Source organism: Actinomadura sp. NPDC048955, assembly GCF_040649435.1.
GTDB classification, from domain to species: Bacteria; Actinomycetota; Actinomycetes; order Streptosporangiales; family Streptosporangiaceae; genus Spirillospora; species Spirillospora luteofluorescens.
The window spans coordinates 1-55,072 of record NZ_JBEZJI010000021.1 but is presented as its reverse complement, the minus strand read 5'-3'; the positions used below and the strand labels follow the sequence as shown (position 1 = coordinate 55,072).

Annotated in this window: 57 protein-coding genes and 1 pseudogene; 16 read left to right on the top strand and 42 right to left on the bottom strand. The window is 71.0% G+C overall.

Features of this window, described 5'->3' with window-relative positions:
* Window positions 1-169: 169 nt before the first annotated feature.
* Window positions 170-1,021 (bottom strand): helix-turn-helix transcriptional regulator, encoded by an 852-nt coding sequence (locus AB0C84_RS21085; RefSeq protein ID WP_179845842.1) that lies wholly within the window; start codon window positions 1,019-1,021, stop codon window positions 170-172.
* A gap of 372 nt (window positions 1,022-1,393) precedes the next feature.
* Here AB0C84_RS21085 and AB0C84_RS21080 point away from each other — a divergent pair, with 372 nt between their 5' ends.
* The gene (locus AB0C84_RS21080) at window positions 1,394-1,711 is read left to right on the top strand and encodes a hypothetical protein (protein ID WP_361068769.1); all 318 of its coding nucleotides are present in this window, start codon (window positions 1,394-1,396) and stop codon (window positions 1,709-1,711) included.
* A gap of 17 nt (window positions 1,712-1,728) precedes the next feature.
* Here the strand turns inward: AB0C84_RS21080 and AB0C84_RS21075 are convergent, their stop codons facing one another.
* Window positions 1,729-2,262 (bottom strand): DUF2716 domain-containing protein, encoded by a 534-nt coding sequence (locus AB0C84_RS21075; protein WP_361068766.1) that lies wholly within the window; start codon window positions 2,260-2,262, stop codon window positions 1,729-1,731.
* A gap of 128 nt (window positions 2,263-2,390) precedes the next feature.
* Between AB0C84_RS21075 and AB0C84_RS21070 the strand changes: the two genes are divergently transcribed.
* Window positions 2,391-3,029, top strand: a complete 639-nt coding sequence (locus AB0C84_RS21070; protein WP_361068924.1) for a Type 1 glutamine amidotransferase-like domain-containing protein — start codon at window positions 2,391-2,393, stop codon at window positions 3,027-3,029.
* 25 nt (window positions 3,030-3,054) lie between these two features.
* Here the strand turns inward: AB0C84_RS21070 and AB0C84_RS21065 are convergent, their stop codons facing one another.
* The 10 genes and pseudogenes from AB0C84_RS21065 to AB0C84_RS21020 all read right to left on the bottom strand — a co-directional run bounded on the left by AB0C84_RS21065 (window position 3,055) and on the right by AB0C84_RS21020 (window position 8,318).
* Entirely contained in the window at window positions 3,055-3,576 is a 522-nt protein-coding gene (locus tag AB0C84_RS21065) for a flavoprotein (RefSeq protein ID WP_361068763.1), read from the bottom strand.
* A gap of 167 nt (window positions 3,577-3,743) precedes the next feature.
* Window positions 3,744-3,941, bottom strand: a complete 198-nt coding sequence (locus AB0C84_RS21060; protein ID WP_179845838.1) for a hypothetical protein — start codon at window positions 3,939-3,941, stop codon at window positions 3,744-3,746.
* Window positions 3,942-4,097: 156 nt separating this feature from the next.
* Window positions 4,098-4,514, bottom strand: coding sequence for a DUF2809 domain-containing protein (locus AB0C84_RS21055; protein ID WP_361068759.1), 417 nt, complete (start codon window positions 4,512-4,514; stop codon window positions 4,098-4,100).
* Window positions 4,515-4,552: 38 nt separating this feature from the next.
* On the bottom strand, window positions 4,553-5,704 hold the full coding sequence (locus AB0C84_RS21050; protein ID WP_361068755.1) for a hypothetical protein: 1,152 nt from the start codon (window positions 5,702-5,704) through the stop codon (window positions 4,553-4,555).
* Window positions 5,705-6,156: 452 nt separating this feature from the next.
* Window positions 6,157-6,351 (bottom strand): hypothetical protein, encoded by a 195-nt coding sequence (locus AB0C84_RS21045; RefSeq protein ID WP_361068752.1) that lies wholly within the window; start codon window positions 6,349-6,351, stop codon window positions 6,157-6,159.
* A 305-nt stretch (window positions 6,352-6,656) separates the two neighbouring features.
* Window positions 6,657-6,755, bottom strand: a pseudogene (locus AB0C84_RS21040) (peptide-methionine (S)-S-oxide reductase); the annotation flags it as partial.
* 43 nt (window positions 6,756-6,798) lie between these two features.
* Window positions 6,799-7,215 carry a PIN domain-containing protein gene (locus AB0C84_RS21035; RefSeq protein WP_361068749.1) on the bottom strand — a complete coding sequence of 139 codons (417 nt, stop codon included), beginning with the start codon at window positions 7,213-7,215 and terminating at the stop codon, window positions 6,799-6,801.
* Window positions 7,191-7,502, bottom strand: coding sequence for a hypothetical protein (locus AB0C84_RS21030; RefSeq protein ID WP_361068746.1), 312 nt, complete (start codon window positions 7,500-7,502; stop codon window positions 7,191-7,193). Before AB0C84_RS21030 ends, AB0C84_RS21035 begins: the two co-directional genes overlap by 25 nt.
* Before the next feature lie 167 nt (window positions 7,503-7,669).
* Entirely contained in the window at window positions 7,670-7,921 is a 252-nt protein-coding gene (locus AB0C84_RS21025) for a helix-turn-helix transcriptional regulator (RefSeq protein WP_361068743.1), read from the bottom strand.
* A 34-nt stretch (window positions 7,922-7,955) separates the two neighbouring features.
* Window positions 7,956-8,318, bottom strand: a complete 363-nt coding sequence (locus tag AB0C84_RS21020; protein WP_361068740.1) for a type II toxin-antitoxin system RelE/ParE family toxin — start codon at window positions 8,316-8,318, stop codon at window positions 7,956-7,958.
* Window positions 8,319-8,605: 287 nt separating this feature from the next.
* Between AB0C84_RS21020 and rarD the strand changes: the two genes are divergently transcribed.
* From rarD to AB0C84_RS20975, 9 genes are all read left to right on the top strand, one after another.
* Complete coding sequence (gene rarD, locus AB0C84_RS21015; RefSeq protein WP_361068737.1) at window positions 8,606-9,496, top strand: EamA family transporter RarD; 891 nt, start codon at window positions 8,606-8,608, stop codon at window positions 9,494-9,496.
* Window positions 9,497-9,532: 36 nt separating this feature from the next.
* The gene (locus tag AB0C84_RS21010; RefSeq protein ID WP_361068734.1) at window positions 9,533-9,886 is read left to right on the top strand and encodes a hypothetical protein; all 354 of its coding nucleotides are present in this window, start codon (window positions 9,533-9,535) and stop codon (window positions 9,884-9,886) included.
* A gap of 373 nt (window positions 9,887-10,259) precedes the next feature.
* Window positions 10,260-11,630, top strand: a complete 1,371-nt coding sequence (locus tag AB0C84_RS21005; protein ID WP_361068731.1) for a cytochrome P450 — start codon at window positions 10,260-10,262, stop codon at window positions 11,628-11,630.
* On the top strand, window positions 11,627-12,547 hold the full coding sequence (locus tag AB0C84_RS21000; RefSeq protein WP_258943638.1) for a terpene synthase family protein: 921 nt from the start codon (window positions 11,627-11,629) through the stop codon (window positions 12,545-12,547). The genes AB0C84_RS21005 and AB0C84_RS21000 overlap by 4 nt, the downstream gene beginning before the upstream one ends.
* Entirely contained in the window at window positions 12,544-14,295 is a 1,752-nt protein-coding gene (locus AB0C84_RS20995) for a prenyltransferase/squalene oxidase repeat-containing protein (RefSeq protein ID WP_361068726.1), read from the top strand. The genes AB0C84_RS21000 and AB0C84_RS20995 overlap by 4 nt, the downstream gene beginning before the upstream one ends.
* Window positions 14,296-14,504: 209 nt before the next feature.
* Window positions 14,505-16,940 (top strand): nitrate- and nitrite sensing domain-containing protein, encoded by a 2,436-nt coding sequence (locus tag AB0C84_RS20990; protein WP_361068723.1) that lies wholly within the window; start codon window positions 14,505-14,507, stop codon window positions 16,938-16,940.
* On the top strand, window positions 16,937-17,362 hold the full coding sequence (locus AB0C84_RS20985; RefSeq protein WP_345178237.1) for a roadblock/LC7 domain-containing protein: 426 nt from the start codon (window positions 16,937-16,939) through the stop codon (window positions 17,360-17,362). The genes AB0C84_RS20990 and AB0C84_RS20985 overlap by 4 nt, the downstream gene beginning before the upstream one ends.
* A complete protein-coding gene (locus AB0C84_RS20980; protein ID WP_179845831.1) occupies window positions 17,359-17,787 on the top strand; it encodes a DUF742 domain-containing protein in 429 nt (142 codons plus the stop codon). Before AB0C84_RS20985 ends, AB0C84_RS20980 begins: the two co-directional genes overlap by 4 nt.
* 22 nt (window positions 17,788-17,809) lie before the next feature.
* A complete protein-coding gene (locus AB0C84_RS20975) occupies window positions 17,810-18,397 on the top strand; it encodes an ATP/GTP-binding protein (protein WP_179845830.1) in 588 nt (195 codons plus the stop codon).
* Here the strand turns inward: AB0C84_RS20975 and AB0C84_RS20970 are convergent.
* Window positions 18,394-19,287, bottom strand: coding sequence for a LysR family transcriptional regulator (locus AB0C84_RS20970; protein WP_361068719.1), 894 nt, complete (start codon window positions 19,285-19,287; stop codon window positions 18,394-18,396). The genes AB0C84_RS20975 and AB0C84_RS20970 overlap by 4 nt on opposite strands.
* A gap of 96 nt (window positions 19,288-19,383) precedes the next feature.
* Here AB0C84_RS20970 and AB0C84_RS20965 point away from each other — a divergent pair, with 96 nt between their 5' ends.
* On the top strand, window positions 19,384-20,610 hold the full coding sequence (locus AB0C84_RS20965; RefSeq protein ID WP_361068716.1) for an MFS transporter: 1,227 nt from the start codon (window positions 19,384-19,386) through the stop codon (window positions 20,608-20,610).
* Between the two features lie 199 nt (window positions 20,611-20,809).
* Here the strand turns inward: AB0C84_RS20965 and AB0C84_RS20960 are convergent, their stop codons facing one another.
* From AB0C84_RS20960 to AB0C84_RS20870, 19 genes are all read right to left on the bottom strand, one after another.
* Window positions 20,810-21,811: a polyprenyl synthetase family protein gene (locus AB0C84_RS20960; protein WP_361068921.1), complete on the bottom strand. Its 1,002-nt coding sequence runs from the start codon at window positions 21,809-21,811 to the stop codon at window positions 20,810-20,812.
* A gap of 49 nt (window positions 21,812-21,860) precedes the next feature.
* Window positions 21,861-23,444, bottom strand: coding sequence for an NADH-quinone oxidoreductase subunit NuoN (gene nuoN / locus AB0C84_RS20955; RefSeq protein ID WP_339155556.1), 1,584 nt, complete (start codon window positions 23,442-23,444; stop codon window positions 21,861-21,863).
* Window positions 23,441-25,021, bottom strand: coding sequence for an NADH-quinone oxidoreductase subunit M (locus AB0C84_RS20950; RefSeq protein WP_361068712.1), 1,581 nt, complete (start codon window positions 25,019-25,021; stop codon window positions 23,441-23,443). Before AB0C84_RS20950 ends, nuoN begins: the two co-directional genes overlap by 4 nt.
* Entirely contained in the window at window positions 25,018-26,934 is a 1,917-nt protein-coding gene (gene nuoL / locus AB0C84_RS20945; RefSeq protein WP_361068709.1) for an NADH-quinone oxidoreductase subunit L, read from the bottom strand. The genes AB0C84_RS20950 and nuoL overlap by 4 nt, the downstream gene beginning before the upstream one ends.
* Before the next feature lie 10 nt (window positions 26,935-26,944).
* The gene (gene nuoK, locus AB0C84_RS20940) at window positions 26,945-27,244 is read right to left on the bottom strand and encodes an NADH-quinone oxidoreductase subunit NuoK (protein WP_021593191.1); all 300 of its coding nucleotides are present in this window, start codon (window positions 27,242-27,244) and stop codon (window positions 26,945-26,947) included.
* Window positions 27,241-28,161, bottom strand: a complete 921-nt coding sequence (locus tag AB0C84_RS20935) for an NADH-quinone oxidoreductase subunit J (protein ID WP_361068706.1) — start codon at window positions 28,159-28,161, stop codon at window positions 27,241-27,243. Before AB0C84_RS20935 ends, nuoK begins: the two co-directional genes overlap by 4 nt.
* Window positions 28,158-28,715, bottom strand: coding sequence for an NADH-quinone oxidoreductase subunit NuoI (nuoI, locus tag AB0C84_RS20930; RefSeq protein WP_361068918.1), 558 nt, complete (start codon window positions 28,713-28,715; stop codon window positions 28,158-28,160). The genes AB0C84_RS20935 and nuoI overlap by 4 nt, the downstream gene beginning before the upstream one ends.
* A gap of 43 nt (window positions 28,716-28,758) precedes the next feature.
* A complete protein-coding gene (nuoH, locus tag AB0C84_RS20925; RefSeq protein WP_258944551.1) occupies window positions 28,759-30,099 on the bottom strand; it encodes an NADH-quinone oxidoreductase subunit NuoH in 1,341 nt (446 codons plus the stop codon).
* Complete coding sequence (locus AB0C84_RS20920) at window positions 30,096-32,561, bottom strand: NADH-quinone oxidoreductase subunit G (RefSeq protein WP_361068701.1); 2,466 nt, start codon at window positions 32,559-32,561, stop codon at window positions 30,096-30,098. Before AB0C84_RS20920 ends, nuoH begins: the two co-directional genes overlap by 4 nt.
* Window positions 32,558-33,856, bottom strand: a complete 1,299-nt coding sequence (gene nuoF / locus AB0C84_RS20915; RefSeq protein WP_361068697.1) for an NADH-quinone oxidoreductase subunit NuoF — start codon at window positions 33,854-33,856, stop codon at window positions 32,558-32,560. Before nuoF ends, AB0C84_RS20920 begins: the two co-directional genes overlap by 4 nt.
* Complete coding sequence (nuoE, locus tag AB0C84_RS20910; protein ID WP_361068694.1) at window positions 33,853-34,632, bottom strand: NADH-quinone oxidoreductase subunit NuoE; 780 nt, start codon at window positions 34,630-34,632, stop codon at window positions 33,853-33,855. The genes nuoF and nuoE overlap by 4 nt, the downstream gene beginning before the upstream one ends.
* Window positions 34,629-35,975: an NADH-quinone oxidoreductase subunit D gene (locus tag AB0C84_RS20905; RefSeq protein ID WP_361068691.1), complete on the bottom strand. Its 1,347-nt coding sequence runs from the start codon at window positions 35,973-35,975 to the stop codon at window positions 34,629-34,631. The genes nuoE and AB0C84_RS20905 overlap by 4 nt, the downstream gene beginning before the upstream one ends.
* Entirely contained in the window at window positions 35,972-36,718 is a 747-nt protein-coding gene (locus AB0C84_RS20900; protein ID WP_179845818.1) for an NADH-quinone oxidoreductase subunit C, read from the bottom strand. The genes AB0C84_RS20905 and AB0C84_RS20900 overlap by 4 nt, the downstream gene beginning before the upstream one ends.
* 1 nt (window position 36,719) lies before the next feature.
* On the bottom strand, window positions 36,720-37,265 hold the full coding sequence (locus AB0C84_RS20895; protein WP_185028681.1) for an NADH-quinone oxidoreductase subunit B: 546 nt from the start codon (window positions 37,263-37,265) through the stop codon (window positions 36,720-36,722).
* Between the two features lies 1 nt (window position 37,266).
* On the bottom strand, window positions 37,267-37,626 hold the full coding sequence (locus tag AB0C84_RS20890) for an NADH-quinone oxidoreductase subunit A (protein ID WP_141580369.1): 360 nt from the start codon (window positions 37,624-37,626) through the stop codon (window positions 37,267-37,269).
* 157 nt (window positions 37,627-37,783) lie between these two features.
* Complete coding sequence (locus AB0C84_RS20885) at window positions 37,784-39,040, bottom strand: geranylgeranyl reductase family protein (protein WP_179845816.1); 1,257 nt, start codon at window positions 39,038-39,040, stop codon at window positions 37,784-37,786.
* A gap of 135 nt (window positions 39,041-39,175) precedes the next feature.
* Window positions 39,176-39,889 carry a demethylmenaquinone methyltransferase gene (locus tag AB0C84_RS20880; protein WP_361068685.1) on the bottom strand — a complete coding sequence of 238 codons (714 nt, stop codon included), beginning with the start codon at window positions 39,887-39,889 and terminating at the stop codon, window positions 39,176-39,178.
* A gap of 105 nt (window positions 39,890-39,994) precedes the next feature.
* Window positions 39,995-40,252, bottom strand: a complete 258-nt coding sequence (locus tag AB0C84_RS20875; protein ID WP_179845814.1) for a DUF4229 domain-containing protein — start codon at window positions 40,250-40,252, stop codon at window positions 39,995-39,997.
* 12 nt (window positions 40,253-40,264) lie between these two features.
* Complete coding sequence (locus tag AB0C84_RS20870) at window positions 40,265-41,278, bottom strand: threonine/serine dehydratase (protein WP_361068681.1); 1,014 nt, start codon at window positions 41,276-41,278, stop codon at window positions 40,265-40,267.
* A 236-nt stretch (window positions 41,279-41,514) separates the two neighbouring features.
* Here AB0C84_RS20870 and AB0C84_RS20865 point away from each other — a divergent pair, with 236 nt between their 5' ends.
* Window positions 41,515-41,718, top strand: coding sequence for a BldC family transcriptional regulator (locus AB0C84_RS20865; RefSeq protein WP_141580358.1), 204 nt, complete (start codon window positions 41,515-41,517; stop codon window positions 41,716-41,718).
* A 124-nt stretch (window positions 41,719-41,842) separates the two neighbouring features.
* Here AB0C84_RS20865 and AB0C84_RS20860 read toward each other — a convergent pair whose 3' ends face one another.
* The 8 genes from AB0C84_RS20860 to AB0C84_RS20825 all read right to left on the bottom strand — a co-directional run bounded on the left by AB0C84_RS20860 (window position 41,843) and on the right by AB0C84_RS20825 (window position 48,962).
* Complete coding sequence (locus AB0C84_RS20860; RefSeq protein WP_179845813.1) at window positions 41,843-42,112, bottom strand: hypothetical protein; 270 nt, start codon at window positions 42,110-42,112, stop codon at window positions 41,843-41,845.
* A gap of 50 nt (window positions 42,113-42,162) precedes the next feature.
* Window positions 42,163-43,137, bottom strand: a complete 975-nt coding sequence (locus AB0C84_RS20855) for a hypothetical protein (protein ID WP_361068677.1) — start codon at window positions 43,135-43,137, stop codon at window positions 42,163-42,165.
* A 138-nt stretch (window positions 43,138-43,275) separates the two neighbouring features.
* Entirely contained in the window at window positions 43,276-44,265 is a 990-nt protein-coding gene (ccsB, locus tag AB0C84_RS20850; protein ID WP_361068674.1) for a c-type cytochrome biogenesis protein CcsB, read from the bottom strand.
* A 4-nt stretch (window positions 44,266-44,269) separates the two neighbouring features.
* On the bottom strand, window positions 44,270-45,964 hold the full coding sequence (locus AB0C84_RS20845) for a cytochrome c biogenesis protein ResB (RefSeq protein ID WP_361068670.1): 1,695 nt from the start codon (window positions 45,962-45,964) through the stop codon (window positions 44,270-44,272).
* Between the two features lies 1 nt (window position 45,965).
* Window positions 45,966-46,709 carry a cytochrome c biogenesis protein CcdA gene (locus AB0C84_RS20840; protein WP_179845810.1) on the bottom strand — a complete coding sequence of 248 codons (744 nt, stop codon included), beginning with the start codon at window positions 46,707-46,709 and terminating at the stop codon, window positions 45,966-45,968.
* Entirely contained in the window at window positions 46,706-47,308 is a 603-nt protein-coding gene (locus AB0C84_RS20835; protein ID WP_312879389.1) for a TlpA disulfide reductase family protein, read from the bottom strand. The genes AB0C84_RS20840 and AB0C84_RS20835 overlap by 4 nt, the downstream gene beginning before the upstream one ends.
* Before the next feature lie 78 nt (window positions 47,309-47,386).
* Window positions 47,387-48,025, bottom strand: a complete 639-nt coding sequence (locus AB0C84_RS20830) for a histidine phosphatase family protein (protein WP_179845809.1) — start codon at window positions 48,023-48,025, stop codon at window positions 47,387-47,389.
* Between the two features lie 7 nt (window positions 48,026-48,032).
* Complete coding sequence (locus AB0C84_RS20825; RefSeq protein WP_258944564.1) at window positions 48,033-48,962, bottom strand: LysR family transcriptional regulator; 930 nt, start codon at window positions 48,960-48,962, stop codon at window positions 48,033-48,035.
* Between the two features lie 72 nt (window positions 48,963-49,034).
* On the opposite strand from AB0C84_RS20825, the gene AB0C84_RS20820 reads away from it, so the two are divergent.
* Together AB0C84_RS20820 and AB0C84_RS20815 are read left to right on the top strand one after the other, a co-directional pair.
* Window positions 49,035-49,967 carry an EamA family transporter gene (locus AB0C84_RS20820; protein ID WP_179845807.1) on the top strand — a complete coding sequence of 311 codons (933 nt, stop codon included), beginning with the start codon at window positions 49,035-49,037 and terminating at the stop codon, window positions 49,965-49,967.
* Between the two features lie 5 nt (window positions 49,968-49,972).
* Window positions 49,973-50,845 carry a dihydrodipicolinate synthase family protein gene (locus AB0C84_RS20815; protein WP_361068663.1) on the top strand — a complete coding sequence of 291 codons (873 nt, stop codon included), beginning with the start codon at window positions 49,973-49,975 and terminating at the stop codon, window positions 50,843-50,845.
* A gap of 12 nt (window positions 50,846-50,857) precedes the next feature.
* Here AB0C84_RS20815 and hemL read toward each other — a convergent pair whose 3' ends face one another.
* Window positions 50,858-52,156, bottom strand: coding sequence for a glutamate-1-semialdehyde 2,1-aminomutase (hemL, locus tag AB0C84_RS20810; RefSeq protein ID WP_361068660.1), 1,299 nt, complete (start codon window positions 52,154-52,156; stop codon window positions 50,858-50,860).
* Window positions 52,157-52,243: 87 nt separating this feature from the next.
* Here hemL and AB0C84_RS20805 point away from each other — a divergent pair, with 87 nt between their 5' ends.
* Complete coding sequence (locus tag AB0C84_RS20805) at window positions 52,244-53,950, top strand: serine/threonine-protein kinase (RefSeq protein ID WP_361068658.1); 1,707 nt, start codon at window positions 52,244-52,246, stop codon at window positions 53,948-53,950.
* A gap of 210 nt (window positions 53,951-54,160) precedes the next feature.
* On the opposite strand, the gene AB0C84_RS20800 is transcribed toward AB0C84_RS20805, so the two are convergent.
* On the bottom strand, window positions 54,161-54,811 hold the full coding sequence (locus AB0C84_RS20800) for a bifunctional DNA primase/polymerase (protein WP_179845803.1): 651 nt from the start codon (window positions 54,809-54,811) through the stop codon (window positions 54,161-54,163).
* Between the last annotated feature and the right edge of the window lie 261 nt (window positions 54,812-55,072).

The window sequence follows — 55,072 nt, the reverse complement described above, 5'->3', positions numbered from 1 at the left end:
CCTTCTGTTCGGGCGAACGTCCTCACGCTCGGCCATGCCCTTCGGCGCACGATCCCAGGCACACCACAGTCCTGTGTCGTGCTCTGTCAATGTGAGAGTGTAAGTGTTCACCGAAGATCAAGCCATAGGCGGATCACTTGCCCCGCGCCGCTGTCGGCGTCGAGGGGCCTCAGAGCGATTCCGCGACCGTGTTGAGCAGCACGGCCGAGCCTTCCGGACCAAGCGAAATACGGCGCAGCACCTCGAACTTCTCGCGATAGCGGACGATGTCCTCGCGATAGTCGCGACCGATCAGTTCACCCTGCGCGCCTTCCAGATACAGCACGTCGTCGTCTTCGGCTTCAACGAACTCAAGGAGCTTGAACGGCCCGCTCAGCCCAGGATGGGCCCCCCGGTCGAGCGGAACGATCTCGATGGTCACGTTGGGCCGCTTCGCCATCTCCAGCAGGTGCGACAACTGGGCGCGCATCACCGCGGCGCCTCCGACCAGCCGACGGATCGCCGCCTCGTCGATGACGAAGTAGAACCTGGGGGGAGCGTCCCCCTCGAAGATCTCCTGCCTGCGCAGGCGCACCTCGACCAGTTCGCTGATCTGCTCGGGAGCGTCCTCGCCGCGCAGGTTCGAGAGGATCTCCTTGGCATAGGCGCTGATCTGCAGCAGGCCCGGAACGAGCAGGGGATCGAACTCGCGGCAGGCGCCGGCGGCCGACTCGAAGCCGATGAGCTCCGCCATCTGCGGGCTGAGGACCCTGCGATAAGCGCTCCACCAGGCCGTTTCACGGGCCGCGCGCGCCAGCCCCAGAAACTCGTCGTACCGCTCCGACGGCACCCCATACTGCTGCAACATGACACGGACGTCGCTCACCGCGACCCTGACCATCCCGCCTTCAATGCGGATGATTTTCGAAAGCGACCATTCCAGGGCCTTCGCCGCCTGCTCCTGCGTCAGCTCGGCGGCCTCACGGGCCCTGCGGAGCTCTACCCGAAGGCGTCGCTGGTGAACAGTCGGACTGTCCGGCATGCCCTACACCTTCCACTCCTCTGCCAGAAGGCAGAGTGCAACCTTTCAAAGCGCCTAGGTCGCAAAGACTAGTGCACCGCCAACCGCATGTGGTCGGTTCACCCCGAGGATTTGCCCAACCTCGACGACTCAGCGTCCCCAAAAGAACACAAACCGCCACACGCGACCCGTCCAATACCCACACAACCAAGGAGCCGCAATCCGGACTCCAGTGACTCACCAGCATCCCTAACCCGCTGTCGTGACCCGTCGCGTACCGAGAACCTCGCTGTAGGGTGCGAAAGCACCCACCGCAGGGTCACAGTCCAGGCGACGCTCTGTCGTCTTCAGAGAAAGAAGCCGATACCCCTGTCCGAGGCGGGCTGGGACGGCATGGCCGAGGAGACGGGCAACGCCGAAGACGCCTGGGCGGACTCCTACAAGACCCCCGAACTGGAGGGGACGTCCCGCCGCCTGATCGCCTGGGCCGCGACCTCCAGCGCCGACATCATCTGCTGGGACGCCACCGCGGAGGACCCCGAGGCCTGGCCGACCCTGGTGTTCAACCGCGGCGGAATGCGCTTCAGCCGCTACGAGTGCGGAATGGCGAAGTTCGTCCCCCACCTACTCCAAGGCGCCTTCCCCGAGTGCCCCCTGAGCGACCACACCCTCTGGGCTCAGGCCGCAGCCACCTTCAAGCAACTGCGCTGACCCCCGGCGCCGGCGCATCAGAGCCCATTGCGACGGAGGACGCTGTTCAGGACGCCCGTGTTCCGCGCCTCGACAGCCTCCAAGAGTCGTTCGCCGTAGACGCAGAGGCTGGCCTCCCACGGATGTCCGAACGTCCCGAACGAGAGATCCTGCGACAGGAAGATGTAGTAGTCGTCGTCAGGAAAGACGGGGACGACCCAGGACTCGCAGTCCTCCGGCTTGCTCAGGCGGTGCGGCCAGAAGCGGTAGCAAGGGTGCCGCCAGTCCATGACGTAGAGCCACTCGTCCCGATCGACGCAAGCCTTGAAGGCTTCATGGAACAGGACGTTGACGTCGCCAGGATCTACGGCGAAGTGCCAGAGCCACTCTGAGAAAGTAGGGCGCTCCCGGGCAAGGTCCCACGTCACCGACGGGGAAGGCTCCAGGATGCCCGTCCCCTGATCGGGCCGGCCAGAGGGACGAAACGACGTCAACTCCTCGAAGGCACGCCAGGCCCGGTCCTGATCCGTATCGGAGAGCCGGACCCATGCCGGCAAGTCTTCCGCCATCATCCCTCCAGAGGGCCGGCTGGACATTCTCACCGAACCTCGGCGCCCAGGCATCTTCCCCACAAGAGGAGACGCGCAGAACGTTGGAGTCTCTCGCCTGGGCAGGGGCGTCCTAGGGTTCTCGGGTGCGCATGTATCTGTCCTCCTGGCGGACCGGACAGCATCCGGAACGGATGCTGCGACTGCTGGGAAGTCCCACCGGGGCCCGAACGGCAGTGATCGCAAACGCCGTCGACGCCCTGCCCGTCACCGAGCGCCGAGCCGCGGTCGAGCAGGAGATCCACGCTCTCACCACCCTCGGCCTCCGACCGGTCGAAGTCGATTTGCGGACGTACTTCGACCAGGACCCAAGCCGCGTCGCGACCGCGCTCCGAGGGTTCTCTCTGCTCTGGGTCCGCGGAGGCAACGTGTTCGTTCTCCGTCACGCTCTGGCGAAGAGTGGCGCCGACCGCGCCATAACCGAGCTCCTGCGACAGGACGCCGTCGTCTATGCGGGTTACAGCGCCGGCGCCTGCGTCCTGGCCCCAGACCTACACGGGCTGGAGCGATGCGACAATCCCCAGGCTGTGCACAGCGCATATGGCGCGCATGCCCGCTTCGACGGCCTGGCCGTCCTCGACTACGTCGTGGTGCCGCACATCGACTCCCCCGGACATCCCGAGACCGAGATCCTGGGAACGGTCGCCGACCACTACCGCTCCCAGGGCATCGCCCACCGCACGCTGCGCGATGGCGAGGCCATCGTGATCGACGCCCCCGCTGACCACTGACCGACGCCCTGCGGACACGGGCAGCTCAGCCAGCGAGGATGCCGTTCAACTCTGTGAGGATGTCCTGCCAACTCGGCATGCGCGCATGCGGAGGGGCGGCCGGGTCGAAAAGGATGCGGGCGCCCATCGAGCGGAGGGCGTCCAGGTTCCGCCCGAAGGCCACGTGGGTGGCCAGTTCCGCCTTGACCTGCGGGACCGCGAGAATCGGCACGCCCATGCCGAGGTGTTCGCACAGCATGCCGACGGCGACCGTGTCCGTGATGCCCAGCGCCCACTTGTTGATCGTGTTGAACGTGGCCGGCGCCACCACGATCGCGTCCGCGGGAGGCAACCCGTTCGACGTCTCGTGCGGCTGCCGGAAGCCGGTCCGCACCGGCCCGCCGGTCGAGGCCGCGAGCCGGTCCATGTCCAGGAACTCGGCCCCCATGGGGGTCGCGATCACTCGGACATGCCAGCCCGCGCTCTGGGCCAGCCGCACGAAGGCCTCCAGATCGGACGCCGCACCAGCCCCGCACACGACCACGTAGAGCACCTTCGCCGAGGTCATCGACCTGCCTCCCCTACGTGTGTTCTCCGCGGACCAGCAATGAGCATGGCATCCGGCCTGGATCACGCGCGAATGCGCGTCCGACGCGACGGCTTGAAGGGTTCGTTCAAGAGTGAAGCGACCCCTCAAGGTGAGGAGCCGCTTCGGCTGGGGCCGGGCTTCCGCTGTCACCGATGCCCGGCATTGAAGATGATCACACCGCAGACGACCATGTCGAGGGCGCCGAGGGTGACGTTCATCGAGTTGAGGCCGTTGACGCCGTTGACGATCAGGCTGGAGAGGCCGCCCGCGAAGCACAACAGCCCGAGGCAGAAAGCCGCGATACCTGCCCTGCGGGCGCGCTGCTGGTCAGTGACGGGGCTCATAAGGGTGTCTCCTTTGCACGCGCTCTAAAACGCTCTTTCTCTTGCGACCGTCCGAGCGCGCGCTTCTGTGACAACGCAGCAGCAAGGGCTGTCTAGCGACCGAGCGCCAGGCGGCACGGAATTTCCGCAACCACCTCACCGAAACGAAAGGCTCGGCTAAGGCTCGACGGGCGTCGGCTCTGCTTGAGAATGTGCGCGGGCCCGAAAAAACCAGTGCGCGGCGACCAAAGGGACAACGCCGACGGGATACCAGGCGACATCAACGGGGTCGAACCGGGCTCCCAGCAGCTGGCGCACGATCCAGCTGCGTTGGGAAAGAGCCTCCGGTACAGGCGTGAGCTGTGCGAACTCGATGAACCAGCAATACGCGATAGCAGCAGCGCCGGCAGCCGGCGGAGAGATCGGCGGCCTTATGAAGATCACTATCGTGTAGACGATGGCGGCGGACAGTGCGGCGCCTGAGTACTGCTCGACGGGCCCGTCCAGCGCGGCCCGGATCGCGTAGGCCGCGCCCGCGAAACCGACCGCCGTGACCACCATCAGCGGCCGGACCCACCGCGCTGCGAGCGACATCGCGCGATCATACTGAAGGACCTGGGGCGGCCGCGCGGTCAGCGTCTGCGCTCGATGAAGGGCAGGCCGGCGAGGGAACTGGGCAGGCCGACCGACCAGACCGAGCGCGTCCCCGGCACTCGCGCCAGGTCACGCACCCAGACGGCGGTGCCCGGACGCCCCTCGCCGCTCTCGGCGGTCCAGCGTCCGCCGCTGTAGTGCAGGTAGCTCTTGTCGTCGTCGACCGTGCTCACCGAGACCCAGGCGCCTTGGTCGCCGTCGTCGGCGAGCGTCGGGAAGTGGTAGGCGAACGGGGACGCGGGGACCGTCGTCGACGTCCAGCTTTCCCCGTCCCAGTGCATGAGCTCGGGGGACGCATATCTGGTGCTGGCACGGTAGGCCCAGACGCTCGTGCCCGAAACCGGCGCGATCTTCGCGATGTAGGTCTGCTCTTTGGACGGGTACCGGATCGTGCTCCATTCGCTGCCGTTCCAATGCAGCATGGCCTCAGTCGGACCGACCCCCGGGATACCGCAGGTGCAGGCGATCCAGATGTCCTTCGCCGACCGGACGGCGACAGTAGAGGCGCTGACCATCGGCACCGGAGTCTTCTGGCGCACCCATCGTCCGTTCTGGAAGCGCAAGGCGACGGCCTTCTTCGCCTGTGAGTCGTACCCGAGTGACCAGGCCGGTCCGCCGCGCGCCGCCGAAACGATCTGCAGATACGTGGGCAGAGGAGAAGGCATGGTGGGCTGGACTCCGGCCGGGTAACCGACTCTGCGCCAAGCGACGCCGTTCCAATGCAGCGCCGGTGAGCCGCTCTCGTTCAGGTAGATGCCCCAGGCATTCCGCGGCCCGGCGGCAGCGAGGTCGACGACCTGGCCCGTGCCCGGCGGCAGCGCTTGCCGCCGCCACTGCCGACCATTCCAGGCCAGCATGACGGGCTTTCCACTCGACGTCGCGTCCTCGACCCCGCCTGCCCACGCGGCCCACGGCCCTGCCGCGGCGATCTCAGTCACCACCCCGAGCCCCTCGAAAGGCGGCGTGGGCACCTTCTCCCACTCCGGGGACGCCGCGACAGCAGCGGAGGGCGTGAGCACCACCCCAGCGAGGCCGGCGGCCCAAGCGGTGACGCGAAGAACCCGATGTCCTGCCATGAAGACTCCCGAGACGATCCGGCGGCACCCCGCAACGATCTTGCCGCCATCCACTGGCAGGCACCCGAAAACCTATCCCCGAGATCGCCCCGCCAAACAAACACCCCCGTTCATATGACCACTACAGGCCACCCCCGCCAGCGTCAACGGCCCAGCGAAGGCCGTCTCCAGCCATAACTCCCACATTTCGGCACTTTGCAAGGACGCCAGTCTCAACCGCCCATCGCCAGTGGACTGGCTCCGAGTCTGACCGATGCCCAGCCCTACTCGTCGGGGCCGCGCCTGCGGGGCAGGAGAAACCGGTGCCACCTAAGCCGCAGTAGCCGTTGGGCACAGAACAAGCCCGCAACCGTATCCAGGAGGCGAGAACCATCCGCCGGACGCTCGCCAAGCGTGACGAGGAGCGCAGGGCAAGCTAGCCCGCGCCACCCGACGTCGAGGAGTTCATGGCCGGGTCAAGGCGGTCCATGGGCCGCACGTACTGAGGCGGCTGATCGGGATTCGGATCAGTCGTCTTCGTCGTCTTGGTCCTGGCCTTGTGCCTCGTTGCGGTCGGCCGCTGATTGCGCCCGGCGGTCGAAGTCTTCTTGACGGGAGTCGCTGTCTGGGTTACGGGCCGCCGCAGACTGAATACGGGCCGCATCATCCTTGTCCATCGGAGATTTCGCCATGTAAGAGGTGATACCCGCGACCCAGGTCATGGAGTTGCCCAGTCTGGCCACGGACCTGCCAAGGAATGGTGCCGCTGGCCGGTTCTTTTCGCGGGGGCTCCGCACGGGTCTCGCGGCGGGCCATTGCGGTTAGGCAGGTGCTACCCTTTCTCGGCGGCAAGCTGCGCGTCAGCGACGAATCTCTAGACGTCCGCTGGGTCCCTGCCGAGCTGGACGACTTGCCTATATGCATCACGCAACTGAGGGTGCGCCACTACCGCGAGCGTCGCGATACCCCGCACCTCGGCTAGAGCGGCGAGCCACCCCTAGCCCTGCGCGTTTATACAGGTCCGCCATCACTCGGACGGGGCGACGCCTACCGGGCAGGAGAGGCCGGTGCCGCCAATTCCGCAGTAGCCGCCGGGGTTCTAATTGTCCGAGAGGTACTGCTGGTGGCAGTCGTCAGTGCACATGGCCCGCGGCGGGGGGCTGGGCGGGTCATACGGCTACTACCTTGATGGTCTTTCCGCAGAGGGTCGTCATGTCGTCCTCGTCGGAGGTCAGCAGCACGACGGGCCTGGGGGCCTGGAGCGCGGTCGAGGCGACGACCGCGTCGATCGCGTATTTGTGCCCGTCGAGGCGGTGAGCGCGAAGGAGGTCGACGGCCGCCATGCTGATCTCTTCGGTGACCGGTTCGATGCGGAGCCTGGACAGGTACCAACGGAGCCGGTCCGGCTTGGTCCGGCCGTCCTGGGCTTCGATCGGAGTGAGCGCACTGATCACCACGCGGAAGTCGTTGTCCTGGGCTTCGCGGACCAGCGCGGTGACGCGCTGATCGGCCCCGCACCACTTGACCAGACCCTCGCAGTCGAGGACGAGCGTCCCCGCGCTCAGCCTTCTTCGTGTCCGGCCCACTCGGCTCCCTCCTGCAACTCGGGTGCCGCCTTGACCGCACGGAAGAGATCCGCGGCCTCGTCGCGAAGCGCCTGGGGTATCGGACCCGGGGCGTTCTCATTGGCCTGCAGCGCCTCTTCGAGCAGGTCCCGCTCTATCTGACGCTCGACGGCGGCGTCGACGTAGGCCGAGAAACCGCGGGTTCCCACTCGTTCGCGGACAGCACGGATGTTTCCGGCTCTCAGCGAGACGCTCGCCTTCACCGCCGGGCCTTCACCCAGCCCAAACTCCTTCTCCTCTGCAGCCATGCCCACAGTTTACTACCCCAAGTAGCAAACCCCCGGTGGTTGCCGCTACTCGGCGGGGGGCGGCGCCTGTCGGACGCGAGAGGCCCGGGCCGCCGGTCCCGCAGTAGCCGTTGGGGACCTTGTGAAGGGACTGCTGGGTGCTACCCGTCCCGCACATGGTCGCCGCCTTACGCGGCCGGACTCCGGAGTTTGACGACGAGTTCGACGCCGAGAGCTCGGGCCAGGCGTTCGAGGACCGCCAGTGTCGGGACGGTGCCGCCGGCTTCGAACCGGGCCACGGCCGACTGCGTCATGCCCGCCCCCCTGGCCAGTTCGCTCTGACTCCAGCCGCGCTCCTCACGGAGAGCCCGAACACTACGCCCCAGTTCATAGGCCAAGCGAGCCACGTCGTACGCCTCGGCGGCACCAGGTTCGGACATGCGACGCCCGCGTAGCGCACTCCAGTCTGCCCGATCACCCATCGGCCTCACCTTCCTCAGCATCCGCCGAGTGCGCCTCGGCCACGCACAGCCGCAGCGCCTTACGAGCGCGCTCCACCTCTCGATCTTCTCGCATGCGCGTCTTGTGGAACACCGTGAGCAGAACGATTCGTCTGCCAGAAGCGATCCAGTAGGTCACACGTACGGCCTGAGCATCGAGGTGAAAACGCAACTCCCTCAACTTGCCATCGAGCTGCCGCGTGTACGGCTCCCCAAGCAGCACCCCCTCATCGGCGAGCAAGTCGATGTAGAACGCCGCCGTAGCGAACTGCGCGGTCGGTAGACGTTCCAACCACTCCCGCACTTCCGGCTCAAGCTCCACAGTACCCCAGGCCATAGCATCAATGCTATGGCCTGGGGTCGGACGGATCTGGTCTTTGCAGAGAAGTTGGAGCGACCAGTGCTACTCGGCGGGGGCGGCGCCTGTCGGCGGGAGGGGGCCGTGCCAGCGATTTCGCAGTCGCCGTTGGGGACCTTGGGGAGGTGCTGGTTGTGGCAGTCCTCGGCGGAGTAGAAGTCGGTCGCCTTGGGCTTCGGGGAGCGGGACGGGTGTTCGGGGTGGGTGGGCGCGGGCGTCAGGAGTGTTGTTCCTTTTGGTTAATTACCTGCTGGTATGTTGCGTTTGTGAAGCGGGGTGTGGTGTGCGGGGTCGCGGCGTATGTGATGTGGGGGCTGTTCCCGCTGTACTGGCCGCTGCTGAAGCCGGCGGGGGCGGGCGAGATCCTCGCGCATCGGATCATGTGGTCGCTGGTCGCGGTGGTCGCGGTGCTGGCCGTGCGGCGGAGCCGGGGGTGGCTGCGGACGCTGGGGTGGCGGCGGGGCGTGCTGCTGGCGCTGGCGGCGCTGGTGATCAGCGTCAACTGGGGGACGTACATCTACGCCGTCAACAGCGGGCACACGATCGAGTCCGCGCTGGGGTACTTCATCAACCCGCTGATCAGCGTGGTGTTCGGTGTGGTGATCTTCCGGGAGCGGCTGCGGCCGTGGCAGTGGGCGGCGGTCGGGATGGGGGCGGCCGCGGTGGTCGCGCTGACCGTCGACTACGGGCGGCCTCCCTGGATCGCGCTGGTGCTGGCGGGCGCGTTCGCGGTGTACGGCCTGCTGAAGAAGTTCGCCGACATGCCCTCGGCGGAGAGCCTGGCGGTCGAGACGGCCGTGACGTTCCTGCCGGCGCTGGGCTTCGTGCTGCTGCTGGAGGGACGGGGCGAGGCGGCCTTCGGGCACCACGGTGCGTGGCACGCAGTGCTGCTGGCCGGGGCCGGGATCGTGACCGCCGTGCCGTTGATGCTGTTCAACTCGGCGGCCGTGCGGCTGCCGATGAGCGTCATCGGCATGCTCCAGTACCTGGCGCCGGTGCTGCAGTTCGTCATCGGGCTGTTCGTGCAGCACGAGGAGATGCCGCCGAGCCGGTGGGCGGGGTTCCTGCTGGTCTGGCTCGCGCTTGTGACGCTCACGTGGGACGGGTTGACGGCCGGACGCAGGGAAGCGGTGCCCGAAACCGTACTTAGGGGCTAAAGTGCCGGACGTCACACCCGAGCGAGGGAGTCGTCGTTGCGTCTGCTCAGCGTCACCGTGTTGGGAACAGCGCTCGTTGCGGCGGGCATGCTGGCTCCGGCGACAGGGCAGGCGAGCGGGGACGGACCGGTCTCGGTGGAGCCCCGGGCCGCGCGGCCCGGTGAGCGGGTCCGGCTCTCGGTGCCGGGATGCGCGGGCAGTGTGGCCGCTGGTTCCGAGGCGTTCACCGGACGGGCCGTGGGCGGCGCGGCCGTCGTGAGGCGGGACGCCGCGCCCGGCACCTACCCCGTGGCGGTGCGCTGCGGATCACGGAAAGTGACCGGCGAGGTGCGCGTGGCGGGACGCGGGGCGTGGCCCGCACTGGTCCCGATCGACCGCGCCGCAAAGTAATTCGGTATAAACCGGAAGAGAGCTCCATTTAGCGAGCGTCACTCTCCGTGTTCTCTCTCGCCTTGCGAATGTCCTTTTCGCGGGCCCCTTCGGCATGCCTGTAAGGGCGAACCGCACAACGAGACAACACAACCGGCAAGTGATAAGGGTCACGTCGGAAAGGTTGAGATTTCTACCGGGCGAAGCCTTGCCGATGTTAATTGATCATGTGATACTCCCACAGAAAGCTACATAACACCGCAACCTTCCCACAAAGCCCGTATCACTCATTCACGGCATCCCGCCGCGAGGGACGCCGTGCGTCCCGGGCGGGACCGCGCCCCGGGGCGGCCAGGCACTGGCACTCCAACTCAACATCGAGGGGCAGTCGGTAATGTCCGTTGACGTCGGCGCCGTCCCAGTCCAGAAGGCGAAGAACTTCCCCCTTTACCGCACGGTCGCCGGCTTCGTCCGCGACCCGCTTCGCCAGCTGGAACGGATCAGCACGGAGGGGGATGGCCGGCTCATCCGGCTCGACCTCGGTGCGTCCCATCCCTACCTGGTCACCCATCCCGACCACATCCAGCAGGTCCTGCGGCGCGAGTCGGAGATCTTCCAGCGGGACGGGGTGTTCTGGCGGCCGCTGCGCGAGCTGATGGGCGACAGCATCCTGTCCGAGGGCGCCGAGTGGGAGCACAGCAAGCGGGTGCTGCAGCCGGTGTTCACCACCCGCAACGTCAACCGGCTCACCGGGCTGATGGCCGAGGCGATCAACGACGCCGTCGGCAAGCTGGAGGAGCCCGCCCGCGCGGGACGGCCGATCGACGTGCTGCCGGAGATGAGCCGGATCGTCAACGAGACCGTGATCAAGGTCCTGTTCGGCGACAAGATCTCCCCGGTCGAGGCCAACAAGCTGATCCCGACGTTCGACCAGATCGCGACCTCGATCTCGGTCCGGTTCCTGCTGCCGTTCCTGCCGCGCGTCCTTCCGATGCCGGGCGACCGGGCGTTCAAGGACGCCGTGCAGGTGATGGACGAGGTCCTGTTCGAGCTGGTGGCGCGCTACCGGGAGAACCCGGGCGACGGCAGTGACATCTTCACCGCGCTCTGCCAGGCCCGGACCGAGGACGGCGCCCCGCCGGACGACAAGTGGATCCGCGACAACCTGCTCGCGATGTTCGCGACCAGCACCGAGACCACGACGCTGGCGCTGACCTGGCTGTGGCCGCTGCTGCACGACCACCCGGACGTCCTGGACAGGCTGGTCGGGGAGATCGAGGGCGTGGTCGGCGACGAGCCGGTCCGCCCCGACCATCTTCCGAGGCTGCCGTACGTGTCGCAGGTCGTCCAGGAACTGCTGCGCCTGTACCCGGTGGGCTGGATGTTCCCGCGGATGGCGACCGCACCGACGATCCTCGGCGGCGTGCACATCGAGCCGGGCGATCCGGTGCTCATCAGCCCGTTCCTCACGCACCGGCTGGAGTCGGTGTGGGACCGTCCGCTGGAGTTCGACCCGGAGCGGTTCACGGAGGAGAACTCCCGCAAGCGGCACCGCTACGCCTACTTCCCGTTCGGCGGCGGACCGCACCAGTGCATCGGCCGCCACGTGTTCGACGTCGAGGCGCGGATGATCCTGACGAGCATCCTGAGCCGGTTCCGTCCCGCCCTGTCCGACGCGATCCCGGCCATGCCGCGCATCGGCGCGACGCTGCGGCCGCGGGAGTCGATGGAGATGACGCTGACCCCGGTCGGGCGGGACGCGTGACGGCGCCGGAAGGGGCGCCTCCACATCCCGGCGGCCCCGCCGCTCCCGACGCCCTCCTGGCGGCGCGCCACGACGGGGCCGTCATGGCGCAGGCCGTGAAATGCGCCCGCGACCTGGCGAGATGCGCCGAGACCTATCCCGACCTGTTCGACGCCAAGCCGATCGACGAGACCCTGTTCAACGCCGTGGCCTGCGCGAACGCGTTCGGGTCGCCGTGGCTGACGGCGTCCGGGATCCGGATGGCGGCGCGCACCTCGCTGTGGATCTTCGGTCTGGACTGGCTGGTGGACCACGTCGCGACGACCCGGGACGAGGTGGACGACATCAACCGGCGCTGCCTCGCCGTCGCGGAGGGGGCACCGCCGGAGCCGGGGGACGGGCTCACCCGGTTCCTCGCCGACATCCGGGACGAGGCCGCCGGGTCGCCGGGCTTCGCGGCGCTGCGCGACGACTGGCTGGAGCAGTTCGCGCGGCTGCTGCACGCCGGTGCCCGCGAGCTGACGTGGAAGTTCGTCGACGAGGCCTCATGGCCCACGTTCGATGAATACCTGGACAACGCCGACAACTACGGCTCGGCCTGGGTCAACATCTCGCACTGGATCGTGCACGCCGACCAGGGCGTCCTCGACCACATCGGCGAACTGCAGGCCGCGAGCCGGGACGTCCAGCAGGTGCTGCGGCTGCTGAACGACCTCGCCACCTACGAGCGGGACGTCACCTGGGGCGACCTGAACGCTCAGATGCTCGGGGTGGAACGTGCCCAGATCACGGCGCGGATCGACGCGATCGTGGCGCGCTGCCGCGACCGCGTCCGGCCGCTGCGGGGCGACTGCCCCGAGGCGGTGGCCTATCTCGAACGGCAGATCGGCTTCAGTACGGGCTTCTACGGGCTGAGCGACTACTGGGGGTCGCTGTGACCGTCGAGGAGGCGGGTCCGGAGGCGGCCGAGGCCGCCGATCCCGACCCCGACGATCTCTACGCGGCCGCCGGCGCGCTGGTGGCCGATCTCGTGCACCACCCGTGGGGGCGGTCGTCCCCGTCGGTCTACGAGACCGGGCGGCTGGTGAGCCTGGCCCCCTGGCTGACCGGGCATTCCGGGAGGATCCGCTTCCTGCTGGACACGCAGCGGCCCGACGGCGGCTGGGGGGCGCCCGACCCGGGATACGCGCTCGTCCCGACCCTGAGCGCGACCGAGGCGCTGCTGTCCGCGCTGGCCTCGGAGGGGCGCCGCTGGCCGGCCGGGCTCTACGTCGCCGAGGTGGTCCGCGGCGCCGGGCGCGCGCTGCGGGCCCTCGCCCGGCGGCTCGACGGCGCCACCGCGGCCGGCTTCCCGGACATGCCGGCCATCGAGCACATCACCCCGGCCCTGATCGAGTCGATCAACGGGCACCTCGACCGGCTCCGCGACGACCCCGCCCTCGCCGCCTGGTGGACGGGCGGACGGCTGTCCCCGCCCGCGGGGATGGACGGGGCGTTCGTCGCCGCCGCCAAGGCCCATCTGGAGAACGGCGGCGCCGTGCCGCTGAAGGTCCAGCACGCCCTGGAGATCGCGGGGGCGTCGGCGCGCCGGGCCGGTTCGGTCCGTCCCGTGCCGCTGCCGGAACCGGTGCGTCCTTCCGCGGCGAACGGGCCGGGACGGTTCGCGACCGTCGGCGCGTCCACCGCCGCCACCGCCGCGTGGCTCGGCGCCCCCGACGCCGCCCCCGACGGCGGGGCCGGTGAACGCGCCGCGCGGCGCTACCTGGAGGCGGCCGCCGAGCAGCACGGCGGTCCCGTTCCCGTCGCCGTCCCGGTGACCAACTTCGAGCGCGGGTGGGTGCTGGGCTGGCTGGCCCGCGCCGGGCTCGCGCCGGCCGTCCCGCCGGAGCTGATCGCCCAGATGCGGGCGTCGCTCGGCGAGGACGGCGCGCCGGGCGGCACCGGCCTGCCCCCGGACGCCGACACCAGTTCCGGCGTGCTGTACGCGCTGTCGCTTCTCGGCGAACCGCACCCGCCCGACCTGCTGTGGAAGTACGAAACGAGCACGCATTTCTGTAGCTGGCCCGGTGAGAACGGACGGTCGGTCACGACCAACGCGCACGTGCTTGAGGCGTTCGGCCATTACCTGGAGTGCGGCGGCGAGGGACCGGCCGGCCGTTACGCGGCGAGCGCGCGAAAAGCGGCGTCCTGGCTCATCGGCGAGCAGTTGAACGACGGCCGCTGGGAGGATCGGTGGCACGCCTCGCCGCTCTACGCGACCGCTTGCGCCGCGCTGGCGCTGGACGAGTTCGGGGGCCCGGAATCGGCGGACGCCGTGAATCGGTCCGTCGAGTGGGTGCTGCGGGAACAGCGCCCGGACGGCTCCTGGGGACGCTGGTGCGGGACCGCCGAGGAGACGGCCTACGCCGTGCACGTTCTGACCCTCGCCCGCCCGTCCGGCGATGCCGCGCCCGACCCGGCGGTGCGGGAGGCGGCGGAGCGCGCGGTCCGGCGGGGCGACGCCTACCTCAGAGCGGCCCTGCGGAGCACGCCCGGCGCCCTGACCGGTGGTCTGGGGGACGTTGACTCCGGCAAGCCGCCGCTATGGCACGACAAAGACCTATATCGCCCAACGACGATCGTGCGGGCGGCGGTCCTGGGAGCCCTTCGTCTGGCACGGCGTGACACGAGTGTTTCAGTGCGGTGAATTTCACCACCCTGTCAGAGGGTGACCTGCTTGTACGCCTGAGCCGGAAACCATTCACCTTGAGTGGGTTTGGTGGCGTTGGTAAGGTTCACCGGTGCCTTGCCGATCACCCGGCATAGCGCTACCCGCACTCACCGCCACCAGTGTCTCGCAGCCTGGCCCCAAGACCTCGCATTGCAGGCACCTTGACAATTGTTGGGGCGATCATAATGCGTTTCCGCAACTCACGGCTGCGGACCAAGATTGCGGCCCTGCTGGTCTCGCTGACCGCGCTGTGGGCCTTCGCCGCCTGGGTGACGTTGCGCGAAGGCGTGAACCTGCTCTTCGTGAGCACCCTGGACAGCGTCGTGGCCCCGAGTGACCCGCTGCTCGTCGAGCTGCAGCACGAGCGCCGCCTCACCGTCACCATGCTCGCGTCCGGCCAGCGGCGTCCCGACCTGCTCGACGCCCAGCGCGCCCGCACCGACAAGGAGCGGGCCATCGTCATCGAGAAGGCCCGCAGCGGCTCGGTCCGCCGCGCCGCCGACGACGAGATGGACCAGCGGCTCGACGCGATGGTCCGGCTGCTCGGCCGGCTCGACGGCGACCGCCGGTCGATCGACGCCGGCGCCTTCGACCGCCGGCACATCATCGACGCCTACTCCGACACCATCGAGTCGATCTTCCACATGTACGACGGGACGACGACGCTCGACGACAAGGGCTTCACCACCGACCTGCGCGCGGAGATCGCCGTCAACCGGTCCTGGGAGCTGCTGTCCCAGGAGGACGCCCTGGTCGCCGGCGTCCTCGCGTCCGGCCGGATCACCCCGATCGACCAGATCGACATCGCCAAGGCCGTCGGCGCGCGGCGCCTCAACTACGAGCGCGCCCTGGTCGACCTGGAGGGCGCCGACCGGCAGGCCTGGAACGAGCTGAACGCCAACAAGCGCCTCACCACCGTCGGCGCCCTGGAGGACGCGCTCCTCCAGCGGACGAAGGGGCGCGGCCCCCGCATGACCGCCGAACAGTGGCGCGGCGCGACCGATCCCGCGCTCGCCCAGATGCGCAAGTCCATCCAGGACGCCGGTGACCGGCTCGTGGAGCGCGCCACACCCATCGCCACCTGGGTCGTCATCCGGCTGCTGCTCGCCGGTGGACTCGGCCTCCTCGCGGTCATCGCCTCCATCGTCGTGTCGATCACCACGGCGCGCGCCCTCGTCCGGCAGCTGGAACGGCTGCGCGGCGCGGCGTGGGAGCTGGCCGAGCAGCGGCTGCCCGGCGTCGTCGAGCGGCTCGGGCACGGGGAGAAGGTGGACGTCGAGGTCGAGGCGCCGCCGCTGCGGTTCGGCAACGACGAGATCGGGCAGGTGGGCCGCGCGTTCAACGCCGTCCAGGAGACCGCGATCCGCACCGCCGTCGAGCAGGCGGAACTGCGCCGCGGCATCCGGGACGTCCTGCTGAGCCTGGCCCGCCGCACCCAGACGCTGGTGCACCGGCAGCTCACCATGCTGGACACGATGGAGCGCCGCCGCGACATCGAGACCAAGGAGCTGGAGGAGCTGTTCCGGCTCGACCACCTCGCGACCCGCATGCGGCGCAACGCCGAGAACCTCATCGTGCTGTCCGGCGCCCTCCCGGCCCGCGGATGGCGCAACTCCGTCCCGATGGTCGACGTGGTCCGCGCCGCCGTCGGCGAGGTCGAGGACTACACCCGCGTCACCGTCCTGCCGTTCGGCCCGGTCGAGCTGGCCGGACGCTCGGTCGGCGACGTCACCCACCTGCTCGCCGAGCTGATCGAGAACGCCGTGTCGTTCTCCCCGCCCGACACCATCGTGCAGGTCGGCGGGCACCTGGTCGCCAGCGGCTTCGCGATCGACATCGAGGACCGCGGGCTCGGCATGACCGACGAGAAGCTCACCGAGATCAACGCGCGGATCGCCGACCCGCCCGACTTCAACCTGCAGAGCTCGGTCCAGCTCGGCCTGTTCGTGGTCAGCAAGCTCGCCGAGCGCTACAACATCCAGGTCTCGCTGAAGCGGTCCGCCTACGGCGGCACGACCGCCGTCGTCGTGATCCCCAGGGACCTGATCGTCGAGCAGGGCCCGGCGCAGGTCCCGGCCGGCACCATCACCCAGAACGGGCTGGAGGTCCGCCGCCCCGCCGCGGTCGGCGCCGCGTCCGTCGCCGACGTCCGCACCGCCTCCCCCACGACGACGCTCCCCCCGTCGGGCACCGGCCCGCAGTCCGTCGGACCCGCCCTCGTGGCGGTCCCCCCGCCGGCCGCGGACCCGCTGCCCGTCCGGCCCGTCGGCGGCACCGCCCCCGAGCCGGAGCCCGAGGCCCCCACGCCCGCGTGGCACGACGACCCCGCGGACGGCGCACGTCCCGACCCCATCGAGCCGGAGGACCTGCCACCCGTGCCCGACATCTCCACCACACCGTCCGGTCTCCCCGTCCGAGTGCCGCAGGCGAACCTGGCCGAACCCCTGCGCACCGATGAGCCCGTCGCCTCCGACGAGCAGGACGAGCAGGAGGACCCGGGCCGCTCCCCCGAGGAGATCCAGCGGATCATGGGTTCCTACCAGCGCGGCACCCAGCGGGGCCGCTCTGACGCGGCGGAAGCCCTCGGCACCAACGCAGCGGAAGGCGAGGCAGAGCAGTGACGCAGAAGACCGGTTCCTCCTCCGATCTGGGCTGGCTGCTGGACGACCTGGTCCACCGGCTGCCGCACGCCCGCAGCGCGGTCGTGCTGTCGGCGGACGGCCTGCTCATGGCGTCGTCCGAGGGCATGACGCAGGACGACGGCGAGCACCTCGCCGCCGTCGCCGCCGGCATCCAGAGCCTCGCCAAGGGCGCCGGCACCCGCTTCGGCGGCGGGCCCGTCCGGCAGACGATCGTCGAGATGGCGTCGGCGTTCCTGCTGGTCACGGTCGCCGGCAAGGGTGCGTGCCTCGCCGTCCTGGCCACCGAGGAGGTCGACGTCGGCCTCACCGCCTACGAGATGGCGATGCTCGTCACGGCCATGGGCCACCACCTCACCTCGCCGTCGCGTTCGGAGTCCGCGCAGGAGGGGCGCCCGGCATGATGCCCCCCGAGGATCCCACCCAGGAGCCCTGGGTGGACGAGGCCGCGACGCGCCCGCCCGTCAGCGACCGCTTCCTGGACGAGCACGCGGGACCGATGGTGCGGCCGTACGTGATGACCAGCGGCCGCATCGAGCCGACCCGCGGCCGGTTCGACCTCATCACCTTGGTGGTGGCGGCCGGAGCCGAGCCCGAGGGCGCGATCGGCCTCGGCCCCGAACACCTGTCCATCATCCGGCTCTGCCAGTCGGTGATGTCGGTGGCCGAGATCACCGGCCATCTCGACCTGCCCGTGGCGACCGTGCGGGTGATGCTCGGCGACCTCCTCGACAAGGGGTTCGTCTCCCTGCAGGAACCCGAACCGGAGGCGGACATGCACGACATCAGGCTCTACAAGGCGGTGATCGATGGACTCCGGGCCCTCTAACGCCGGTGGCGGGCGACGCGACATGCGCGCCCGCCGGCTCCCCACCGCGGTCAAGATCGTGATCGCGGGCGGCTTCGGGGTCGGCAAGACCACGATGGTGGGCACGGTCTCGGAGACCCGCCCCCTGCGCACCGAGGAGTTGCTCACCGACGAGAGCGTCGGCGTCGACGACATCTCCGGGGTGGAACGCAAGCAGACCACCACGGTCGCGATGGACTTCGGCCGCATCACGATGCGCAACGAGTACGTCCTCTACCTGTTCGGCACCCCCGGACAGGAGCGCTTCTGGTTCATGTGGGACGAGGTGTCGCTCGGCGCGCTCGGCGCCGTCGTCCTCGCCGACACCCGCCGCCTGTCGGACTGCTTCCCGTCCGTCGACTACTTCGAGCGCCGCGGCACCCCGTTCATCGTCGCCGTGAACTGCTTCGAGGGCGCCCAGCGGTACGACCTCGCGGAGATCCAGATGGCCCTCAACCTGGGCCCCAAGGTCCCCGTCATGCTCTGCGACGCCCGCAACCTCGGCTCCTGCAAGGAGGTCCTCATCGACCTCGTCCTGCACGCCATGAAGACCCGCGGCCTCACGGAGGAGCCCGAACCCCAGAACGCTTAGCTGCGGACCCCGTCGGCCACGACGCCGGCGAAGGCGCGGAGGCGGGCGGTGGCGCGGTCCCGGTGCCAGACGAGCGCGAGCGCCGAGTCGGGCAGGCCGGTGAGCGGGACGAAGACGACGTCGCCCCGCGCGTGGCGGCGGGCCGTCGGGACGCACAGCGGCATCGCGCCGCGCCCGGCGGCGACCATCGCGAGGGCCTCCTGGATCGTGCTGACGGCCGGTCCGGACGGGATCGCGCCGCCGCCGGGCGTGAGCCGCGGGGACTGCACGTCGCGCCAGTACAGCGGCGCCGGGCCGGCGATCCTGACCAGCGTGTGCCCGGCCAGGTCCTCCGCCCGGACCGAGGGACGGTCCGCGAGCGGGTGGCGGGCCGGGACGGCCAGGGTCAGCGGCGCCTCGGAGAAGACCGGGCCGACGGCGAGGCCGGGCTCCCGGACCGGCGTCAGGACGATGGCGGCGTCCACGTCCCCGGCCAGGACCGGCCCGAACGGGTCGGCCAGCGGCATCTCGACGGTGTGCACCTCGCAGCCGGGGTGCCCGCGCTGGAACGCGCGGACGAGCCCCGCCAGATCCTCGTCCAGGAACCCGAGGAAGCCGATCCGCAGCACCCCGCCGACGCCGCGCGCCCTGGCCCTGGCCCCCTCGACGACGTCGAGGAGTGCGGCGTAGGCGGGCCGCAGCTCGTCCCGCAGGGAGGCGCCGAGGGGGGTCAGCCGGACGCGGCGGCTGGTGCGCTCCACGAGCCGCGCCCCGATCCGCAGTTCCAGGGCGCGCAGCAGCTGGCTGACGCGGCTCTGGGAGAGGTAGAGGCGTTCCGCGGTCCGGCCGAAGTGCAGTTCCTCGCTGAGAACGAGGAAGCACTCCAGCTCCCGTGCCTCCAGTTCCGGCACGCCGCTCCCCCGGTCCGCGATCGATGAGTTCCGCTCATACAAGGATGCGATCTTCGCCGTTGTTCCCGGAACGGCCCGTCCACCAGGGTCGGGAACATGACGGTCTCTCCCTCTCCCCCGCCGCGGCGGGGCCGGCCGGCGGTGCTCGCGGTCGCGGCGGCCACGTTCCTCGTCGTCACCAGCGAGATGCTGCCGGTCGGCCTGCTGACCTCGATCGGCCCGGACCTCGGGGTGTCCGCGGGCACCGCAGGGCTGGCGATGACCGTGCCCGGTCTCGTCGCCGCGGTGTCCGCGCCCGCGCTCTCCGCGGCGACCGCCCGGCTGGACCGGCGGGCGGTGCTGGCCGTGCTGGCGGGCCTGCTGGCCGCGGCCGACCTCGGCTCGGCCGCCGCGCCGGGGCTGCCCGCGCTGCTGGCGTCCCGGGTCCTGGTCGGCGTGGCGATCGGCGGCGTGTGGGCGATCGCCGGTGGCCTGGCGGCACGGCTGGTGCCGGAGCGTTCCGCCGGCACCGCCACTTCGGTGATCTTCGGCGGCGTCGCGGTGGCGTCGGTGGCGGGGGTTCCGGCCGGCACGCTGATCGGCGACCTCGCGGGCTGGCGGGCCGCGTTCGCCGCGGCCGGGGTGTTGTCGCTGGCGGCCTGCGCCGCACTCGCCGTGCTGCTGCCGCCCCTGCCCGGGACCGGCGCGGCGGGTCTGGCCGCCATGCCGCGGGTGCTTCGCGCGCCCCGCGCCCGGGCCGGCCTGCTGGTGACGTTCCTCCTGGTCACCGGGCATTTCGCGGCGTACACCTACGTGCGTCCCGTGCTGGAGCGGGTGTCCGGCGTGGACCCGGCTCTGATCAGCACCCTGCTGCTGCTGTACGGCGTGGCGGGCATCGCCGGCAACTTCACCGCGGGGAGGGCCGCCGCCCGCGCCCCGCGCCGCACCCTGGTACGGCTCGCCCTTCTGCTGGCGCCGGCCGTCCTGCTGTTCCCGGTCGCGGGCCGGTCCCCGCTTCCGGCGGTCGCACTGCTGGTCCTGTGGGGAGTCGCCTACGGCGGCGTGTCGGTCACGCTACAGAACTGGCTGCTGCGGGCGGTGCCGCCGGACGCCGCCGAGCCGGCATCAGCACTGTTCGTCGCCACGTTCAACATCGCCATCTCGCTGGGCGCGCTGGCAGGCGGCCTGGCAGCCGACACCACCGGCGAGACGAGCGTCATGTGGCTGGGCGGAACCCTGGCAGCCCTAGCCCTAGTCGCCGCCACAACCAGGCGCAAATCAAAACCCACACCCTCCCCCACGAAGCAGCTCCACCCAAAGCAAGAACCAGACCACGCAGCATGAAGGAGCCCCCAAGCAACAACCCCAGCCATCACCGCAACCACGCAACAACCCAAGGAGCCGCGATCGCGTCCGAAGGCAGGTTCAAGCGAAGCAAGAACCTGATCGCGAACCGAGCCGCCAGGCGAGTCGGAGCGATGCCAGCGATCGCCGCGTTTCTCGACGATGGAGGGCCTTCAAGGCCCGAAGGAGGAGAGGAACGCTAGCCGGTACGGCTCACGACGTAATCGCAGAGGTTGGTGAAGGCGTCTCGGGCGGGGATCTCGGGGAGGGTGAGGAGTTCGGTGCGGGCGTCCTCGGCCCAGCGGCGGAGGTCGGCGCGGGCGCGGTCCATGGCGGGGTGGGCGCGCAGGAGGGCGAGGGCCTCGGCGTGGAGGGCGTCGTCGGTGAGGTCCTGGGTGAGGAGATCGCGGAGGCGCGCGTCGTCGGGGCCCGAGCCGATGCCGGCGAGGACGTGGTGCATCGGGAGGGTGCGGATGCCTTCGCGCAGGTCGGTGCCGGGGGTCTTGCCGGACTCCTCGGTCTCGGAGTCGATGTCGAGGATGTCGTCGGACAGCTGGAAGGCGATGCCGATCTTCTCGCAGGCGGAGGTGACCGTGTCGACGACGTGGGAGGGGGCGCCGGAGAGCAGGGCGCCGAACTGGCCGGAGACGGCGATCAGCGACGCGGTCTTGTCGGCGACGACCTGGAGGTAGTGCTTGAGGGGGTCGGCGTCCTCGCCGGGGCCGACGGTCTCCTGGATCTGGCCGCGGACCAGGCGGGCGAACGCGCGGGCCTGGATGCGGACGGCCTCGGGGCCGAGGTCGGCGAGCAGGTCGGACGCGCGGGCGAACAGGTAGTCGCCGGTGAGGATGGCGACGGTGTTCGTCCAGCGCGAGTTGGCGGACTGCTGGCCGCGGCGCACGGTGGCCTCGTCCATGACGTCGTCGTGGTAGAGGGTGCCGAGGTGGGTGAGCTCGACGACCACGGCGGCGGGGACTACGCCGGACGCGGCCGGGTCGCCGAAGTGGGAGGCCAGCAGCACCAGCATCGCCCGGAACCGCTTGCCACCCGCCTCCACGAGGTGCCGCGAGGCCTCGGTGAGCAGCGGGTCCTCGCCCCGGACGCAGTCGAGCAGAAGGGACTCGACGGCGGCGAGGCGCTCCTTGGCGTCGGACGCGAGCGCGGCGTCGACGGGAAGCCCGAACGGGCCGGTCTCCTGGATGGCCGGCCCGCCGGACTTCTCAGCGAATGGGTTGCTCACCCAAGACTCCCTACCGGACGAACATGTGGGTCGTGGCCTGCCCCGCGAGGTCCAGTACGGGCTGCGGGATCACGCCGAGTACCACAGTAGCCGTCACTCCGAGCGCGACCGCGACCGCGGTGGCCGGGCCGGCCACCACGACCGGGCCCTCCGCGTCCGGCTCGCTGAAGAACATGACGACGATCACACGGACGTAGAAGAACGCGGCGACCGCGGAGGAGATCACGGCGACGATCACCAGGGGCGTCGCGCCGCCCTCGACGGCCGCCTTGAACACCGCGAACTTCCCGGTGAAACCGCTCGTCAGCGGGATGCCCGCGAAGCCCAGGAGGAAGAAGGCGAACACGCCCGCGACCACCGGGGACCGCTTGCCGAGGCCCGCCCACCGCGACAGGTGGCCGGCCTCGCCGCCCGCGTCCCGCACCATCGTCACGACGGCGAACGCGCCGATCGAGGTGAAGCCGTAGGCGACCAGGTAGAACATCGTGCTGGACAGGCCGTCCGCCGAACTGGCGATCACGCCCATGAGCAGGAAGCCCGCGTGCGCGATCGAGGAGTAGGCCAGCATCCGCTTGATGTCGCTCTGGGTGATCGCGATGATCGATCCGGCGACCATGGTGAGAATGGCCACACCCCACATGAGGGGCCGCCAGTCCCACTTCAGCGTCTCGAACGCGACGTAGTAGACGCGCAGGATCCCGCCGAACGCGGCGACGACGGTGCAGGACGCCATCAGCGCCGTGATCGGGGTGGGGGCGCCCTGGTACACGTCCGGCTTCCACATGTGGAACGGGACGCCGCCGAGCTTGAACAGCAGCCCGACCGACAGCAGCGCGACGCCCGCGAGGAGCAGGGTCTCGCTGCCCGCGTCCTTGCCGATCTGCGCGGAGATGTCCGACAGCCGGACGGACCCGGCGTACCCGTACAGCAGCGCCGCCCCGTACAGGAAGAACGCCGAGGAGAAGGCGCCGAGCAGGAAGTACTTGACCGCCGCCTCCTGCGAGAGGAGGCGCCGCCGGCGGGCGAGCCCGCACAGCAGGTACAGCGGCAGCGACATGACCTCCAGCGCCACGAACATGGTGAGCAGGTCGTTGGCCGCCGGGAACATCATCATGCCGCCGACGGCGAACATCATCAGCGGGAACACCTCGGTCTGGGTGAACCCCGCCTCGGTGGTGCGCTGCTCGGCCTCGCTGCCGGGCAGGGCGGACGCCTGCGCGGCGAAGTGGCCGCCGACCTTGTCGCCCCGCTCGGCGATGAGCAGGAGGCTGACCAGGGCCAGCACCAGGATGGTGCCCTGGATGAACAGGGTGGGGCCGTCCACGCCGAGGGCGCCCTCGGCGGCGACGTGGTGCGGGTTGTCGCGCCACGCCAGCGCGATCGTCCAGCCGAACCCGCCCGCGAGGCCGAGGAACGCGAGCGGCACCTGCACGTAGTAGCGCGCGGTCCGGCCGACGAACGCTTCGACGAGCACGCCCACGACGGCGGCGCCGAGCACCAGGAGCAGCGGGGCGATCTGCCCGTACTCGATGTGCGGCGCGGGGATGTCACCCCCCTGCGCGAGGACCGCGCTCACCTGACTGGTGGTGCTCATGGACGGGCTCCGTTCTCGGCGACGTTACCGGTGATGTCCGGCGCCGGGTCGTGCTGGTCGACCCGCGCCAGCGTGTGGTCCACCGACGGGTTGATCACGTGCAGCACCGGCTGCGGGAAGAAGCCCATCGCCACGATGATCGCGATGATCGGGGCGAGGGCCCACTTCTCCCGGGCGGACAGGTCCTTCATGCCCTCGACCGCGGGCGCCTTGGGGCCGCCCATGGTCCGCTGGTACATCCACAGGACGTAGATGGCGGCGAGCACGACGCCGCTCACCGCGAGCGCGCCCGCCCACTCGTACCGGCTGAACGTCCCGACGATGACCAGGAACTCCGATACGAACGTGGACAGGCCGGGCAGCGACAGCGCGGACAGGCCGGCGATCAGGAACATCCCGGCGAGGACGGGCGCGACCTTCTGCACCCCGCCGAAGTCGGAGATCCGCGCCGACCGCCGCCGGACGATCATGAAGCCGACGACGAGGAACAGCGCGCCGGTGGAGAACCCGTGGTTCACCATGTAGAGCGCGGCGCCGGACTGGCCCTGCGACGTCATCGCGAAGATGCCGAGGACGATGAACCCGAAGTGCGACACCGACGTGTAGGCGATGAGGCGCTTCATGTCGACCTGGCCGATCGCGAGGACCGCGCCGTAGATGATGCTCAGCACCGCGAAGCCCAGCACGACCGGGGTCGCCCACTTGGCGGCGCCGGGGAACAGCTCCAGGCAGAACCGCAGCATCCCGTAGGTGCCGACCTTGTCCAGGACGCCGACGATCAGCACCAGCGCGCCCGCCGGGGACTGCTGGGCCGCGTCCGGCAGCCAGGTGTGCACCGGCACCATCGGCGCCTTGATCGCGAACGCGACGAAGAAGCCGAGGAACAGCCACTTGGCCGTCGTCGGGTCGATGTTCATCTTCGACAGCTCGTCGAACAGGAACGTGCCGTGCCCGAGGCCGCCCTCGTCGACCGACCGGCTCGACAGCGGGTACAGCCAGATGACGGCGACGAGCATCAGCAGCCCGCCGAAAAGCGAGTACAGCAGGAACTTCACCGCGGCGTAGGAGCGCTGCGCGCCGCCGTAGTACCCGATGATGAAGTACACCGGGATGAGCATCGCCTCGAAGAAGACGTAGAACAGGAACACGTCCGTCGCGGCGAACACGCCGATCATGGCCGCTTCCATGGTGAGCAGCAGCGCGAAGTAGGTCTTCACCGACCGCTTCGCCGGCACGTCCACGCCGCCGGACCGGTCGGCCTCGCTCCACGACGCCAGCATCACCAGCGGGACGAGGATCACCGACAGCAGGATCAGCACCAGCGCGACGCCGTCGACGCCGAGGGCCCAGTGGACCCCAAACTCCTTGATCCACCAGTACTTCTCGGTGAACTGGAACCGCGCGCCGCCCGCGTCGAAGCCCGCCGCCATGACCCCGGTGAGGACCGCGACGAGCAGGGAGACGCCGAGCGAGAACTGCTTGACCAGCGCCTCCCGCTCGCGGGGAATGGCGCTGAGCAGCACCGCGCCCACCAGTGGCAGCGCGATGAGGACGCTCAGCCAGGGAAAGTCGCTCATGACACGTTCACCACCAGGAGCGCCGCGACCACCAGGGCCGCGCCGCCCAGCATCGAGAGGGCGTAGGAGCGGGCGAAGCCGGTCTGGACGCGCCGGAGCCGGCCGGAGCTGCCGCCGACGCCGGCGGCCGTCCCGTTGACGGCGCCGTCGACGCCGCGCCCGTCGAACCAGACCGCGAGCCGGGTCAGCCACTGGCCGGGACGCATCAGCAGCGACTCGTTGAGCGCGTCGCCGTAGAGGTCCTTGCGGGCCGCGACGGTGACGAACGAGCCCTTGGGCGCCTCGCGCGGCACCTTGCGGGCGCCGTACTGCATCCAGGCGATCCCGGCGCCGACGATCATCAGGACGAAGGTGGCGGCGCCCGGCGCGGTGAGCCACTTGAACTCGTGCTCGTGCTCGGGCGCCCCGACGACCGGTTCGAGGAAGCCGGGGAAGCTGCCGAGGATCAGGAACCCGCCCGCGAAGACGGAGCCGACCGCGAGCAGCATCAGCGGCCAGGTCATGACGGCCGGCGACTCGTGCGGGTGGACGTCGTCCTCCCAGCGCTTCTCACCGAAGAACGTCATGAACATGACCCGCGACATGTAGTACGCGGTGATCCCGGCACCGATCAGCGCGCAGGAGCCGAGGATCATCCCGGACGTGCCGCCCTTGGCGTAGGCGGCCTCGATGATGCCGTCCTTGGTGAACCAGCCGGACAGGCCGGGGAACCCGATGATGGCGAGGTAGCCGAGCCCGAACGTCACGTAGGTGATCATCATGACCGTGCGCAGCGCGCCGTAGTGGCGCATGTTCACGTCGTCCTTCATGCCGTGCATGACGGAGCCGGCGCCGAGGAACAGGCCCGCCTTGAAGAAGCCGTGCGCGACGAGGTGCGCGATGGCGAACACGTAGCCCGCCGGGCCGAGCCCGGCGGCCAGCACCATGTAGCCGATCTGCGACATCGTCGACCCGGCCAGGGCCTTCTTGATGTCGTCCTTGCCGCAACCGATGATCGCACCGGCGAGCAGCGTGGCCGCGCCGACGATCGTCACCACCAGCTGCGCGGTCTCCGACATCTCGAAGATCGGCCCGGACCGGACGATCAGGTAGACGCCCGCGGTCACCATCGTGGCGGCGTGGATGAGGGCCGACACGGGGGTCGGGCCCTCCATCGCGTCCAGCAGCCAGGACTGCAGCGGCAGCTGCGCCGACTTGCCGCACGCGCCGACCAGGAGCAGCAGCCCGATGGCCGTCGCGGTGCCGGTGCCGAGCTTGGAGGCGAGCCCCACGTGCTCGGCGCCGGTGCCGAGCACCGAGCCGAAGTCGATGCTGCCGAACGTGGCGAAGATCAGCGCGATCGCGATGATCAGCCCCATGTCGCCGACGCGGTTGACGACGAACGCCTTCTTCGCGGCGGTCGCGGCGGTCGGCTTGTGCTGCCAGAACCCGATCAGCAGGTAGGAGGCGAGGCCGACGCCCTCCCAGCCCAGGAACAGGATCAGGAAGTTGCCCCCGAGGACCAGCACCAGCATCGACGCCAGGAACAGGTTCAGGTAGGCGAAGAACCGGCGCCGGTCGGGGTCCTCGGCCATGTAGCCGATGGAGTAGATGTGGATGAGCGAGCCCACCCCGGTGATCAGCAGGACGAAGGTGATGGACAGCGGGTCCACCAGCAGGTCCATGCCGACCTTGAACGTGCCGACGTCGATGAAGTCCCACAGGTGCAGGGTGCGGCGCCGGGACTCGGCGTCGTACCCGATCATCTGGGCGAACATCGCGGCGCCCACCGCGAACGACGCCACCGACATCGCGGCGCCGAGCAGGTGGCCCCACCGGTCGGTGCGCCGTCCCCCCAGCAGGAGGATCGCGGCGCCCGCCAGCGGGAGCGCGATGAGGAGCCAGGACGCGGCCTGGATGCCTTCCGCTTTCATCCCTGGCCTCTCAGTACTTCAGCAGGTTCGCGTCGTCGACCGACGAGGACCTGCGGGTCCGGAAGATGGTCATGATGATCGCCAGACCCACCACGACCTCCGCCGCGGCCACCACCATCACGAAGAAGGCGATGATCTGGCCGTCCAGGTTGCCGTGCATTCGGGAGAACGAGACGAACGCCAGGTTCGTCGCATTCAGCATCAGCTCGACGCACATGAACACCACGATGGCGTTGCGGCGCACGAGGACGCCGAGCGCTCCGATGGTGAACAGGATCGCCGAGAGCGCCAGGTAGTGCCCCGGGCTCATTCTCCTGCCTCGCCTTCACTCGCGCCGCCGCCGGCGGCCGGCGTCCCCGACTTGACCGAGCGCTCCTCGGCGTCGGTGTCGCGGACGTCCTCGGTGACCGCCTTGACCGCGGCCACGTCCCGTTCGAGGGCCTCCTCCTCGGAGCCGCCGTACAGGTCGGCGTGCCGCTCCGCGGTGTCGGTGCGGGCCGCGATGACCGGGTTGACCGACAGTTCGGAGGGCGTCCCGTCGGGCAGCAGCGCCGGCATGTCGACGGCGTTGTGCCGGGCGTAGGTGCCGGGGCCCGGCAGCGGGCCCGGGTGGGAGCCGGACAGGAACCGCTGCCGCGACAGGTCCTTCTGCGTCGGCTTCGGCTCGGTGCGCTCCCGGTGCGCCAGCACCATCGCGCCCAGCGCCGCGGTGATCAGCAGGGCGCTGGTCGCCTCGAACGCGAACACGTACTTGGAGAACAGCAGCCGGGCCAGCCCGATGATGTTGCCCTCGGAGTTGGCCTGGGTCAGCCCGGCCGAGCCGCCGAGCGCGGCGTTGCCGAGCCCGACGGCCAGCAGGACGAGGAAGCCGATCGCGGCGATGACCGCCCAGAACCGCTGGCCCCGGATCGTCTCCACCAGCGAGTCGGTGGAACTGACCCCGACGAGCATCAGCACGAACAGGAACAGCATCAGCACCGCGCCGGTGTAGACGATCACCTGCACGAACGCCAGGAACGGCGCGTTCTGGATCGCGTACAGCGCCGCCAGGCAGAGCATCACGGTCGCCAGCAGCAGCGCCGAGTGCACCGCCTTCCGTGCGAAGATCATGCCGAGCGCGGCGAGCACCGAGACGATCGCCAGCAGCCAGAAGAAGAACGGCTCGCCGGACTGCTTGTCGGCGACCTCGGCGGCGAGCACGTGCGCGCTCGCGACGGAGCCGGTCACTTGCCCTCACCGCCCTTGCGCGCCTTCTCGCGCTTGACGGCCTGGTCGGCGCTCGCGCGCCCGCCGCCCTCCGAGGACACCTTGGGAGCCGACTGCTCGCCTTCCTGGAGGCCGAGGCGGTAGTAGTCCTCCTCGGTGTCGCCCAGGCGCATCTCGTGCGGGGGCGCCTCCATGCCCTCGCGCAGCGGGGCGAGCAGCATCTCCTTGGTGTAGATGAGGCTCTCGCGGCTGTCGTCGGCGAGCTCGTACTCGTTGGTCATCGTGAGCGCCCGGGTCGGGCACGCCTCGATGCACAGCCCGCACAGGATGCACCGCAGATAGTTGATCTGGTAGGTGCGTCCGAAGCGCTCGCCGGGCGAGTACCGCTCGTCGGCCGTGTTGTCGGCGCCCTCGACGAAGATGGCGTCCGCGGGGCACGCCCACGCGCACAGCTCGCAGCCGATGCACTTCTCCAGGCCGTCCGGCCACCGGTTCAGCTGGTGCCGCCCGTGGAAGCGAGGAGCCGTCGGCTTCTTCACCTCGGGGTACTGGACGGTCTCGCTCTTCATGAACATCTGGTGGAACGAGACCCCGAACCCCTTGACCGGGTTCAGGAAATCAGTGAGTCCCACTGGTGACCTCCTCGGAGGGCGTTTCGATCGTGGCCGGCCGGACCGGCTCGCGGGCGCGGCCGTGGTAGTGGGGCGCGTCCATCGGCGGCACCGGGAACCCGCCCGCCGACGGGTCGGTGCGCGGCCCCGGCGTCGCCCCCGGGACGATCTCCTTGTCGTCCTCGCGGCCGCGGAGCATCTCCCAGATCACCGTGGCGACCAGCACGATCGCGGCGACCACGGCGGCGGCGATGAACAGCTGCCGCATCTCGTAGCCGTCGTTGCGCAGCGCGCGGATGGTCGCGACCAGCATGATCCAGCCGAGCGAGAAGGGCATCAGCACCTTCCAGCCGAGCTTCATCAGCTGGTCGTAGCGCACGCGCGGCAGCGTGCCGCGCAGCCAGATGAAGAAGAAGATGAACAGGAAGATCTTGATCAGGAACCACAGCACCGGCCACCAGCCGGAGTTGGCGCCCGCCCACACCGTGGAGATCGGTGCCGGGGCGCGCCAGCCGCCGAGGAACATGGTGGTGGCCAGGGCCGACAGCGTCGCGAGGTTGATGTACTCCGCGAGGAAGAACATCGCGAACTTCAGCGACGAGTACTCGGTGTGGAAGCCGCCGACCAGCTCGCCCTCGCCCTCGGGCAGGTCGAACGGGATGCGGTTCGACTCGCCCATCATCGTGATGACGTAGACGACGAACGACGGCGCGAGCAGCACCACGAACCACTTGTCGTGCTGCGCCGCGACGATCTCCGAGGTGGACATCGAGCCGGCGAACATGAACACGGCCACGAACGACAGGCCCATCGCGATCTCGTAGGAGATCATCTGCGCGGACGAGCGCAGCCCGCCGAGCAGCGAGTACGGCGACATCGAGGACCAGCCGGCCAGCACGATGCCGTAGATCGCCATCGAGGACATCGCGAGGACGAGCAGCACCGCGACCGGAAGGTCGGTGCCCTGCAGCGCCGTCCGGTGGCCGAAGATCGAGACCGTCGGGCCGAACGGGATGATGACGAAGGAGATGAACGCGGGCACCGCCGCCATCACCGGCGCCAGGACGAAGACGATCTTGTCGACCTGGCGGGGGACGATGTCCTCCTTGAGCGCCAGCTTGACGCCGTCGGCGAGGCCCTGCAGCAGGCCGAAGGGCCCGGCGCGGTTGGGGCCGACGCGCAGCTGCATCCGGCCGATGACGCGCCGCTCGATCCACATCGTCATCAGCACGGTGACGACGAGGAACACGAAGATGGCGAGGACCTTGCCGCCGATCAGCCACCACGGGTCCGACCCGAAGTCCTGCAGCTGCGGGTCGGGCGCCGGCGCCGCGGCCAGGGAGCTCATTCGGTGCCTCCAGCGTTCTCGGTCGCGGTCGCGGGCACCGCGCCCGCGATCTTGACGACGCCTCCCGCGGCCGCGCCGACGTCCCGGTGCAGGGCGCAGCCCGCCGAGTTCGTCGGCAGCCACACCACCCGGTCGGGCAGGTCGGGGGTGATCTCCAGCGGGAGCGTGACCGCGCCGCGCGGGCCCGACACCGTCACCGCGCCGGTCGCGCCGATCTCCGCGGCCGTCGCGGGCGACAGCCGGGCGGCGGCGGGCTTGGCGGTGCCGGCGAGGAACGGCTCGCCGTCCTGCAGGCGGCCCCGGTCGAGCAGCAGCCGCCAGCTCGCCAGGAGGGCCTCGCCCCGCTCGGGGTGCGGCGCCAGTCCCTGCGCGACGCCCGGCGCGTCCGGGCGCTCGCCGCGGTAGGCGCCGAGGCCGGCCATCTCGCGGCGGGCGGCCTCGGGGCCCGGCAGGCCCAGGTGGACGTCCATCTCGTCGGCCAGCGCGTCCAGCACCCGCAGGTCGGACATCCGCCCGGCGGACTTGAGCACGACGTCGAACGGGCGGCCGCGGCCCTCCCAGTCGACGAACGTCCCGGACTTCTCCGCGACCGCCGCGACCGGCAGGACGACGTCGGCGCGGTCGGTGACCGCGCTCGGCCGCTGCTCCAGGCTCACCACGAACGGGGTGGCCTCCAGCGCCCGCAGCATCGCCTCGGGGTCGGCCAGGTCGTAGGGGTCGACGCCGCCGACGAGCAGCGCGCCGCGCCGCCCCGCGGCCGCCTCCGCGATGATGCCGGCCGTGTCCTCGCCGGGACCGGCGGGCAGGTCGGCGACGCCCCAGGCGCGGGCGACGTCGGCGCGGGCCTGCGGGTCGGTGACCGGACGGCCGATCGGCAGCAGCCCGGGCAGCGCCCCGGCCTCGATCGCGCCGCGCTCCCCGGCCCGGCGCGGCACCCAGGCCAGCCGGGCCCCGGTGGCCTGCGCCACCCGGGTCGCCGAGGTCAGCGCGCCCGGGCTGGTGGCGAGCCGCTCGCCGACGAGGATGACGGCGCCGGGCGTCTCCAGCAGCGTGCGGATGTCGGACTTGGCGTCGTCCCCGATGAGGGAGCCGAGGACCTCGGCCTCCGAGCCGGGCAGCGTCGGCAGCAGCGTGCCGCCGACCTTCGCCAGCCCGCGCGTCGCGAACGGGGCCGCCGCGAACACCTTCAGGCGGTTCTTGCGGAACGCCTTGCGGAGCCGCAGGAAGACGATCGGCGACTCCTCCTCGGGCTCGAACCCGGCGAGCAGGACGACCGGCGCCTTCTCCAGGTCGGCGTAGGTCACCTCGATGGGGTGGCCCGCGACGGACGAGGCGAGGAAGCGCGACTCCTCCTCCGACAGCGGCCGGGCACGGAAGTCGACGTCGTTGGTGCCGAGCGCGATCCGGGCGAACTTGGCGTAGGCGTAGGCGTCCTCAAGGGTGACGCGGCCGCCGGTCAGGACGCCGGCCGAGCCGCGCGCCGCCGCGAGGCCGCGCGCCGCGATGGTGAGCGCCTCGGGCCAGGACGCGGGCTCCAGCTCGCCGTCCTCGCCCCGGACGAGCGGCTGGGCGAGCCGCTCGGGCCGCGTCCCGTAGGTGAACGCCCAGCGGCCCTTGTCGCAGTTCCACTCCTCGTTGACCTGCGGGTCGTCCCCGGCCAGCCGCCGCGTGATCTTCCCGCGGCGGTGGTCGGTGCGCAGCGCGCAGCCGGACGCGCAGTGCTCGCAGACGCTCGGCTGCGAGACCAGGTCGAACGGGCGGGACCGGAACCGGTACGCGGCGCCGGTCAGCGCGCCCACCGGGCAGATCTGCACGGTGTTGCCGGAGAAGTAGGACTGGAACGGCTTGCCGTCCGCCGCGCCGACCTGCTCCTTGGCGCCGCGCTCGAACAGGTCGATGAACGCGTCGCCGGCGATCTGGTCGGAGAACCGGGTGCAGCGGGCGCACTGGATGCAGCGCTCCCGGTCGAGCAGCACCTGGCTGGACAGCGGGATCGGCTTGGGGAAGGTCCGCTTGGCCTCCACGAACCGGGTCTCGCCGCGGCCGTTGGACATCGCCTGGTTCTGCAGCGGGCACTCGCCGCCCTTGTCGCAGATCGGGCAGTCCAGCGGGTGGTTGATCAGCAGCAGTTCCATCACGCCGTGCTGCGCCTTGTCGGCGACCGGCGAGGTGAGCTGGGTCTTGACCACCATGCCCGGCATCACCGCGGTGGTGCAGGACGCCTGCGGCTTCGGCATGCCCCGGCCGTTGCCTGCGTCGGGGATCTCCACCAGGCACTGCCGGCAGGCCCCGACCGGGTCCAGCAGCGGGTGGTCGCAGAACCGGGGGATCTGGATGCCGAGCAGCTCGGCGGCCCGGATGATCAGCGTGCCCTTGGGCACCTCGATCTCGAAGCCGTCGATGGTGCAGGAGACCATCTCCACCGGCCGCTCCACCGCCGACTTGTCGTCGGTGACGGTCACTTGGCACCTCCCCAGAGGGTCGACTTGGCCGGGTCGAACGGGCAGGCGCCGAGCTCGAAGTGCCGGAGGTACTCGTCCCGGAACAGCTTGATGGACGAGACGACCGGGCTCGTGGCGCCGTCGCCGAGGGCGCAGAACGATCGGCCCAGGATGTTGTCGGACAGGTCCAGCAGGGTCTCCAGGTCCTCCTCGGAGCCCTGGCCCGCCTCCAGCCGCTTGAGCATCTGCTTGTACCAGTAGGTGCCCTCGCGGCACGGCGTGCATTTGCCGCACGACTCGTGCGCGTAGAACTCCGACCAGCGCAGCACGGCGCGGACGACGCAGGTCGTCTCGTCGAAGATCTGCAGGGCCCGGGTACCGAGCATGGACCCGGCGGCGCCGACGGACTCGAAGTCCAGCGGCACGTCCAGGTGCTCGTCGGTGAAGATCGGGGTGGACGACCCGCCGGGCGTCCAGAACTTCAGCCGGTGGCCCTCGCGGATCCCGCCCGCCATGTCGAGCAGTTCCCGCAGCGTGATGCCGAGCGGCGCCTCGTACTGCCCGGGCCGCGTGACGTGCCCGGACAGCGAGAAGATCCCGAAGCCCTGGGACTTCTCGGTGCCCATCGAGGCGAACCATTCCGGCCCGTTGGCGATGATCGAGGGAACCGAGGAGATCGACTCGACGTTGTTGATGACGGTGGGCCCGCCGTAGAGGCCCGCGACCGCCGGGAAGGGGGGCTTGAGCCTGGGCTGACCGCGGAACCCTTCGAGGGAGTCCAGCAGCGCCGTCTCCTCGCCGCAGATGTAGGCCCCGGCGCCGCTGTGCACGACCACGTCCAGGTCGTAGCCGGAGCCGAGGATGTCCTTGCCGAGGTAGCCGGCCTCGTACGCCTCCGCCACCGCCTGGTGCAGGCGGCGGATCACGTGCAGCACCTCGCCGCGCACGTAGATGAACGCGAGGTTCGACTTGATCGCGTACGAGCTGATGATCACGCCCTCGACGAGCACGTGCGGGTTGGCCATCATCAGCGGGATGTCCTTGCACGTGCCCGGCTCGGACTCGTCGGCGTTGACGACGAGGTAGCGCGGGTTCGGGCTGCTCGGCGGCAGGAAGCCCCACTTCATCCCGGTGGGGAAGCCCGCGCCGCCGCGGCCGCGCAGGCCGGAGTCCTTGACCGCCTGGACGATCTCGTCCGGCTCCATGCGGAACGCCGCGCGCAGCGCCTCGTAGCCGCCGTCGCGCTCGTAGCCCGCCCGGGTGAACGAGTCGGCCCGGTCCCAGTTCTTGGTGAGGATGGGGGTCAGCGTGGTCACTTGTTCCGCCCCTCCTGCGATCCCGGCTTGGCCTCTCCGCCGACCGGCTTGCCCGGCTCCTGCGGGGGCGAGCCCATCTCCTCGGCCTTCACCGGCTCCTGCGGACGCTCGCGGTCGACGTCCGTGCGGGGCGCCTCCCAGCCGCGCTCCTGCGCCAGCTTCAGGCCGCGCAGCGACTCCGGCCCGGCCTGGACGCCCTCGCCGGCGCGCCCGTCCGGGAACCCGGCGAGCACGCGGGACGCCTCCTTCCAGGTGGCCAGGCTCTCCGGCCCGCGCGAAGGAAGCACTTGCTTACCAGAGCGCAGGTCGTCGACCAGCTGCTTGGCCTTCTCGGGAGTCATGTTGTCGAAGAACTCCCAGTTGACCATCATCACCGGCGCGAAGTCGCAGGCCGCGTTGCACTCGATCCGCTCCAGGCTGACCTTGCCGTCCGGGGTGGCCTCGTCGTGCCCGACCCCGGCGTGCTCGCTCAGCTCGGTCCAGATCTGGTCGCCGCCCATGACCGCGCACAGCGTGTTGATGCACACGCCGACGTGGTACTCGCCGACCGGCGCGTGCTTGTACTGCGTGTAGAAGGTCGCGACTCCCGTCACCTGCGCCGGGGTGATGCCGAGCTGCTCCGCGCAGAACTCGATCCCGTCCTCGGTGACGTGTCCCTCCACCGACTGCACCAGGTGCAGCATCGGCAGCAGCGCCGAGCGCGGCCGGGGGTACCGGCCGATGATCTCCTTGGCGTCGCGCTCCAGCCGTTCGCGGACCTCAGGTCCGTATGTCATCGGTCCACTCCCCCCATGACCGGGTCGATGCTGGCCACGGCGGCGATGACATCGGCGACCATGCCGCCCTCCGCCATCGCCGGGGCTGCCTGAAGGTTGACGAAGGACGGCTCGCGGAAGTGGACGCGGTACGGGCGGGTTCCGCCGTCGCTGACCACGTGGGCGCCGAGCTCGCCGCGCGGCGACTCGATGGGCGCGTACGCCTGCCCGGCGGGCACCCGGAAGCCCTCCGTCACCAGCTTGAAGTGATGGATGAGGGCCTCCATCGAGGTGCCCATGATGTGCGCGATGTGCCGGGGCGAGTTGCCCATGCCGTCCGCGCCGATCGCCAGCTGCGCCGGCCAGCCGATCTTCTTGTCCTCGATCATCACCGGGCCCTTGACCGACTGGAGCCGGTCCAGGCACTGCTCGACGATCTTCAGCGACTCCTCCATCTCGTCCATCCGGACGAGGTAGCGGCCGTAGACGTCGCAGGTGTCCTGCGTCGCGACCTCGAAGTCGTAGGTCTCGTAGCCGCAGTAGGGCTGCGACTTGCGCAGGTCCCACGGCAGGCCGGTCGAGCGCAGCACCGGGCCGGTGATGCCGAGCGCCATGCAGCCGGTCAGGTCCAGGTACGCGATGTTCTGGGTGCGCGCCAGGTAGACCGGGTTGGAGTCCATCAGCTTGCGCATCGCCTGGATCCGCTTCGGCATCCGGTCCAGGTAGTCGCGGATCTTGCTGGTCGCGCCGCTCGGCAGGTCCTGCGCGACCCCGCCCGGGCGGACGTAGGCCATGTTCATCCGCAGGCCGGTGATCTCCTCGAACAGGTCGAGGGTGTACTCGCGCTCGACGAAGCCGTTCAGCATCACCGTCGTCGCGCCGAGCTCCAGGCCGAACGTGGCGATCGCGACCAGGTGCGAGGAGATCCGGTTCAGCTCCATCATCATCACGCGGATGATCTGGGCCCGCTCCGGGACCTGCTCGGTGATGCCGAGCAGCTTCTCCACGCTCAGGCAGTACGCCGTCTCGTTGAAGATCGGCGCGAGGTAGTCCATCCGGGTGCAGAACGTGGTGCCCTGCGTCCAGGTGCGGAACTCCATGTTCTTCTCGATGCCGGTGTGCAGGTAGCCGATGCCCACCCGGGCCTCGTTCACCGTCTCACCGTCGAGCGTCAGGATGAGCCGGAGCACCCCGTGCGTGGACGGGTGCTGCGGGCCCATGTTGACGACGAGCCGCTCGTCGCCGAGGTCCTCCGCACCGGCGACGACCTGGTCCCAGTCCTGCCCGTTGACGTCGAAGACCTTGCCCTCGGCCGCCTCTTCCGCGGCGTAGGCGTCGTACTCGGTGTACTTCGTGGAACTCATACGTACGACCTCCGCTCGTCGGGCGGGGGGATCTCCGCTCCGCGGTACTCGACGGGAATACCGCCGAGGGGGTAGTCCTTGCGCTGCGGATGGCCGACCCAGTCGTCGGGCATCTCGATGCGCGTGAGCGCCGGGTGGCCGTCGTAGACGATCCCGAAGAAGTCGTAGGTCTCCCGCTCGTGCCAGTCGCTCGTCGGGTAGACCGGCACCAGCGACGGGACGTGCGGGTCGGCGTCCGGGCAGGTCACTTCCAGCCGGACGCGCCGGTTGTGCGTGATCGACAGCAGGTGCACGACCGAGTGCAGCTCGGCGCCCTCGTCCTTCGGGTAGTGCACGCCCGACACGCCCGAGCACATCTCGAAGCGCAGGGACGGCTCGTCCCGCATGGTGCGCGCGACCTCCAGGAGGTGCTCGCGCCGCACGAAGAACGTGATCTCACCGCGGTCGACGACGACCCGCTCGACGGCGTCGCCGAAGTGGGGGTAGGCGCGCTCCAGCTCGTCGGCGACCTCGTCGAACTCGCCGGCCTCGGCGGCGCCGCCGGGCCCGCCGTAGGGGCGCTGCGCGGACACCTTCGGGCTCTGCCGGATGACGAGCCCGCCGTAGCCGGAGGTGTCGCCGGTGGTCCGCGCGCCGAACATGCCCTTGCGGGCGACCGGCTGCTCGCGGCGCTCCTCCTCGGTCTGCGCGGGGAGCTTGTCGGCGCCCTGCTCGGCCCGCTGCTCAGGGTTCTGCGAACTCACGTCAGGCCCCCTGTCCCAGCAGCGGCAGCCGGCGGCGCTTGGCCTCTTCCAGCTCGGCGATCTGCTTGGCGCGCTGCGGCCCGAGCTTGGTGTTCTGGACCTTGTCGTGCAGCTTGAGGATCGCGTCCAGCAGCATCTCCGGCCGCGGCGGGCAGCCGGGCAGGTAGATGTCCACCGGGACGATGTGGTCCACGCCCTGCACGATCGCGTAGTTGTTGAACATGCCGCCGGACGAGGCGCACACGCCCATCGCGATGACCCACTTCGGCTCGGTCATCTGGTCGTAGATCTGCCGCAGCACCGGCGCCATCTTCTGGCTCACCCGGCCCGCGACGATCATCAGGTCGGCCTGGCGCGGCGTCGCCGAGGCGCGCTCCATCCCCCACCGGGAGAAGTCGTGCCGGGGGTCGCCCGTCGCCATCATCTCGATCGCGCAGCACGCGAGGCCGAACGTCGCCGGCCACATCGAGCTGCTGCGCGCCCACCCCGCGACCTGCTCGACCGTGGTCAGCAGGAAGCCGCTGGGGAGTTTCTCCTCTAGACCCATGTCAGTCCCACTCCAGACCGCCGCGCCGCCAGATGTAGGCGTACGCCACGAGGACGGTGACGATGAAAAGAACCATCTCGACAAGGCCGAAGAGCCCCATCCGGTCGAACGCGACCGCCCAGGGGTAAAGGAAGATGATCTCAATGTCGAAGACGATGAACAGCATCGCCGTCAGGTAGTACTTGATCGGGAAGCGCCCGCCGCCGACCGGCTGCGGGGTCGGCTCGATACCGCACTCGTAGGCGTCCAGGCGGGCGCGGTTCCAGCGCTTGGGCCCCGTGAGCGCGGCCATCGCCACCGAGCCGGCGGCGAAGGCGAAGGCGAGCACCCCCAGCACGATGATCGGAATATAGAGATCCATATCTCTACAGCCTCTCCTCGGGACGTACGACGTTGTACGGGACGGGCCGCCTGCGACCCGCCACCCTAGCCAAGGTGATCAATAGCGCTCCCCTCAGGGGGTCGGGTACTGCACTTTAGTCCGCTCACCTGCGGAAGCCTGAATTCCACGCGCGCGTTCATGCCGCCGGCGCCACCTTCTGCATCGCGTTGATGACGCGGTCCATCGCGTCCCCTCCCTTGGGGTCGGTGAGGTTCGCGAGGAGCTTCAGCGTGAAGCGCATCAGCGTCGGGTGCGGCAGGCCGTGCGCGGTCAGGAACTTCATGACCCGCGGGTCGCCGATCGCCTGGACGAACACGCGGGCGAGGGTGAAGTAGCCGCCGTGGTCGTCCTTGAGGATGCGCGGGTACTCGTAGAGGGTCCGCTCGCGCTGCGCGGGGGTGCGGCGGGCGAGCGCCTGGACCATGATGTCGGCGGCCAGCCGGCCGGACTCCAGGGCGTAGTCGATGCCCTCGCCGTTGAACGGGTTGATCATGCCGCCGGCGTCGCCGACGAGCAGCATCCCGCGGGTGTAGTGCGGCTGCCGGTTGAAGCCCATCGGCAGCGCCGCGCCGCGGATCTTGGAGGTCGCGTGCTCCTCGTCGAACTGCCAGTCCTCCGGCATCTGCGCGCACCAGCTCTTGAGCATGCCGCGGTAGTCGACGCTCTGGAACGCCTTGCTGGTGTTGAGCAGGCCGAGGCCGACGTTGGAGGTGCCGTCGCCGACGCCGAACACCCAGCCGTAGCCGGGCAGGAGGCGCTGGCCGTCCCACAGCTCCAGCCACGCCTCCATGTAGTCGTCGTCGTGGCGGGGGGTCTGGAAGTAGCGGCGGACCGCGACGCCCATCGGCCGGTCCTCGCGGCGCCGCAGCCCCATGGCGAGCGACAGGCGGGTCGAGTTGCCGTCGGCGGCGACGACCAGGGGCGCGTGGAACTCCAGCTCCTCGCCCTCGTACTCGGCGGTGACGCCGGTGATGCGGTCGGTGCGCTCGTCGACGATCGGGCCCGTCACGTTGCAGCCCTGCAGGAGCTGGGCGCCGGCCTTGGCGGCGTGCTCGGCGAGGAGCTGGTCGAGGTCGGTGCGCTTGCGGACGAGGCCGAAGTCGGGGAAGGACGCGAGCTCGGGCCAGGGCAGCTCGACCTTGACGCCGCCGCCGTAGATGCGCAGGCCCTTGTTGCGTCCCCAGCCGGGGTCGTTGATGTCGACGCCCATGCCGATGAGCGCCCGGACGGCCCGCGGGGTGAGGCCGTCGCCGCAGATCTTGTCGCGCGGGAAGGTGGCCTTCTCCAGCAGGAAGACGTCCAGGCCGGCCTGCGCGAGCCAATAGGCGGTCGACGATCCGGCGGGGCCCGCCCCGACGACGATGACATCCGCGTGTCGGGTGGAGTCGGTCACGATGGTCCTCTTCGCTCGTTCGCTTGTGAAGTACTTCACAAGGATCCGGTGGGGAGTCTATTCCTTTATCACGACTGGTGGGTACTTCTGGGCCGGTCCAAGTTTGGACCGGTCCGAACCACCGGCCGCGGTCTGTCAAGCAGGCTTGACGGACGGGTTGACGGCATGGTGCAGGGCCACCACGCCGAACGTGAGGTCGCGCCAGCGCACCTCGCCCCATCCCGCGTCCTGGATGAGCCTCGCCAGCCCCGCCTGGTCGGGCCAGGCGAGCGTCGACTCGGCGAGGTAGCGGTAGGAGTCGGGATTGGAGCTGACCCGCGCCAGCAGCGGCAGCCCGTAGCGCAGGTGCGCCTTGTGGCCAAACGCCAGCAGCGCGTTCGGGGGGTGGCTCACCTCGCAGATCACCAGCCGCCCGCCGGGCCTGGCGACCCGGCGCAGCTCGCGCAGCGCCAGCCCGGTGTCGGCGACGTTGCGGAGCCCGAAGGAGATCGTGACGGCGTCGAAGGAGCCGTCCGCGAAGGGCAGCCGCAGCGCGTCGCCGGCCACGAACCGCAGGCCCGTGACGTTCGCCTGGCGGCGCACCCCGACGCGCAGCATGCCCAGCGAGAAGTCGCATGCGACCGTGTCGGCCCCGGCCTCGGCGAACGGGACGGACGAGGTCCCCGTGCCGGCCGCGAGGTCGAGGACGCGCTCACCCGGCCGCGCCTCCAGCGCCCGGACGACCTCCCGCCGCCACCGCCGGTCCTGGCCGCCGGTCATCAGCGAGTTCATCAGGTCGTACCGCTCGGCGGTGCCGTCGAACATCGCCGCCACGTCGGCGGGCTGCTTGTCGAGTGAAGCGCGGGTCATGACCCCAGCCTAGGCCGCGCAAGGCCCTGCACGCGGGGGCGGGGGGCACTCCGCGACGGTCATTCCGCGCGGCCCCGCTCGGTCACTCCGCGCGGCCGCACTCGGTCACTCCGCGCGGCCGCGCGGGGCGTCCTCCTTGGCGACCGACTTCTCGAACTTCTCGCGCTGCGAGCGCACGCCCCGCGTGACGACGGCGGACATCCGGTCGCGCTGCGCGGACAGCAGGACGTAGCTGACGACGCCGCTGATCAGCAGCGCCAGCAGCAGGAGCAGGAACCCGCGGGCCCCGAACAGCGCGAGCACCCCCGCGGTGACCGCGAAGATCGCGGCCCGGGCCAGGGTGTAGAGGATGACGGAACGCATGGCCCTTCGAGGTTATCCCCGGTCCTGACCGTTCTCCCCCCGGGGTGGGCCCAGCACGTCCAGGAACAGGGCCGGGTCGACGTTGCCGCCGGACAGGACCGACACGAAGGTGCGGCCCTCGGGAAGCTCCGCGCGGTGGTGGAGGAAGGCGGCGGTGGCGACGGCGCCCGCCGGCTCGGCGACAAGGCGGGCCTCGCGGGCGAGGCGGCGCATCGCCTGCCGGATCTCGTCCTCGGTGACCGTGACGACGCCGTCCACGTGGGCGCGCATGTGCGCGTACGGCAGGTCGCCGACCCGCTGGACGCGCAGCGCGTCGGCGACGGTGCGGCCGGTCTCCTCCGCCGCCCACTCGACCGGACGCCCCGCCGCCATCGAGTCACGGGCGTCCGCGGCGAGCTCCGGCTCGACGCCGACGATCCTCGCCTCCGGGCGCAGCGCCCTGACCGCGGCGGACACGCCGGAGATCAGGCCGCCGCCGCCGACCGGGACGAGCACCACGTCCACGTCCGGGCGGTCCTGGACGATCTCCAGCCCGACGGTGCCCTGGCCGGCGATGATCCGCGCGTCGTCGTAGGGCGGGACCAGGGTGAAGCCGTGCGCGGCGGCGAGCTTGCCCGCGGTCTCGGCGCGGGCCCGGGAGGTCGGCTCGACGTAGACGACCTCGGCGCCGAGCGCGATGCACGCGTCGACCTTCACGCCCGGGGTGGTGTGCGGCATGACCAGCACGGCCCTGGTGCCGAGCGCGCGGGCCGCGTAGGCGACGGCCTGCGCGTGGTTGCCGCTGGAGTGCGTGACGACGCCGCGCTCACGCTCCTCCGGGTCGAGGGAGGAGATGGCGGCGTAGGCGCCGCGCAGCTTGAAGGCGCCGACCGGCTGCAGCGACTCGGCCTTCACCAGCAGCGCGGGCGCGCCGGAGGCGGACGGGGCGGGGTCACGGGAGAACGGGACGAGCGGCGTCCGGACGGCGACGCCCGCGATGCGCTCGGCGGCCCGTTCGATCTCCGGCAGCGATACGAGGTCGGACATGCCCGGAGACTACTTCTCCGGGGTGGCCGGCGGGGCCTCGGCGGCGTGACATGGCAGGTCAGCGGGGGTCAGGGTGATCACTGTGACCCATGCCGGAATCACCGTCCGTGATCGCCGCTGTTCGGGGCACTACGGTCGGTGATCTTTTCCGAAAACAAGGGAGAAATCGGTCTTGACCCGCCACACTGTTAAACAGTCCACCCGCGCCGAAGGCGGGACAAAGGGGGAGAGAAAACGTGGAAAGCACGAGCGAGCGCCTGCTGACTCCAGGAGAGGTCGCCGCCCTCTTCCGGGTCGACCCGAAGACGGTCACCCGGTGGGCCGCCGCGGGCCGGATCAGCAGCATCCGCACTCCGGGAGGCCACCGGCGCTTCCGCGAGTCCGAGGTGCACGCGCTGCTGCGCGGCGAGGAGCCCGTCGCCGAGCACTCGGCCCACTGACCTGGGCCACCCGCCCCGGTCCTGAGCCGCCCGGACCGCCCGCCGAAACAGTCTTCGGCCGAAGGCAGTCCTCGCCGGGCGGCCGGGGCGCTCCCCGCCCCGCCCCCCGCTCACCATTCGGCAATCAGTCTTCGGCGCCGCCCGCCTTCCATTCCTCGAAACGGCGGAGCAGGTCCGCGTCCTCGTCCCGCCAGCGGCGCCGCCGCTCCGCCAGCTCCTCCTCGGTGAGCGACTCGCCCAGCAACCGGTCGTAGTCGGGATCGTCCGGGCCGATCTCGACGTAGGCGTCGGCGATGATCCGTCCCTCGCTCGCCTCGGGCCCGGGCTCGCCGCCGTCGGCGAGGACGCTGTGGGGGACCCGGAGCGTGCCGTCGGGAAGCCGGATCACGTACATCGTCGATCACCTTCGCCGTCTGTCGTCGCGCGGCCTGTCACTTCGGTGTCCTAGATCCCGTACCTGCGGTTGAAGAAGAGCATGACCTCGAGGGCCGTGCGGATGTTGCCGGCGAGCATATCCACCAGGGCCGGGCGTTGCCGGGAAGAGATCGCGGCGAACGCGTCGGCGAAGAACTCGCGGCGTCCGAGCGCGTTCGGCTGCTTGTGGAACTCGCTCGCCAGGTACGGCAGGCACTCCTCGTAGAGCTGCCGGAAGGCGGGGCTGTCGGAGGTCCACTCGCCGTCGCCGCCGTCGATGTCGTCGAGCGCGTGCCCGACCTCGTGCAGCATCACGTCCGGCGTCGGGGACGGCCGGTCCCCCACGACGATCTTGCGGTCGCCGTAGGCGCCGGCGCAGATGTCCCAGGTGGCGCGGCCCGACGGCAGCGGCCGGTCGCGCAGGTGGCCCATGTCGTCGAGCTGGGGGACGCCGCCGGGGCCGACGTAGATGCCGTCGAGACCGCCCGCCAGCTTCTCCTTCAGCGGCTCCGGCAGCGACGCCAGGCTCTCCACGGCCCCGATCACGGCGTCCGGCGGCGGCCCCTCCCGGACGTCCCACTGCCGGTGCAGGACGGCCTCCAGCACGCCGCAGTCGCGGCGGCCGTCGGCGGCGTGCGGCGTGCCCGGCGGGTGGGGCTCCACGCGCGGCCGGTCGTCCTCCAGCTCGAAGTCGCTCCAGGAGTAGTCGCCCGCGCGCGGCCGGCCGAGCCCCCGCCGCCCGAGCCGGCCCGTCATCCCGCGCAGGCCGCCCGCCGTGTCGACGGGGCCGGTCTCCGGGCGTTCGGGCCCGAACGCGTAGTCGTCGTCGCGGCCCGCCTTGCGGAACCGGCCGAACCGGTCGCGCGGCTGGTTGCTGCGCGGCCGCACCTGCCCCGAGTCGGGCGGGGACGGCGCGTAGGGGATTTCGTCGCCGGCCGCGTCCGCGCGGAACCGCCCGCCGCGGAACGTCTCCCGGGGCTTGCGGTGGACGCCTTTGAAGCGCATCGGGCTCCTCTGTCAGCCGGACCCGCGGGGGTGCCGAGCGGCGTCCGCCGCCAGACCGGGTCCCTGAGGAAGGGTAAGCCGGAAGCCGACTCTCCGTCATCCCATGGAGTCACGCGACGCGCGGCGGCGCGCCGCGCGTCAGGCGTAAGAGTGCAGGCCGGAGAACATGTAGTTCACGCCGAAGAAGTTGAACAGCAGCGCCGCGAACGCGACCAGCGAGAGGATCGCGGCCTTGCGGCCCTTCCACCCGGCGGTGGCGCGGGCGTGCAGGTAGGCGGCGTAGATGATCCAGGTGACGAAGGACCAGATCTCCTTGGGGTCCCAGCCCCAGTAGCGGCCCCACGCCTGGTCGGCCCAGATGGCGCCCATGATGATCGCGGCCGTCCAGATCGGGAAGGCGAACATCGTGACCCGCATCGAGAGGCGGTCCAGGGCCTCCACCGACGGGACGCGCGACAGCACGCCGCCCGCCGCGACGCCGCCGCGCGACTCGGCCCGCTCCTTCAGCAGGTACAGGATCGTCGCGGCGCCCGCGACGGTGAACGCGCCGGTCGCGATGATCGCGGCGGTCACGTGGATGGCGATCCAGTAGGAGTTCAGCGCCGGGCTGACCGGGCCCACCGAGTCGTACAGCCAGATGTTGGCGACGCCGAGGGCGACGACCGCGGCGGCCATGACGAAGGCGCCGAGGAACCGCGCCTTGTAGCGGAACATGACGACCATGAACGCGGTGACGGCGGCGAACGAGATGGCGGTGAGGAACTCGTACATGTTCCCCCACGGCCACCGGTTCGCGGCGAGCCCGCGGGTGATGAGCACCCCGAGCTGCGCGCCCCAGCCGAGCACGTTCAGCAGGACGGCGAGCCGGATCCAGTCGACCCGGGAACGCTCGGACCCCTCGTCCGCGGCCCCGGCGGAGCCCGCCGCACCGGCCGTGTCCGAGGTGTCGGCCTCGGCCCCGGCGGCGCCCACCAGCACCTTCGCCCCGCTCCTGGCCGGGACGGCCTCCACCGCGCGGCGGCGGCCGAAGCCCATGTCGGCGGCGTAGGCCACCAGCGCGATGATGTACATCACGACGGTGGTCAGCATGAGCTTGTCGCTCAGGTTCGCGAGGTCGGCGTTGCTCACCTCGTCACTCCTTCGATTCGGTCGCCGCACCCGAGGGGCCGTCGGCGGAGGGGGTCTCGCCGGGCTCGGATGCGGGCCCGTCCTGCGGACCGCGCAGCGCGGTCACGATGTCGTCGAACTCCGAGGTCGGGTTCCCCAGCGTGAGACCGCCGACCTCCACCACCGTACGCCCGCCCTCTCCGGCGCTCGCACGGACCCACACCCTGCGCCGGCGGACCATGAACGAGGTCGCCACGCCGAGCACCGCGAGGACGGCGGCGATCAGCGCGGGGATGCGCCCGGGGTCGCGGTTGACCGACAGGCTCGTCCACTCCTTGAGCCCGTCGAAGGTGACCGTGCCGGCGTCGCCGGGCAGCTTGAAGGACTCCCCGGGCTCCAGCAGCTTCTGGCCGCCCTTGATCGGCTGGATCGTCCGGCCGATGCCCTCCAGCTTGTAGACCGACTGGGGGCTGCCGGAGTCCAGGCCGAGGTCGCCCTTGAAGGCGGTGATCGTGACGACCGGGCGCAGCGGCGCGGGGAACGCCGAGACGATCTGCTTGCCGTCCTCGCTCGCCACCGCGGTCGGCCACAGGATGGCGTAGAAGGCGAGCTGGTCGGGTTCGGCGTCGGGGACCTTGATGACGCCCTCGGACGTCAGGTTCCGCGGCTCCATCTCCAGGAACGGCACCGAGTCCTGGAAGGCGACGTTCCCCTTGGCGTCCCGGACGGTGAACACCGGCGCGTACCCGTGCCCCAGCAGGTACACCTTCGCGCCGCCGACCTTGAGCGGATGGTTGATCCGCAGGTCGTAGGGCTTGGCCCGGGCGTCCGGGCTCGACCGGTAGTGGATCTTGGCGTTGAACGCGGTGGCCTGGCCCCGCTTGGCGCCCTTGGCCTCGTACTCGGCCTTGAAGTCGTCCAGCGTGATCGTGAAGGGGGCGAGCTCGCCGCCGCTGAACGCGCGGCCGGGCTGGAACTGGTCGTAGAGCCCGAGCGAGTTGGCGAACGACTTGCCCTCGGTCAGCAGGACGTTGCCCCGGTAGCCGAACAGGTTGCCGAGGCCGAGCGCGAACAGCAGCGCCAGCAGCGCGAGGTGGAAGAGCAGGTTGCCCGTCTCGCCCAGGTAGCCCTTCTCGGCGGACGCCGCCCCGCCGGCCACGTCCACGCGGAAGCGGCGGGAGCGCAGCGCCGTGCGGGCCTCGGCGATGACGTCCTCCGGGGAGGCGTCGGTCTCGTACGTCGCCGACTGGGGCAGCCTCGCGAGGTTGCGGGGGGCCGCCGGAGGGCGCGCCCGCATCGACCTGTAGTGCTTGCCGGCGCGCGGGATGACGCAGCCGGCGAGCGAGACGAACAGCAGCAGGTAGATGGCCGCGAACCAGGGGGCCGCGAACACGTCGAACATGGAGAACCGGTCGAGCCAGGGCCCGAGCGTCTCGTGCTTGTCCAGATAGGCGGCGACCTTCTCGGGCGCCTGGCCCCGCTGCGGCAGGATCGAACCCGGCACCGCGCCGAGCGCCACCAGGAACAGCAGGATCAGCGCGGTCCGCATGGTGGTGAGCTGCCGCCAGCCCCACCGCAGCCAGCCGAACGGGCCGATGCCGGAGGGGCGCGGCACCTCCGCCGGCGCCTGCCGCGCGGCGGGCGCCTCGGTGCCGGTCTCGCCCTCGGCGCGGTCCTCGGTGTGGTCCGTGCCGGCGTGGTCGGTGTTGGTGTCAGTCATCTCAAATCACCGGTTCGAAGCCGCTGATCCACGACCTCAGCTCGATCGTCAGGTCACCCCACAGGCCGCTCACGAGCAGCACCCCGATGAGGACGAGCATCCCCCCGCCGATCCGCATGACCAGGGGGTAGTGGCGCTTCACGGCGCCGAACGCGCCGAGTGCCCTACGGTAGGCGATCGCGGTGGCCACGAACGGCAGCCCGAGTCCCGCGCAGTACGCCAGCGACAGCAGCGCGCCCCGCCCGGCGCTGGCCTCGGTGATCGCCAGGCCCTGCACCGCGCCGAGGGTCGGCCCGATGCACGGCGTCCAGCCCAGTCCGAACAGGACGCCGAGGAGCGGCGCCCCGGCGAGCCCGGCCGCCGGGAGGCGCCCCGACTTGACCGTCCGCTGGAGCCCGGGGACCAGGCCCATGAACGCGAGGCCGAACACGATCGTGATGACGCCGAGGACGCGGGTGATCGTGTCCTGGTACTCCAGCAGCCACCGGCCGAGCCCGCCGAAGACCGCGCCGTAGCTGACGAAGACGACGCTGAAGCCGCCGACGAACAGCAGGACCCCGGCGAGCAGCCGCCCCCGCCGCTGCTCGGCGAGGTCGGCGCCGGTCATGCCCGTGACGTAGGACAGGTAGCCCGGCACGAGCGGCAGCACGCACGGCGAGGCGAACGAGACGAGCCCGGCGAGGGCCGCCAGCGGCGCCGCCGCCACCAACGACCCGCTCACGACCGTCTCGCCGAGGGAGCTCACTTCTCCGCGAGGACCTTGCCGACCAGGGGGTCCAGCTTGGTGTACGTGGTCGCGCCGATGATGCGGGCGGCGACGCGGCCCTGCCGGTCCAGGACGAGCGTGCTCGGGATCGCGCTCGGCGGGACCTCCCGGAACGCCAGCGTGACGCGGCCGTCGGCGTCGAAGAGGCTGGGGTAGGTGACCTTGAACTTGCGCTCGAACGCCTGCGCGTTGGGCTTGGAGTCCTTGAAGTTGACGCCGAGGAACTCCACCCCCTGCGCCTTCTTCCCGTCGTAGACGTGCTGGAGGGACGGCGCCTCGCCCCGGCAGGGCGCGCACCACGACGCCCAGAAGTTGACGACGACGACCTTGCCCCTGAGGTCGGCCAGCTTGACGGACCCGCCGTCGAGGCGCTCCCCGGTGACGTCCGCGAGGCTCTTGCGCTGCGCCGCCTTGTACTCGGTCACGTTGCCGTCGCCGGAGATGAAGCGGTTGTCGCCGCCGTCGGGCCCGCCGTCGGCGGCGCCGGTGCCGGCGCAGCCCGCGAGCAGGCCGCAGAGCGCGACGGCGGCCGCGGCGCGGAAAGGCGCGCGCGAAGGCGCGATGCGGCGGGGGTTCACGTGCCCCTCCTCGGTACGACGGTGCGTTCGGTCCAGGCGCGGAGTACTACAGGATGTAGTACAAACTTAGCGGTGCGGTCAGGCGCCCGCGACACTGGGGCCCTGCGCGATCCCGGCGGCGGGCTCGCAGTAGGCGACCTCGACCAGCCGGCTGCCCTCGAACGTCAGGCTCGTGAGGCTGGCGAGCGAGCACTCCCGGCGCGCCGGGTGGTGCCAGAGCCGGCGGCGCTCGGCGTGCAGCCGCAGGATCCAGATCGGCAGCTGGTGGCTGACGCAGACGGCCTCGTGGCCGCGCGCCGTCTCCCGGGCCCGGATGACGACGGCGCGCATCCGGGCGGCGAGCAGCTTGTACGGCTCGCCCCAGGACGGCCGGAACGGATTGACGAGGTGGCGCCAGTGCTCGGGGCGGCGCAGCGAGCCGGTCCCCACCCCGAACGTGAGCCCCTCGAAGTGGTTGCCGGCCTCGATCAGGCGGTCGTCCACGGTGACGGGCAGGCCGAGGGAGTCGGCCAGCGGCGCGGCCGTCTCCAGCGCCCGCTGCATCGGCGAGGAGAACAGCGCGGTGACGTCCCTGTCGGCGAACCACCGGGAGGCGGCCTTCGCCATGAGGACGCCGTCCTCGCTGAGGCGGTAACCGGGCAGCCGCCCGTAGAGGACGCCCTCGGGGTTGTGCACCTCGCCGTGCCGCAGGAGGTGAACGATCGTCGTGTCAGTCATGGCGTCGTCAGATTACCCGCGTCGCCGCCTCCTCCCCGCCACCGGCCGGGATGGCGGCGCGCAGGGCCGTCACGGCCGCGCGGATCGCGGGGCGGCGGGCCGCCTCCTCGCGCCAGACGGCGTAGACACGGCGCGACAGAGGGGCCGAGAGCGGGACGATCGCGACACCCGGCGGGACGTCGCAGCGGCCGAGGCGGGGCAGGATGATGTTGCCGAGCCCGGCGGCGACCAGCGAGAGCTGGGTGGCGAACTCGTAGGCCTGGTGGTCGATCCTGGGTTCGCTGTCGATGGCGCGCAGCGTGCGCAGCAGCCAGTCGCAGCAGATGCTGTCGGACGAGGAGCTGATCCACGGGTCCCCGGCGAGCTCCTTGAGGTCGATCGTGTCGCGTCCGGCCAGGTCGTGGCCCGCGGGCAGCGCCACGTCCGCGACGTCCTCGCAGATGACGCCCTTGTGCAGGCCCTCGGTCAGCGGGAGCGGCTCGTTGTTCCAGTCCTGGACGACGGCCATGTCGAAGTCTCCGCGCAGCACGAGCGGCATGCTGCGCATGGGGTCCTCCTCGCGGAGCAGGACGCGCAGGTCGGGGTGGTCGGCGCGCAGGGAGCGCAGCGCGGCGGGCATCAGCCCGCGGATCGCGGTCGGGAACGAGGCGACGGTGAGCTGGCCGACGACGGAGCCGCGGTGCGCCTCCAGGTCGGCCTGCGCCTGCTCGACGAGCGACAGGATCCGCTCGGCGTGCGCGACGAGCAGCTCGGCGGCGTCGGTGAGGCGGACGCCGCGGCCGTTGCGCTCCAGGAGCTTCTGCCCCGTCTCGCGCTCCAGCTTCGCGAGCTGCTGGGACACGGCGGACGTGGTGACGTGCAGGACGTCCGCGGCGGCGCTGACCGAGCCGTACGTCGCGACCGAATGCAGGGCGCGCAGCCGTTCCAGATCAAGCATGAAGCAATACTAAAACGAGGTGTCAAGAAGTTCTCGCTTGTCCTAAAGCGACTGTTTCCTCACGATCGAGGCATGACATCGCGCCACGTCCTGCTGGCCACCCTGATCGCCGCGCTGTGGGGCTTCAACTTCGTGCCGATCAAGGTGGCCCTGGACGACTTCCCGCCGCTGCTGATGGCCGCGCTGCGGTTCACGGCCGCTGCGGTGCCCGCGGTCTTCCTCGTCCGCCGCCCTCCGGTCGCCGCGCGCTGGCTCGTCCTGGTCGGCGTCCCGCTCGGCGTGGGGCAGTTCGGCCTGCTGTTCATCGGCATGAGCATGGGCATGCCCGCCGGCCTGGCGTCGGTCGTGCTCCAGGTGCAGGCGGTCTTCACCGCGCTGTTCGCCGGCCTGCTGCTCGGCGAACGCGTCGGGAGCCGCCAGATCGCCGGGATGGTCGTCGCGTTCGCCGGGATCACGCTGCTCGGCGTCGCGCAGGGCGAGGGCGGAAGCCCGGTGGCGGCGTTCCTGGTCTGCCTCGGCGGCGCGGCCGCCTGGGGGCTGGCGAACGTCGCGATGCGGGCGATGAGCCGCTCCACCGAGGAGCCGGTCGACGGGTTCGCGTTCATGGTGTGGATGTCGCTCGTGCCGCCGCTCCCCCTGCTCGCCCTGTCGCTGATCTTCGAGGGGCCCGGGGCCGTGCCGGAGGCGGCGCGCCACCTCACGCTCGCCGGGGCGGCCTCGCTGGCGTTCATCGCCTACGTCGCCACGCTGTTCTGCTTCGGCGGATGGGCCTGGCTGATCCGCCGGTACGAGGTCGGCACGGTCGCCATGTACTCGCTGCTCGTCCCGCCGTTCGGGCTCGTCTCGGCGGCCCTGCTGCTCGGCGAGCACGTGGACGCGGTCCGGCTCGCCGGCGCCGCACTGATCATCGCGGGGGTCGCCGCCGGCAGCGTCCGGCCGCGCTCCCGCGTCCGAGGCCTTCCCGTAGAGCCGGCACCCGCCGCGCCAGCCGCCCCCACGAGGTGAGATGCATGCACGGAATCCACGCGGCGCTCGTCACGCCCTTCACCGGCTCCGTCGAGGTGGACGCCAAGTCCCTCGAACGCCTCGCCCGCCACTGCCTGGAGAACGGCGCGGACGGCCTGGTCGCGCTCGGCACCACCGGCGAGGCCCCGCTGCTGAGCGCCGCCGAGCAGCGGACGGTCCTGGAGGTGTGCCGGGCCGTCTCGATCGAGCACGGGACGCCGCTGACGGTGGGCGCCGGGACGATGGGCACCGAGGACTCGATCCGCCAGGCCCGCGAACGCGCCCCGCTCGCCGACGCGCTGCTCGTCGTCGTCCCGTACTACCTGCGTCCGTCGGAAGAGGGCGTCGTCGACCACTTCGCCGCCGTCGGCGCGGCCGTGGACGTCCCGCTGATCCCGTACAACGTGCCCTACCGGACGGCGAGGCCCCTGTCCGCCGACGCGCTCCTGGCGATCCTCGCGCTCGACTGCGTCGCCGGCATGAAGCACTGCGCGGGCGCCATCGACCAGGACACCCTCGCCCTGCTGAGGTCCAACCCCGGCAAGGCGATCCTGTCCGGGGACGACGCCTACATCTATCCCATGCTCCAGCTCGGCGCCGCGGGCGGCGTCGCCGCGTGCGCGTGCCTCGCCCCCGCCGCCTACGCCGCCATGGCGCGAGCCGCGCGGGAGGGGAACGCGGCGCGGGGGCTGACGTTCCACAACGCCTTGCTGCCGATGACGGAGGCCCTGTTCGGCGAGCCGTCCCCTGCCGTCCTCAAGGCGTGCCTGGCCGACGAGGGGCTGATCGACGACCCCGCGGTGCGCGCTCCCCTGCACGCACCGCACCCCGAATCGGTCGTCGCCGCCTTGAAGGCGTTCCGCGCCCTGCCGTTCTAGGACGCCGCCGTTCTAGGCCGCCGCCGCTCGGGCGGCGGCGCGGGCGGCGTGCGGGAGGGCCTCCAGGACGCGTCCCAGAGCCTCGTCGTCGTGCGCGGCCGACAGGAACCACACCTCGTACGCCGAGGGCGGCAGGTAGACGCCGCGCTCCAGCGCGGCGTGGAAGAAGGCCGCGTAGGCCTTGGGGTCCTGCCGCTGCGCCGCGGCGAAGTCGCCCACCGCGCCGTCGGTGAAGAAGATCGAGAACAGGTTGCCCGCGTTCTGCAGCGAGTGCGGGACGCCCTCGCGCTCCAGCGCCTCGGAGGCGGCCTTCGACACGATCTGCGCCGAGCGGTCGATCGCGGCGTACACCTCGTCCGTGGCGGCGTTCAGGGTGGCGAGCCCGGCGGCGGTGGCCAGCGGATTCCCCGACAGGGTCCCGGCCTGGTAGACGGGCCCGGCGGGGGCGAGGTGGTCCATGACGTCGGCGCGCCCGCCGAACGCGGCGGCGGGCAGCCCGCCGCCCATCACCTTGCCGAAGGTCATCAGGTCGCCCGCCACCCCCTCGATCCCGAACCACCCGGACCGCGACGCCCGGAAGCCGGTGAGCACCTCGTCGATCACCAGCAGCGCGCCGTACCGCTCGCACAGCCGCTTGAGCAGCGCGTTGAACCCGGCCAGCGGGGGGACCACGCCCATGTTGCACGGCACCGCCTCGGTGATCACGCAGGCGATGTCGTTGCCGTGGTCGTGGAAGGCCGTCTCCACGGCCGTGACGTCGTTGTAGGGGAGGATCAGCGTGTCGGCGGTGGTCGCGCCGGTCACGCCCGGCGTGTCGGGGAGCCCGAACGTGGCGACGCCGGAGCCCGCCGCGGCGAGCAGCGAGTCCACGTGCCCGTGGTAGCAGCCGGCGAACTTCATGATCTTGGTGCGGCCGGTGAACCCGCGGGCCAGCCGGATCGCCGACATCGTCGCCTCGGTCCCGGAGTTGACCAGGCGGACCTTCGCCGCCGGCGTCCGGGACACGATCTCCTCGGCGAGTTCCACCTCGCCCTGGGTCGGCGCGCCGTAGGACGTGCCGCGTCCGGCGGCGTCCCGCACGGCCTCCACGACGGCCGGATGCGCGTGCCCGAGGATCATCGGTCCCCACGAACACACCAGATCGACATAGGTGTTGCCGTCGGCGTCGGTAAGGTACGGACCACGCCCGGACGCCATGAAACGGGGCGTTCCGCCAACGGCACCGAAGGCCCGCACCGGGGAGTTGACGCCACCTGGGACAACGGCGGCGGAACGGTCGAACAACTGCCGGGAGCGATCGAAGTCAGTCACGGTTGCAGTCTCTCAGTTGCAGTTCGGCGACTTGCCTTGACCCGGTGGCGTATGGGCCGATATTCCACCAAGTACGACATCGGAGGGATGGCTTTCACCGTGGTCAACGGCTGGACGGTGCCGGGCTTCACCCATGAACGCGAACTGGGCGGCGGAGCCTCGGGCCGGGTGGTGCTGGCGGTCGACGACATGACCGGCACGCGGGTCGCGATCAAATACCTCGACACGGCGCTCGGCGCCGACGAGGCGTTTCTCGCGCGCTACCGCGTGGCGGCACGGGACCTGTCCCAGCTGGAAGACCCCAACGTGGTCGACCTGTACGACTTCGTGGAGGCCGCCGACGGCGCCGCGATCGTGACGCAGCACGTCGAGGGCGTGAGCCTGCGGCGGATGCTCGCCGCGCAGGGCCCGAGCGGCCCGCTCGCCGCCCTGTCGATGCTGGGCGGGACGCTCCTCGGCCTCGCCGCGGCGCACGACCACGACATCGTCCACGGCTCCATGCGGCCGGCGAACGTCCTGGTCGACGCCGAGGGCAACGCCCGGCTCACCGACTTCGCGACGGCGCCCGAGGGCACCGAGGCGCAGCACGGCCCGCCCTACGCGGCGCCCGAGCTGTGGGACGGCGCGCCCGCCACGGTCGCCACCGACCTGTACGCCGCCACCGCGATCTTCTACGAGTGCCTCACCGGGCGGTCCCCGTACGCGGGCCGCAACATGGCGCGGCAGCACCGCGAGGCGCCGATCCCCGCCGAGGAGGTCCCGGGGCCGCTGCGCGACCTGATCCACCAGGGTCTGGCGAAGGACCCGGAGAAGCGCCCGAAGTCCGCCGCCGACTTCCTCGGCGCGCTGGAGGACGCGGCCGTCTCCGCCTACGGGCCGTCCTGGGAGGCGCAGGGCCGCGGCCGCCTCACCGAGCTCGCCGCGCAGGCCGCGCAGCAGCCCGAGCCGCCGAGGCCGAAGCCGAGGCCGTCCCGCAGCAGCGGCCGCAGCCCGGTCGTCGCCGGCCCGGAGGGCGGCCGCCGGTCCCGGACGCGCTGGGTGGTCGCCGCCGTCGCCGTCGTGCTCGTCGCCGCCGGGGCGGGCGCGGCGGTCCTGCTCAAGGGCGGCGCGCTGGGCGGTGACAAGGAGCCGCCCGAGCCGACGCCCGCGCAGAGCAGCAGCCCGCAGCCGACGCTGCCCGTCGGCGGTGTCGACCCCGCGCCGCTCGTCGCCCGCATCGACCAGGCCGTCGCCAGGACGCCCGGTGCCGCGTTCAGCTACCGCCAGACCGGCTGCTGCGGCTTCCCCGTCAGCGGCCAGGGGACGATCGGGCTGGTGCAGGGCGGGACGCCGTCCTACACCCTGACGCTGGCCGGGACGGGCGCCGCCCGCAAGCCGGTCCGCGCCGTCATCGTCCAGGACCGGCTGTACGTCCGCGCCGGCAAGAAGTGGCGGCAGTCGCCGCTCGGCGGCCGCGGCTACCCGGCCGCCGGCGACCAGGTGCGCCAGGGCGGCTCGGTCGCGAACCTGACGGCGCTGCTGCGGTCGGCGACGAAGCTCGGCAAGTCTGGAGCGGTCTATGAGGGCGAGGCGCCCGCCGCGAAGCTGGCGCAGGCGCCCGGCGTGGGCCCGCTGTACGCGCAGATGTCACAGGCGACGGGCGCGCAGCAGATCGAGTTCGCCGTCAAGCTCGACGCCGCCTACCGTCCCGTGAAGTTCTGGGTGCGCGCCGGGCCCGAGAAGGGCCGCAACCAGATGCAGCGCGGCTCCTACAGCGGCTGGGGCCGCAAGGCCCCCATCAAGGCGCCCCGCTGAGGGTCGCCGCGGTCCCCGCGCGAGCCGCGGGGACCGCGGTGAGCCGCATGAGCGGCCAGGGCCTGTCGCCTCGGCCACGCGCGAACGCGTGACCTGCCCGGGTGCGGCGAAGCCGGAGGCGAGCCGCACCCGGGCAGATCGCGAAGCGATGCCGCGTTCGCCCAGACCCGGTCACGTAGCGAGCCGCCAGGCGAGCGAAGTGGGCGGGGACTATGAAACAGCGTCCTCACAGGCGTCCGAGAGGACCTCCAGGAGGCGCAGCGGGTCGGGCAGCGGGCCGCGGGACGGCGGACGCAGCCAGGCCGCCTCGCGGCCGTTCGGCAGGACGGACGGCGGCGCGACGACGTAGCTGTCGCGGCAGTGCCACCGCATCCCCGGCGTCTCCGCGACGTCCTCCGGGGAGCAGTCGAGCTGGCAGGACCACCACTCGTCCTCGTCGACGGGCGCGCCGCGCGTGGCGACGAAGAACAGGTGCCGTTCGCCCCCGAAAGACGCGACCGGACCGACGGGGATGTCGTCCCGTTCGATCCGGTCGAGGGCGATGGTCCCGGCCGCGGCCGGTACGTCGAACACGTCGAACACCCGGCCCGTCGGGAGGATGATGTTGGCCTGCGGCCGCTCGTCCCACCAGCGTTTGATCGCGCCCGCGTCGACGCTCGCCTGGTGCGCCCAGGCGGCCGACACCGGATGCGCGCCCGGGTCGGGACAGCCGATCCGGTCGCACGAACACGCCCGGTCGCCGCCCGCCGGGGGGTGGGCTCCGGGATAGCAGGGCCACCCCAGATCGGCGTACTCCCGCGCCGCCGCGGCCATCCGGTCGCGCGCCGCCCGCTGCCGTCTGCTCCCCGAGACCGCCAGCATCTCCGCCCCCCAATACCCCAAGGTCGCACGTGGGTTCCTGGTTAACGATGATGCCCGCCGGGATGAACCCCGGACACGGCAACCCCAGGAAAACGACCCTAAGTGACTAGAGCGCGGGATGGTCGAACGGCGGTCTGGGGCCTATCTCGAAGTGGCCTCGACCGCACGCGCGAACGCGTGACCTGGCCGGTGGAGCGAGGCCGGAGGCGAGCGGAGCCGGGCAGATCGCGAAGCGATGCCGCGTTCGCCCAGTACCGGTCA

Excerpts from the sequence above, each read along its gene's own strand:
- AB0C84_RS21045 (WP_361068752.1), bottom strand. The coding sequence starts at position 6,351 with ATGACCTGGGTCGCGGGTATCACCTCTTACATGGCGAAATCTCCGATG.
- AB0C84_RS20860 (WP_179845813.1), bottom strand. The coding sequence starts at position 42,112 with ATGTACGTGATCCGGCTTCCCGACGGCACGCTCCGGGTCCCCCACAGC.
- AB0C84_RS21030 (WP_361068746.1), bottom strand. The coding sequence starts at position 7,502 with ATGGCTGCAGAGGAGAAGGAGTTTGGGCTGGGTGAAGGCCCGGCGGTG.
- AB0C84_RS21020 (WP_361068740.1), bottom strand. The coding sequence starts at position 8,318 with ATGGCCTGGGGTACTGTGGAGCTTGAGCCGGAAGTGCGGGAGTGGTTG.
- AB0C84_RS21055 (WP_361068759.1), bottom strand. The coding sequence starts at position 4,514 with ATGTCGCTCGCAGCGCGGTGGGTCCGGCCGCTGATGGTGGTCACGGCG.
- AB0C84_RS20820 (WP_179845807.1), top strand. The coding sequence starts at position 49,035 with ATGACATCGCGCCACGTCCTGCTGGCCACCCTGATCGCCGCGCTGTGG.
- AB0C84_RS21060 (WP_179845838.1), bottom strand. The coding sequence starts at position 3,941 with ATGAGCCCCGTCACTGACCAGCAGCGCGCCCGCAGGGCAGGTATCGCG.
- AB0C84_RS20805 (WP_361068658.1), top strand. The coding sequence starts at position 52,244 with ATGGCTTTCACCGTGGTCAACGGCTGGACGGTGCCGGGCTTCACCCAT.
- nuoH (WP_258944551.1), bottom strand. The coding sequence starts at position 30,099 with ATGAGCTCCCTGGCCGCGGCGCCGGCGCCCGACCCGCAGCTGCAGGAC.
- AB0C84_RS20895 (WP_185028681.1), bottom strand. The coding sequence starts at position 37,265 with ATGGGTCTAGAGGAGAAACTCCCCAGCGGCTTCCTGCTGACCACGGTC.
- nuoI (WP_361068918.1), bottom strand. The coding sequence starts at position 28,715 with ATGTTCATGAAGAGCGAGACCGTCCAGTACCCCGAGGTGAAGAAGCCG.
- AB0C84_RS20905 (WP_361068691.1), bottom strand. The coding sequence starts at position 35,975 with ATGAGTTCCACGAAGTACACCGAGTACGACGCCTACGCCGCGGAAGAG.
- nuoL (WP_361068709.1), bottom strand. The coding sequence starts at position 26,934 with ATGAAAGCGGAAGGCATCCAGGCCGCGTCCTGGCTCCTCATCGCGCTC.
- nuoE (WP_361068694.1), bottom strand. The coding sequence starts at position 34,632 with ATGACATACGGACCTGAGGTCCGCGAACGGCTGGAGCGCGACGCCAAG.
- AB0C84_RS20815 (WP_361068663.1), top strand. The coding sequence starts at position 49,973 with ATGCACGGAATCCACGCGGCGCTCGTCACGCCCTTCACCGGCTCCGTC.
- AB0C84_RS20880 (WP_361068685.1), bottom strand. The coding sequence starts at position 39,889 with ATGACCCGCGCTTCACTCGACAAGCAGCCCGCCGACGTGGCGGCGATG.
- AB0C84_RS21085 (WP_179845842.1), bottom strand. The coding sequence starts at position 1,021 with ATGCCGGACAGTCCGACTGTTCACCAGCGACGCCTTCGGGTAGAGCTC.
- AB0C84_RS20825 (WP_258944564.1), bottom strand. The coding sequence starts at position 48,962 with ATGCTTGATCTGGAACGGCTGCGCGCCCTGCATTCGGTCGCGACGTAC.
- AB0C84_RS20980 (WP_179845831.1), top strand. The coding sequence starts at position 17,359 with ATGATGCCCCCCGAGGATCCCACCCAGGAGCCCTGGGTGGACGAGGCC.
- AB0C84_RS20855 (WP_361068677.1), bottom strand. The coding sequence starts at position 43,137 with ATGCGCTTCAAAGGCGTCCACCGCAAGCCCCGGGAGACGTTCCGCGGC.
- AB0C84_RS20800 (WP_179845803.1), bottom strand. The coding sequence starts at position 54,811 with ATGCTGGCGGTCTCGGGGAGCAGACGGCAGCGGGCGGCGCGCGACCGG.
- AB0C84_RS20890 (WP_141580369.1), bottom strand. The coding sequence starts at position 37,626 with ATGGATCTCTATATTCCGATCATCGTGCTGGGGGTGCTCGCCTTCGCC.
- AB0C84_RS20870 (WP_361068681.1), bottom strand. The coding sequence starts at position 41,278 with ATGTCCGACCTCGTATCGCTGCCGGAGATCGAACGGGCCGCCGAGCGC.
- AB0C84_RS21070 (WP_361068924.1), top strand. The coding sequence starts at position 2,391 with ATGTATCTGTCCTCCTGGCGGACCGGACAGCATCCGGAACGGATGCTG.
- AB0C84_RS20950 (WP_361068712.1), bottom strand. The coding sequence starts at position 25,021 with ATGAGCGACTTTCCCTGGCTGAGCGTCCTCATCGCGCTGCCACTGGTG.
- AB0C84_RS21005 (WP_361068731.1), top strand. The coding sequence starts at position 10,260 with ATGTCCGTTGACGTCGGCGCCGTCCCAGTCCAGAAGGCGAAGAACTTC.
- AB0C84_RS20830 (WP_179845809.1), bottom strand. The coding sequence starts at position 48,025 with ATGACTGACACGACGATCGTTCACCTCCTGCGGCACGGCGAGGTGCAC.
- AB0C84_RS21080 (WP_361068769.1), top strand. The coding sequence starts at position 1,394 with ATGGCCGAGGAGACGGGCAACGCCGAAGACGCCTGGGCGGACTCCTAC.
- AB0C84_RS20990 (WP_361068723.1), top strand. The coding sequence starts at position 14,505 with ATGCGTTTCCGCAACTCACGGCTGCGGACCAAGATTGCGGCCCTGCTG.
- AB0C84_RS21065 (WP_361068763.1), bottom strand. The coding sequence starts at position 3,576 with ATGACCTCGGCGAAGGTGCTCTACGTGGTCGTGTGCGGGGCTGGTGCG.
- nuoN (WP_339155556.1), bottom strand. The coding sequence starts at position 23,444 with ATGAGCACCACCAGTCAGGTGAGCGCGGTCCTCGCGCAGGGGGGTGAC.
- AB0C84_RS20845 (WP_361068670.1), bottom strand. The coding sequence starts at position 45,964 with ATGACTGACACCAACACCGACCACGCCGGCACGGACCACACCGAGGAC.
- AB0C84_RS21025 (WP_361068743.1), bottom strand. The coding sequence starts at position 7,921 with ATGTCCGAACCTGGTGCCGCCGAGGCGTACGACGTGGCTCGCTTGGCC.
- AB0C84_RS21075 (WP_361068766.1), bottom strand. The coding sequence starts at position 2,262 with ATGATGGCGGAAGACTTGCCGGCATGGGTCCGGCTCTCCGATACGGAT.
- AB0C84_RS20875 (WP_179845814.1), bottom strand. The coding sequence starts at position 40,252 with ATGCGTTCCGTCATCCTCTACACCCTGGCCCGGGCCGCGATCTTCGCG.
- AB0C84_RS20975 (WP_179845830.1), top strand. The coding sequence starts at position 17,810 with ATGCGCGCCCGCCGGCTCCCCACCGCGGTCAAGATCGTGATCGCGGGC.
- nuoK (WP_021593191.1), bottom strand. The coding sequence starts at position 27,244 with ATGAGCCCGGGGCACTACCTGGCGCTCTCGGCGATCCTGTTCACCATC.
- AB0C84_RS20965 (WP_361068716.1), top strand. The coding sequence starts at position 19,384 with ATGACGGTCTCTCCCTCTCCCCCGCCGCGGCGGGGCCGGCCGGCGGTG.